At 70.7% G+C, this 55,201-nt stretch carries 53 protein-coding genes and 1 pseudogene (1 of these 54 running past the window's edge); 29 read left to right on the top strand and 25 right to left on the bottom strand.

Translation table 11 applies throughout. The features are described from left to right. The 4 genes in view from opcA to tkt are tightly spaced (at most 33 nt apart) and all read right to left on the bottom strand, a layout consistent with a single transcriptional unit that may run on beyond the window. Nucleotides 1–793, bottom strand: the 5' portion of a protein-coding gene (gene opcA, locus ACZ4UV_RS00810; RefSeq protein ID WP_451020330.1) for a glucose-6-phosphate dehydrogenase assembly protein OpcA. 311 nt of this gene lie to the left of the window's left edge; the window shows 793 of its 1,104 coding nt (coding positions 1–793); it begins with the start codon at nt 791–793; its stop codon lies off the left edge, out of view. Next, a complete protein-coding gene (zwf, locus tag ACZ4UV_RS00805; protein WP_451020331.1) occupies nt 790–2,313 on the bottom strand; it encodes a glucose-6-phosphate dehydrogenase in 1,524 nt (507 codons plus the stop codon). The genes opcA and zwf overlap by 4 nt, the downstream gene beginning before the upstream one ends. Before the next feature lie 4 nt (nt 2,314–2,317). Then, on the bottom strand, nt 2,318–3,436 hold the full coding sequence (gene tal / locus ACZ4UV_RS00800; protein WP_351485738.1) for a transaldolase: 1,119 nt from the start codon (nt 3,434–3,436) through the stop codon (nt 2,318–2,320). 33 nt (nt 3,437–3,469) lie between these two features. Then, complete coding sequence (gene tkt / locus ACZ4UV_RS00795) at nt 3,470–5,557, bottom strand: transketolase (RefSeq protein WP_451020332.1); 2,088 nt, start codon at nt 5,555–5,557, stop codon at nt 3,470–3,472. Between the two features lie 378 nt (nt 5,558–5,935). On the opposite strand from tkt, the gene ACZ4UV_RS00790 reads away from it, so the two are divergent. The 4 genes from ACZ4UV_RS00790 (at nt 5,936) to ACZ4UV_RS00775 (ending at nt 9,297) form a co-directional block, all read left to right on the top strand. After that, the gene (locus tag ACZ4UV_RS00790; RefSeq protein ID WP_451020333.1) at nt 5,936–6,889 is read left to right on the top strand and encodes a heme o synthase; all 954 of its coding nucleotides are present in this window, start codon (nt 5,936–5,938) and stop codon (nt 6,887–6,889) included. A 55-nt stretch (nt 6,890–6,944) separates the two neighbouring features. Then, nucleotides 6,945–7,265: a hypothetical protein gene (locus tag ACZ4UV_RS00785; RefSeq protein WP_390038348.1), complete on the top strand. Its 321-nt coding sequence runs from the start codon at nt 6,945–6,947 to the stop codon at nt 7,263–7,265. Nucleotides 7,266–7,428: 163 nt separating this feature from the next. Beyond that, nucleotides 7,429–8,535: an amidohydrolase family protein gene (locus ACZ4UV_RS00780; RefSeq protein ID WP_390038349.1), complete on the top strand. Its 1,107-nt coding sequence runs from the start codon at nt 7,429–7,431 to the stop codon at nt 8,533–8,535. 18 nt (nt 8,536–8,553) lie between these two features. Then, a complete protein-coding gene (locus tag ACZ4UV_RS00775; RefSeq protein ID WP_451020334.1) occupies nt 8,554–9,297 on the top strand; it encodes a nucleotidyltransferase in 744 nt (247 codons plus the stop codon). Here ACZ4UV_RS00775 and ACZ4UV_RS00770 read toward each other — a convergent pair. The 8 genes and pseudogenes from ACZ4UV_RS00770 to ACZ4UV_RS00735 all read right to left on the bottom strand — a co-directional run bounded on the left by ACZ4UV_RS00770 (nt 9,252) and on the right by ACZ4UV_RS00735 (nt 16,430). Then, complete coding sequence (locus ACZ4UV_RS00770; protein ID WP_451020335.1) at nt 9,252–10,271, bottom strand: COX15/CtaA family protein; 1,020 nt, start codon at nt 10,269–10,271, stop codon at nt 9,252–9,254. The two genes, ACZ4UV_RS00775 and ACZ4UV_RS00770, sit on opposite strands and share 46 nt — an antisense overlap. A gap of 25 nt (nt 10,272–10,296) precedes the next feature. Then, entirely contained in the window at nt 10,297–10,848 is a 552-nt protein-coding gene (locus tag ACZ4UV_RS00765; protein WP_467835105.1) for a tetratricopeptide repeat protein, read from the bottom strand. A gap of 397 nt (nt 10,849–11,245) precedes the next feature. Continuing rightward, entirely contained in the window at nt 11,246–11,455 is a 210-nt protein-coding gene (locus ACZ4UV_RS00760; RefSeq protein ID WP_467835102.1) for a hypothetical protein, read from the bottom strand. A 131-nt stretch (nt 11,456–11,586) separates the two neighbouring features. Further along, a complete protein-coding gene (locus ACZ4UV_RS00755; protein WP_467835100.1) occupies nt 11,587–12,960 on the bottom strand; it encodes an amylo-alpha-1,6-glucosidase in 1,374 nt (457 codons plus the stop codon). A 166-nt stretch (nt 12,961–13,126) separates the two neighbouring features. After that, nucleotides 13,127–13,687: pseudogene (locus ACZ4UV_RS00750) on the bottom strand (glycogen debranching N-terminal domain-containing protein); the annotation flags it as partial. Nucleotides 13,688–13,785: 98 nt separating this feature from the next. Continuing rightward, nucleotides 13,786–14,568: an ABC transporter permease gene (locus tag ACZ4UV_RS00745; RefSeq protein WP_467835098.1), complete on the bottom strand. Its 783-nt coding sequence runs from the start codon at nt 14,566–14,568 to the stop codon at nt 13,786–13,788. A gap of 88 nt (nt 14,569–14,656) precedes the next feature. Further along, nucleotides 14,657–15,580 carry an ABC transporter ATP-binding protein gene (locus ACZ4UV_RS00740; protein ID WP_467835096.1) on the bottom strand — a complete coding sequence of 308 codons (924 nt, stop codon included), beginning with the start codon at nt 15,578–15,580 and terminating at the stop codon, nt 14,657–14,659. Between the two features lie 46 nt (nt 15,581–15,626). Continuing rightward, complete coding sequence (locus tag ACZ4UV_RS00735) at nt 15,627–16,430, bottom strand: AAC(3) family N-acetyltransferase (RefSeq protein ID WP_451016313.1); 804 nt, start codon at nt 16,428–16,430, stop codon at nt 15,627–15,629. A gap of 184 nt (nt 16,431–16,614) precedes the next feature. On the opposite strand from ACZ4UV_RS00735, the gene ACZ4UV_RS00730 reads away from it, so the two are divergent. Genes ACZ4UV_RS00730 through ACZ4UV_RS00695 form a run of 8 tightly spaced genes read left to right on the top strand, consistent with a single transcriptional unit; the run spans nt 16,615 to nt 23,170 of the window. Then, nucleotides 16,615–17,349, top strand: coding sequence for a helix-turn-helix transcriptional regulator (locus ACZ4UV_RS00730; RefSeq protein WP_350776411.1), 735 nt, complete (start codon nt 16,615–16,617; stop codon nt 17,347–17,349). After that, on the top strand, nt 17,346–18,767 hold the full coding sequence (gene sufB / locus ACZ4UV_RS00725) for a Fe-S cluster assembly protein SufB (RefSeq protein WP_451016314.1): 1,422 nt from the start codon (nt 17,346–17,348) through the stop codon (nt 18,765–18,767). Before ACZ4UV_RS00730 ends, sufB begins: the two co-directional genes overlap by 4 nt. 55 nt (nt 18,768–18,822) lie before the next feature. Further along, a complete protein-coding gene (sufD, locus tag ACZ4UV_RS00720) occupies nt 18,823–20,007 on the top strand; it encodes a Fe-S cluster assembly protein SufD (RefSeq protein WP_451016315.1) in 1,185 nt (394 codons plus the stop codon). Beyond that, the gene (locus ACZ4UV_RS00715; RefSeq protein WP_293997009.1) at nt 20,004–20,330 is read left to right on the top strand and encodes a non-heme iron oxygenase ferredoxin subunit; all 327 of its coding nucleotides are present in this window, start codon (nt 20,004–20,006) and stop codon (nt 20,328–20,330) included. The genes sufD and ACZ4UV_RS00715 overlap by 4 nt, the downstream gene beginning before the upstream one ends. Before the next feature lie 7 nt (nt 20,331–20,337). Continuing rightward, nucleotides 20,338–21,102: a Fe-S cluster assembly ATPase SufC gene (sufC, locus tag ACZ4UV_RS00710; RefSeq protein WP_217544243.1), complete on the top strand. Its 765-nt coding sequence runs from the start codon at nt 20,338–20,340 to the stop codon at nt 21,100–21,102. Next, on the top strand, nt 21,099–22,355 hold the full coding sequence (locus tag ACZ4UV_RS00705) for a cysteine desulfurase (RefSeq protein WP_388913675.1): 1,257 nt from the start codon (nt 21,099–21,101) through the stop codon (nt 22,353–22,355). Before sufC ends, ACZ4UV_RS00705 begins: the two co-directional genes overlap by 4 nt. 18 nt (nt 22,356–22,373) lie before the next feature. Then, nucleotides 22,374–22,841 (top strand): Fe-S cluster assembly sulfur transfer protein SufU, encoded by a 468-nt coding sequence (sufU, locus tag ACZ4UV_RS00700; protein ID WP_351485770.1) that lies wholly within the window; start codon nt 22,374–22,376, stop codon nt 22,839–22,841. After that, the gene (locus ACZ4UV_RS00695; protein WP_351485771.1) at nt 22,838–23,170 is read left to right on the top strand and encodes a metal-sulfur cluster assembly factor; all 333 of its coding nucleotides are present in this window, start codon (nt 22,838–22,840) and stop codon (nt 23,168–23,170) included. Before sufU ends, ACZ4UV_RS00695 begins: the two co-directional genes overlap by 4 nt. A 58-nt stretch (nt 23,171–23,228) precedes the next feature. Here the strand turns inward: ACZ4UV_RS00695 and ACZ4UV_RS00690 are convergent, their stop codons facing one another. After that, on the bottom strand, nt 23,229–24,089 hold the full coding sequence (locus ACZ4UV_RS00690; RefSeq protein WP_451016317.1) for an AbfB domain-containing protein: 861 nt from the start codon (nt 24,087–24,089) through the stop codon (nt 23,229–23,231). Nucleotides 24,090–24,397: 308 nt separating this feature from the next. Here ACZ4UV_RS00690 and ACZ4UV_RS00685 point away from each other — a divergent pair, with 308 nt between their 5' ends. The 4 genes from ACZ4UV_RS00685 to ACZ4UV_RS00670 all read left to right on the top strand — a co-directional run bounded on the left by ACZ4UV_RS00685 (nt 24,398) and on the right by ACZ4UV_RS00670 (nt 27,444). Next, nucleotides 24,398–24,718, top strand: coding sequence for a DMT family transporter (locus tag ACZ4UV_RS00685; protein ID WP_293997024.1), 321 nt, complete (start codon nt 24,398–24,400; stop codon nt 24,716–24,718). Continuing rightward, the gene (locus tag ACZ4UV_RS00680) at nt 24,718–25,254 is read left to right on the top strand and encodes a TetR/AcrR family transcriptional regulator (protein ID WP_451016318.1); all 537 of its coding nucleotides are present in this window, start codon (nt 24,718–24,720) and stop codon (nt 25,252–25,254) included. The genes ACZ4UV_RS00685 and ACZ4UV_RS00680 overlap by 1 nt, the downstream gene beginning before the upstream one ends. A 406-nt stretch (nt 25,255–25,660) precedes the next feature. Next, nucleotides 25,661–26,650 (top strand): 2,3,4,5-tetrahydropyridine-2,6-dicarboxylate N-succinyltransferase, encoded by a 990-nt coding sequence (dapD, locus tag ACZ4UV_RS00675; protein WP_451016319.1) that lies wholly within the window; start codon nt 25,661–25,663, stop codon nt 26,648–26,650. 260 nt (nt 26,651–26,910) lie between these two features. Beyond that, entirely contained in the window at nt 26,911–27,444 is a 534-nt protein-coding gene (locus ACZ4UV_RS00670) for a DinB family protein (RefSeq protein WP_467835087.1), read from the top strand. Nucleotides 27,445–27,694: 250 nt separating this feature from the next. Here ACZ4UV_RS00670 and ACZ4UV_RS00665 read toward each other — a convergent pair whose 3' ends face one another. The 3 genes from ACZ4UV_RS00665 to ACZ4UV_RS00655 all read right to left on the bottom strand — a co-directional run bounded on the left by ACZ4UV_RS00665 (nt 27,695) and on the right by ACZ4UV_RS00655 (nt 30,134). Beyond that, nucleotides 27,695–28,204 carry a hypothetical protein gene (locus tag ACZ4UV_RS00665; protein WP_390038377.1) on the bottom strand — a complete coding sequence of 170 codons (510 nt, stop codon included), beginning with the start codon at nt 28,202–28,204 and terminating at the stop codon, nt 27,695–27,697. Nucleotides 28,205–28,337: 133 nt separating this feature from the next. Further along, on the bottom strand, nt 28,338–29,258 hold the full coding sequence (dapA, locus tag ACZ4UV_RS00660; RefSeq protein ID WP_390038379.1) for a 4-hydroxy-tetrahydrodipicolinate synthase: 921 nt from the start codon (nt 29,256–29,258) through the stop codon (nt 28,338–28,340). Between the two features lie 90 nt (nt 29,259–29,348). Beyond that, nucleotides 29,349–30,134: an FAD-dependent oxidoreductase gene (locus tag ACZ4UV_RS00655; RefSeq protein ID WP_451016321.1), complete on the bottom strand. Its 786-nt coding sequence runs from the start codon at nt 30,132–30,134 to the stop codon at nt 29,349–29,351. A gap of 20 nt (nt 30,135–30,154) precedes the next feature. On the opposite strand from ACZ4UV_RS00655, the gene ACZ4UV_RS00650 reads away from it, so the two are divergent. The 6 genes from ACZ4UV_RS00650 (at nt 30,155) to ACZ4UV_RS00625 (ending at nt 33,794) form a co-directional block, all read left to right on the top strand. Beyond that, on the top strand, nt 30,155–30,763 hold the full coding sequence (locus tag ACZ4UV_RS00650; RefSeq protein WP_451016342.1) for a TetR/AcrR family transcriptional regulator C-terminal domain-containing protein: 609 nt from the start codon (nt 30,155–30,157) through the stop codon (nt 30,761–30,763). 115 nt (nt 30,764–30,878) lie between these two features. Next, nucleotides 30,879–31,055, top strand: coding sequence for a hypothetical protein (locus ACZ4UV_RS00645; protein WP_451016344.1), 177 nt, complete (start codon nt 30,879–30,881; stop codon nt 31,053–31,055). Then, nucleotides 31,052–31,729 (top strand): hypothetical protein, encoded by a 678-nt coding sequence (locus ACZ4UV_RS00640; protein ID WP_467835083.1) that lies wholly within the window; start codon nt 31,052–31,054, stop codon nt 31,727–31,729. The genes ACZ4UV_RS00645 and ACZ4UV_RS00640 overlap by 4 nt, the downstream gene beginning before the upstream one ends. 73 nt (nt 31,730–31,802) lie before the next feature. After that, the gene (locus ACZ4UV_RS00635) at nt 31,803–32,279 is read left to right on the top strand and encodes a DUF3618 domain-containing protein (RefSeq protein WP_467835080.1); all 477 of its coding nucleotides are present in this window, start codon (nt 31,803–31,805) and stop codon (nt 32,277–32,279) included. A 151-nt stretch (nt 32,280–32,430) separates the two neighbouring features. Further along, nucleotides 32,431–33,039 carry an ArsR/SmtB family transcription factor gene (locus ACZ4UV_RS00630; RefSeq protein ID WP_390038387.1) on the top strand — a complete coding sequence of 203 codons (609 nt, stop codon included), beginning with the start codon at nt 32,431–32,433 and terminating at the stop codon, nt 33,037–33,039. Between the two features lie 17 nt (nt 33,040–33,056). After that, nucleotides 33,057–33,794: an SRPBCC family protein gene (locus ACZ4UV_RS00625; RefSeq protein WP_390038389.1), complete on the top strand. Its 738-nt coding sequence runs from the start codon at nt 33,057–33,059 to the stop codon at nt 33,792–33,794. Nucleotides 33,795–33,809: 15 nt separating this feature from the next. Here ACZ4UV_RS00625 and ACZ4UV_RS00620 read toward each other — a convergent pair whose 3' ends face one another. After that, complete coding sequence (locus ACZ4UV_RS00620) at nt 33,810–35,636, bottom strand: endonuclease/exonuclease/phosphatase family protein (protein WP_451016324.1); 1,827 nt, start codon at nt 35,634–35,636, stop codon at nt 33,810–33,812. Between the two features lie 341 nt (nt 35,637–35,977). Between ACZ4UV_RS00620 and ACZ4UV_RS00615 the strand changes: the two genes are divergently transcribed. From ACZ4UV_RS00615 to ACZ4UV_RS00595, 5 genes are all read left to right on the top strand, one after another. After that, nucleotides 35,978–37,408 carry a hypothetical protein gene (locus ACZ4UV_RS00615; protein ID WP_390038393.1) on the top strand — a complete coding sequence of 477 codons (1,431 nt, stop codon included), beginning with the start codon at nt 35,978–35,980 and terminating at the stop codon, nt 37,406–37,408. A gap of 402 nt (nt 37,409–37,810) precedes the next feature. After that, the gene (locus tag ACZ4UV_RS00610) at nt 37,811–39,259 is read left to right on the top strand and encodes an alkaline phosphatase PhoX (RefSeq protein WP_467835075.1); all 1,449 of its coding nucleotides are present in this window, start codon (nt 37,811–37,813) and stop codon (nt 39,257–39,259) included. Between the two features lie 448 nt (nt 39,260–39,707). Further along, nucleotides 39,708–41,297, top strand: coding sequence for a TROVE domain-containing protein (locus tag ACZ4UV_RS00605; RefSeq protein ID WP_467835073.1), 1,590 nt, complete (start codon nt 39,708–39,710; stop codon nt 41,295–41,297). Nucleotides 41,298–41,403: 106 nt separating this feature from the next. Continuing rightward, a complete protein-coding gene (locus ACZ4UV_RS00600) occupies nt 41,404–42,051 on the top strand; it encodes a GntR family transcriptional regulator (protein WP_467835070.1) in 648 nt (215 codons plus the stop codon). A gap of 14 nt (nt 42,052–42,065) precedes the next feature. After that, a complete protein-coding gene (locus ACZ4UV_RS00595) occupies nt 42,066–43,082 on the top strand; it encodes a 1-aminocyclopropane-1-carboxylate deaminase (protein WP_451016329.1) in 1,017 nt (338 codons plus the stop codon). Nucleotides 43,083–43,126: 44 nt separating this feature from the next. Here the strand turns inward: ACZ4UV_RS00595 and ACZ4UV_RS00590 are convergent, their stop codons facing one another. After that, nucleotides 43,127–43,960: an alpha/beta fold hydrolase gene (locus ACZ4UV_RS00590; RefSeq protein WP_467835066.1), complete on the bottom strand. Its 834-nt coding sequence runs from the start codon at nt 43,958–43,960 to the stop codon at nt 43,127–43,129. A 109-nt stretch (nt 43,961–44,069) separates the two neighbouring features. Between ACZ4UV_RS00590 and ACZ4UV_RS00585 the strand changes: the two genes are divergently transcribed. Beyond that, nucleotides 44,070–46,388 (top strand): helix-turn-helix domain-containing protein, encoded by a 2,319-nt coding sequence (locus ACZ4UV_RS00585; protein WP_467835064.1) that lies wholly within the window; start codon nt 44,070–44,072, stop codon nt 46,386–46,388. 145 nt (nt 46,389–46,533) lie between these two features. On the opposite strand, the gene ACZ4UV_RS00580 is transcribed toward ACZ4UV_RS00585, so the two are convergent. Next, complete coding sequence (locus ACZ4UV_RS00580; RefSeq protein WP_451016332.1) at nt 46,534–47,982, bottom strand: MFS transporter; 1,449 nt, start codon at nt 47,980–47,982, stop codon at nt 46,534–46,536. Nucleotides 47,983–48,141: 159 nt separating this feature from the next. On the opposite strand from ACZ4UV_RS00580, the gene ACZ4UV_RS00575 reads away from it, so the two are divergent. Further along, nucleotides 48,142–48,708 (top strand): TetR/AcrR family transcriptional regulator, encoded by a 567-nt coding sequence (locus ACZ4UV_RS00575; RefSeq protein ID WP_390038407.1) that lies wholly within the window; start codon nt 48,142–48,144, stop codon nt 48,706–48,708. A gap of 34 nt (nt 48,709–48,742) precedes the next feature. Here the strand turns inward: ACZ4UV_RS00575 and ACZ4UV_RS00570 are convergent, their stop codons facing one another. The 6 genes from ACZ4UV_RS00570 to ACZ4UV_RS00545 form a co-directional block, all read right to left on the bottom strand. Further along, nucleotides 48,743–49,942 (bottom strand): TerD family protein, encoded by a 1,200-nt coding sequence (locus ACZ4UV_RS00570; RefSeq protein WP_467836439.1) that lies wholly within the window; start codon nt 49,940–49,942, stop codon nt 48,743–48,745. A 71-nt stretch (nt 49,943–50,013) separates the two neighbouring features. Then, nucleotides 50,014–51,003 carry a zinc-dependent alcohol dehydrogenase family protein gene (locus ACZ4UV_RS00565; protein WP_451016334.1) on the bottom strand — a complete coding sequence of 330 codons (990 nt, stop codon included), beginning with the start codon at nt 51,001–51,003 and terminating at the stop codon, nt 50,014–50,016. Then, complete coding sequence (locus tag ACZ4UV_RS00560) at nt 51,000–51,845, bottom strand: carbohydrate ABC transporter permease (protein WP_451016335.1); 846 nt, start codon at nt 51,843–51,845, stop codon at nt 51,000–51,002. Before ACZ4UV_RS00560 ends, ACZ4UV_RS00565 begins: the two co-directional genes overlap by 4 nt. Next, on the bottom strand, nt 51,842–52,777 hold the full coding sequence (locus ACZ4UV_RS00555) for a carbohydrate ABC transporter permease (RefSeq protein ID WP_451016336.1): 936 nt from the start codon (nt 52,775–52,777) through the stop codon (nt 51,842–51,844). The genes ACZ4UV_RS00560 and ACZ4UV_RS00555 overlap by 4 nt, the downstream gene beginning before the upstream one ends. Next, nucleotides 52,774–54,141, bottom strand: a complete 1,368-nt coding sequence (locus ACZ4UV_RS00550) for an ABC transporter substrate-binding protein (RefSeq protein WP_467835060.1) — start codon at nt 54,139–54,141, stop codon at nt 52,774–52,776. The genes ACZ4UV_RS00555 and ACZ4UV_RS00550 overlap by 4 nt, the downstream gene beginning before the upstream one ends. A gap of 75 nt (nt 54,142–54,216) precedes the next feature. After that, a complete protein-coding gene (locus tag ACZ4UV_RS00545) occupies nt 54,217–54,987 on the bottom strand; it encodes a DeoR/GlpR family DNA-binding transcription regulator (RefSeq protein ID WP_390038419.1) in 771 nt (256 codons plus the stop codon). Nucleotides 54,988–55,201 lie beyond the last annotated feature (214 nt).

Raw genomic sequence — 55,201 nt, 5'->3', positions numbered from 1 at the left:
CGTCGATGGACAGGGTCGCGAGGGAGCCGTCCGCGCGGTCCAGCGCGATCGCGCCCTCGCTGGTGGCGAGCCGGACCGCGGTCAGGCCGGGGCCGGCCGACAGGGAGCGCTTGACGGGGACGTCCAGCCGGTCCGCGAGCCACATCGCCAGCAGCTCGCAGCTCGGGTTGAACTCCTCGCCCTCCACCTCGACCGCCTTGACCTCGCAGACCACCTGGTCCAGGGCCGCCGCCAGCATCGAGCGCCAGGGCGTGATCCGGGTCCAGGACAGGTCCGTGTCGCCGGGGGTGTAGGCGTCCGCGCGGGCGGACAGCTCCCGTACCGGCTGCTCGGAGGAGTAGGTGTCGGTGACCCGGCGCTGGGCGAGGGCACCGAGGGGGTCCTTCGCCGGGTCGAGCGGGGCGTTCACCGGCCACCAGACGACGACCGGGGCGTCCGGCAGCAGCAGCGGCAGGACGACCGAGTCGGCGTGGTCGGCGACCTCGCCGTACAGCCGCAGCACCACCGTCTCGCCGGAGCCCGCGTCCGCGCCCACCCGGACCTCGGCGTCCAGGCGGGACGCCGTACGGTCGCGGGGGGAGCGGGAGACGCGCTTGATGACGACCAGCGTGCGCGAGGGGTGCTCGTGCGAGGCGTCGCCGGCGGCCTTCAGGGCGTCGTACGCGTTCTCCTCGTCGGTGACGATGACGAGGGTGAGCACCATGCCCACGGCGGGCGTGCCGATGGCCCGGCGGCCCTGCACCAGCGCCTTGTTGACCTTGCCGGCCGTGGTGTCCGTGAGGTCTATCTTCATGGGCGGCGCCAGCTCCGTCCGTCTCGTGCCAGCATCTCGTCGGCCTCGGCGGGGCCCCAGGTGCCGGACTTGTACTGGGCGGGCCTGCCGTGCGTGTCCCAGTACGTCTCGATCGGGTCGAGGATCTTCCAGGACAGCTCGACCTCCTCCGTGCGCGGGAAGAGGTTGGCGTCGCCGAGCAGCACGTCCAGGATGAGCCGCTCGTACGCCTCCGGCGAGGACTCGGTGAAGGACTCGCCGTAGGCGAAGTCCATCGACACGTCCCGGATCTCCATCGAGGTGCCCGGCACCTTGGAGCCGAAGCGGACGGTGACGCCCTCGTCGGGCTGGACGCGGATGACGATCGCGTTCTGCCCCAGTTCCTCGGTGGCCGTCTGGTCGAAGGGGGAGTGCGGGGCCCGCTGGAAGACCACCGCGATCTCGGTGACGCGGCGGCCGAGGCGCTTGCCGGTGCGCAGGTAGAAGGGGACGCCCGCCCAGCGGCGGTTGTCGATCTCCAGCTTCACGGCGGCGTAGGTGTCGGTCTTCGACCTGCCGTCGATGCCGTCCTCTTCGAGGTAGCCGATGACCTTCTCGCCGCCCTGCCAGCCGGCCGCGTACTGGCCGCGCACGGTCGAGGTGCCGAGGTCCTTGGGCAGTCGTACCGCGCCGAGCACCTTCTCCTTCTCCGCGGCCAGCGCGTCCGCGGAGAAGGAGGCCGGCTCCTCCATGGCGGTCAGGGCCATGAGCTGGAGCAGGTGGTTCTGGATGACGTCACGGGCCGAGCCGATGCCGTCGTAGTAGCCGGCGCGGCCGCCGATACCGATGTCCTCGGCCATGGTGATCTGCACGTGGTCCACGAAGGACCGGTTCCAGACCGGCTCGAACATGGTGTTGGCGAAGCGCAGCGCCAAGACGTTCTGGACGGTCTCCTTGCCGAGGTAGTGGTCGATCCGGAACACCTGGTCGGGTTCGAACACCTCGTGCACGACCTTGTTGAGCTCCTCGGCCGACTTCAGGTCGTGGCCGAAGGGCTTCTCGATGACCGCGCGCCGCCAGGAGCCGCCGGACTGGTCGGCCAGCCCGTGCTTCTTCAGCTGCTGGATGACCACCGGGAAGGAGCGCGGCGGCACCGAGAGGTAGAAGGCGAAGTTGCCGCCCGTGCCCTGCGCCTTGTCCAGCTCCTCGATGGTGGAGCGCAGGCGCTCGAACGCGTCGTCGTCGTCGAAGGTGCCCTGGACGAAGCGCATCCCCTGGATGAGCTGCTGCCAGACCTCCTCGCGGAACGGGGTGCGGGCGTGTTCCTTGACGGCGTCGTGGACCTCGGCGGCGAAGTCCTCGTTGGCCCACTCGCGGCGGGCGAAGCCGACCAGGGAGAAGCCCGGCGGCAGCAGACCCCGGTTGGCGAGGTCGTAGACGGCGGGCATGAGCTTCTTGCGGGAGAGGTCGCCCGTGACGCCGAAGATGACCAGACCCGACGGCCCCGCGATACGCGGGAGCCGTCGGTCGGCGGGGTCACGCAGCGGGTTGCTGCTTGACAAGATGTCAGCCCTCCGAGGGGGCCAGGCGCTCCAGCTCCGCCTGGGTCGACTTGAGCAGGTCGTTCCAGGACGCCTCGAACTTCTCGACGCCCTCGTCCTCCAGTACCTGGACCACGTCGTCGTACGAGATCCCGAGCGCCTCGACGGCGTCGAGGTCGGCGCGGGCCTGCTCGTACGTGCCGGTGACGGCGTCGCCTGCGATGTCGCCGTGGTCCTCGACCGCGAGGAGAGTGGCCTCCGGCATGGTGTTCACCGTGTTCGGCGCGACCAGGTCGACGACGTACAGGGTGTCCTTGTACGCCGGATCCTTCACGCCGGTGGAGGCCCACAGCGGACGCTGCTTGCGGGCGCCCGCGTTCTCCAGCGCCTGCCAGCGGTCGGAGGAGAAGACCTCCTCGTAGGCCTGGTAGGCGAGCCGGGCGTTGGCGACGGCGGACTTGCCGCGCAGCGCCTTGGCCTCGTCGGTGCCCAGGTCGTTCAGGCGCTTGTCGATCTCGGTGTCCACGCGGGACACGAAGAACGACGCCACCGAACGGATGAGCGACAGGTCGAGGCCGCGCTCCTTGGCCTTCTCCAGGCCGGTCAGGTAGGCGTCCATGACCTTGCGGTAACGCTCGAGCGAGAAGATCAGCGTGACGTTGACGCTGATGCCGAGGCCGATGACCTCGGCGATCGCCGGCAGACCCGCCTCGGTGGCCGGGATCTTGATGAGCGTGTTGGGGCGGTCCACCAGCCAGGCCAGCTGCTTGGCCTCGGCGACGGTCGCCTTGGTGTTGTGCGCGAGGCGCGGGTCGACCTCGATCGACACCCGGCCGTCCTGGCCGTCGGTCGCGTCGAAGACCGGGCGCAGGATGTCGGCGGCGTCGCGGACGTCCGCCGTGGTGATCATGCGGATGGCCTCTTCGACGGTCACCTTGCGGGCGGCGAGGTCCGAGACCTGCTGCTGGTAGCCGTCGCCCGAAGAGATCGCCTTCTGGAAGATCGTCGGGTTGGTGGTGACGCCCACGACGTGCTGCTGGTCGATCAGCTCGGCAAGGTTGCCGGACGTGATCCGCTTGCGCGACAGGTCGTCCAGCCAGATCGCGACGCCCTCCTCGGAGAGGCGCTTGAGTGCGTCTGTCATGGAATTACATCTCCTACGTGTCGTATATGAGCGTCAGCGCTGGGCGGCGGCGATGGATTCCCGGGCCTTGGCGGCCACGTTCTCGGCAGTGAAGCCGAACTCGCGGAAGAGCACCTTGCCGTCGGCGGAAGCACCGAAGTGCTCCAGGGAAACGATGCGGCCGGCGTCCCCGACGTACTTGTGCCAGGTGAGACCGATACCCGCCTCGACCGACACCCGCGCCTTGACGGACGGCGGCAGGACGCTGTCCCGGTACCCCTGGTCCTGCTCCTCGAACCACTCCACGCACGGCATGGACACGACGCGCGTGGGCACGCCGTCGGCCTCCAGCTGCTCGCGCGCCTCGACGGCGACGTGCACCTCGGAACCGGTGGCGATGAGGATGACCTCGGGGGTCCCGTCGGACGCCTCGAACAGGACGTAACCGCCCTTGACCGTGTCCTCGTTGGACTCGTACACCGGCACGCCCTGACGGGTCAGAGCCAGGCCGTGCGGAGCGCCCTTGCCGAAGACCTTCGTGTAGCGCCTGAGGATCTCGCGCCAGGCGATCGCGGTCTCGTTGGCGTCGGCCGGGCGGACCACGTTCAGGCCCGGGATGGCGCGCAGCGAGGCGAGGTGCTCGACCGGCTGGTGGGTCGGGCCGTCTTCGCCGAGACCGATGGAGTCGTGGGTCCACACGTACGTCACCGGCAGGTGCATCAGCGCCGACAGCCGCACCGAGTTGCGCATGTAGTCGGAGAAGACGAGGAACGTACCGCCGTAGACACGGGTGTTGCCGTGCAGGGTGATGCCGTTCATCTCCGCGGCCATGGAGTGCTCACGGATACCGAAGTGGATGGTGCGGCCGTAGGGGTCCGCGCCCGGCAGCGGGTTGTCCGCCGGCAGGAACGAGCTGTCCTTGTCGATGGTCGTGTTGTTCGACCCGGCGAGGTCGGCGGAACCACCCCACAGCTCCGGGATCACCGCACCGAGCGCCTGGAGCACCTTGCCGGAGGCCGCGCGGGTCGCGACGCCCTTGCCGGGCTCGAAGACCGGGATCTTCTCCTCCCAGCCCTTGGGCAGCTCGCCCGCGGAGATGCGGTCGAAGTCCGCGGCCCGCTCGGCGTTGTTGTCCCGCCACAGCTGGAACGACTTCTCCCACTCGGCCTTGGCGGCGGCACCGCGCTCCCCGGCCTGCCGGGTGTGGGCGATGACCTCCTCGGCGACGTCGAAGCTCTTGTCCGGGTCGAAGCCGAGGACGCGCTTGGTGGCCGCGACCTCGTCCGCGCCGAGCGCCGAGCCGTGGGCGGCCTCGGTGTTCTGCGCGTTCGGGGCGGGCCAGGCGATGATCGAGCGCATCGCGATGAAGGACGGCTTGTCCGTCACCTTCTTCGCGGCCTCGATCGCGTTGTAGATGGCGTGCGGGTCCAGGTCGCCGTCCGGCTTCGGGGCGATGCGCTGGACATGCCAGCCGTACGCCTCGTACCGCTTGACGGTGTCCTCGGAGACGGCCGTCTCGGTGTCGCCCTCGATCGAGATGTGGTTGTCGTCCCACAGCAGGACCAGGTTGCCGAGCTTCTGGTGGCCGGCCATCGAGGACGCCTCGGCGGAGATGCCCTCCTGCAGGCAGCCGTCACCGGCGATGCAGTACACGAAGTGGTCGAACGGCGACTCGCCCTGCGGCGCGTCCGGATCGAACAGACCGCGCTCGTAGCGGGCGGCCATGGCCATGCCGACGGCGTTGGCGACACCCTGGCCCAGCGGGCCCGTGGTGGTCTCCACGCCCTTGGTGTGGCCGTACTCCGGGTGGCCCGGGGTCTTCGAGCCCCAGGTGCGGAAGGCTTCGAGGTCCTCCAGCTCCAGGCCGAAGCCGGCCAGGTAGAGCTGTGTGTAGAGGGTCAGCGACGAGTGACCGGCGGACAGCACGAAGCGGTCGCGGCCCACCCAGTCGGGGTCGGACGGGTCGTGCCGCATCACCTTCTGGAAGAGGGTGTACGCGGCCGGCGCCAGGCTCATCGCCGTACCCGGATGGCCGTTGCCGACCTTCTGTACGGCATCGGCGGCCAGGACGCGGGCGGTGTCTACGGCCCGCTGGTCCAACTCGGTCCAGTCGAGGTCTGTGGTGGTCGGCTTGGTGCTCACCCTGAGTCAGGGCTCCTCTCCACATGTTCGGTTACCGGTCCCCGGGCACACGCCCGCACCGGCTGCCGGTGCACTGGGTGCCCACCGGCCGTTGTCGAGCCTACCCCCGTAAGGACGTGCATTTTTTCGAGTGTTTCCAGACTGCCGGGACTCTCGGGGATCCGCCTCCCGACTGGCCGAGAAGGCATTCGGCACATGAATACGGAACCGCTCATCTGACTGCTCAATCGAGCCACCCCACCCCTCTCCCGAGACGCCCGCCAACACGACCCCACCCCCGCGAAGGTCGGGGTATGGGCAACGTCTAAAGTGGCGTGGTACGCGCGAGCCTTTACCGTGAGTTCACACGGCGGGGCTCGCTGGGAGTCTCTGTCAGGGGTGTGCGTGACGGCCGTCGAATCCCGTCCAGCGGGGGTGCTCGGTGCGAGCGAGAGCCCGAGCCACCGGCCGTTCGGGGCCCGTGTCAAAGCTTTCGTGGCGCTGACCAAGCCACGGATCATCGAGCTGCTGCTCATCACCACCGTTCCGGTGATGTTCCTGGCGCAGCAGGGTGTGCCCGACCTGACGCTGGTGCTGCTCACCTGCGTCGGCGGCTACCTCTCGGCGGGCGGCGCCAACGCGCTGAACATGTACATCGACCGGGACATCGACGCGCTGATGGACCGGACCTCGCAGCGTCCGCTGGTGACCGGCATGGTCAGCCCGCGCGAGTGCCTGGCCTTCGGCATCTCCCTGGCGGTCGTCTCCACCGTGTTGTTCGGTCTTACCGTCAACTGGCTGAGCGCCTGGCTGTCACTCGGAGCGTTGCTCTTCTACGTCGTCGTCTACACGATGATCCTGAAGCGCCGTACCTCGCAGAACATCGTGTGGGGCGGCATCGCCGGCTGCATGCCGGTGCTGATCGGCTGGTCGGCCGTCACCGACTCGCTCTCCTGGGCGCCGGTCATCCTCTTCCTGGTGATCTTCTTCTGGACGCCGCCGCACTACTGGCCGCTCTCCATGAAGGTGAAGGACGACTACGCGCGCGTGGGCGTGCCGATGCTGCCGGTCATCGCCTCCAACAAGGTGGTCGCCAAGCAGATCGTCATCTACAGCTGGGTGATGGTCGCCGTCTCGCTGCTCCTCACCCCCCTCGGCTACACCGGCTGGTTCTACACCCTGGTCGCCCTGGCGGCCGGCGGCTGGTGGCTTTGGGAGGCGCACGCCCTCCAGCACCGCGCGAAGGCCGAGGTGACGGGCGGAAAGCTCAAGGAGATGCGGCTGTTCCACTGGTCCATCACCTATGTCTCGCTGCTCTTCGTGGCCGTCGCGGTGGACCCCTTCCTGAGGTAAGGGTCACTTGGTCCCTCCGTCGCCAATCGATCTACCCGTCGGTAGCATCCTGTCCATGGCAGACACGCAGCAGGTTGACCAGAAGGCCGAGCGCAAGGTCGCGCGCCTCGCGAAGCGGATCGGCACCTTCGCCAGGGCCCACGGCGGAGCCGAGGGCCAGGTGGCCTACATCGGCGAACGCGGCGCCCGCATCGTCCTCGTCGGCGAGGACGGCGGCTGGGGCGACCTGGTGGCCCCGACGTACGAGATCGCCGAGCAGGCCGTCGCCAAGTCCGGCATCACCGTCCACGAGTCCTTCGACGGCGAGTTCGCGGCGAAGGTCCAGACGGGGCCTTACGAGTGGAAGCGGATGGCCGGCATTCAGATCGGCGGTTGAACAGGCGCCCCGCAAGGGGCGCGGGGCTGTATCTGCTGTGCGGCTCCGCCGCGTGGGCGCGAACAACCCCCACCGGCCCGCGGCCGAAGAACGACCGCACCCCGCGACCTCCAACCCGTTCACCCGTTAAGACGGACATGCAGCCGTCCACACGGGAGCCCGGATGATCGAGACGCCGAACCTGGTGGACCAGTACTGCCACGGAGTGCTCCGCACCGAGCTGGGCCTCGGCACCTTCGAGGCCCAGCTCGCCCGCACCGAAGGCCCCCCGGCCGCCGGCACCACCCTCTTCGACACCCAGACCGGTTTCGCGGTACGGCGCTGGTGCCCCCCGCTCCTCGGCCTGGAACCCCACTGCGCACCGGCCCGCTACCTGGCCCGGCGCCGCGAACTCGGCGTCCTGGAGGCCGGCCGCCGTCTCCTGCGCGGCAGCGGCATCACCACCTACCTCGTCGACACCGGACTGCCCGGCGACCTCACCGGCCCCGCCGAGATGGCCTCGACCGGCGCCGCCGCGGCCCGCGAGATCGTCCGTCTGGAACTCCTCGCCGAGCAGGTCGCCGACACCTCCGGCACCGTCGAGTCGTTCCTCGCCAACCTCGCCGAGTCGGTGCACGGCGCGGCCGCGAACGCGGTCGCCTTCACCTCCGTCGCCGGGGTCCGGCACGGCCTGGCCCTGGCCCCCGAACCCCCCGGTCCCGGTGAGGTGAGAGGCGCGGCCGGCCGCTGGCTGGCGGGCCGCCGGGTCGGCGGCGAGCTGGCCGACCCGGTCCTCCTGCGGCACCTGCTCTGGATCGCCGTGGCCTCCGGTCTCCCGCTGCAGCTGCACGCGGGCCTCGGCGAGCCCGGGGCCCGGATCGACCGCACCGATCCGGTCCTGCTCACCGACTTCGTCCGGGCCACCGCCGGCCTCGGCACCGACCTGGTCCTCCTGCACGGCTACCCCTACCACCGCCACGCCGCCCACCTCGCCGGCGTCTTCCCGCACGTGTACGCCGACTCGGGCGCGGCCCTGGTGCGCACGGGCGCCCGCGCCGCGACGATCCTCGCCGAGATCCTGGAACTGGCCCCCTTCGGCAAGATCCTCTTCTCCAGCGGCGCCCACGGCCTGCCCGAGCTGCACGTGGTCGGCGCCCGCCTGTTCCGCGAGTCCCTCGCCCGGGTCCTGGGCACCTGGGTCGCGGAGGACGCGTGGTCCCTGGGCGACGCCCAGCGCGTGGCCGGGCTGATCGCGGCGGGGAACGCGAAACGGGTGTACGGGCTGGAGTGAACTGTCCAGACTGAGCGCATGGACACCGAGACGTTACTGGCCCGCTTCGTCCGCGAGCTGTCGGCACTGGATCCCGTGGCCGTCTGGGCACACGGCTCGCTCGCCGCGGGCGACGACTACCAGGAGGGCCGCAGCGACCTGGACCTGATCGCGGTCCTGCCCGGCCCGGTGACCCCGGCCGTCGTATGGCGGATCCGCGTGGCGCACGCCCGGCTGCGCGCGCTGCCGCTCGCCGCCGTCCTGCACTGCACCTACCTGACCCCGTCGACCGCGGCCGACCCCGCCCGCCGCCACTGGACCTGGGCGCACCAGCGGCTGTTCAGACGGGCGGTCACCCCGGTGACCCGGCGTGAGCTGCACGCTTTCGGACGGGTGCTGCACGGCCGGGCCCCAGCCGCACTGCTGCCACCCGTGACGAACCGGGAACTCGGCGACTTCGTCGTCCGCGACCAGCGGGAGTACTGGCGACCCGCCGTCGACAAGGCCTCGCGGTGGACACAGGCCGTCTGGGTCGATCTGGGCCTGATCACCTTCGCCCGCGCCACCGTCACCGCCCGCGAGGGCCGCCTGATCTCCAAACGCGAGGCACTGGACCTGCTGCCCGGCCTGGGCGCCCCCGCCGAGGTCGTCGAGGACATCCGAAGCCGCCGCTACGACGCTCATCCCGCCGCGCCCACCAAGGACTGGACGGCGCACCGGGCCAGGCTGACCCGGGACTACCTGGGCCCGGCGATCGACGCGCTCACGGCGTCGTACGGCTGAGTCGGCACGTCGGCCGTGGTCTCGGCGCGTTCCCGCAGTGAGAACAGGACCCGCAGCACGCCGATCCACACCAGGCAGGAGCCGAACATGTGCAGGCCGACCAGGACCGTGGGCAGGTGCGTGAAGTACTGGACGTACCCGATCACGCCCTGACCGAGCAGGATCAGGAACAGGTCGCGGACGCGGTCCCGCGGACCCTGGGGCGCGCCGACGCCCTTGAGGAAGAACCACAGGGCGAAGGTCAGCGACACCACGATCCAGGCGAACACCGCGTGCAGCTCGGCGACGCCCGACCAGCTGACGTCGATGCGCTCGACGTCGCCGGAGTCGCCCGGGTGCGGTCCCGCGCCGGTCACCACCGTGCCCGCGGCGATGAGCAGCAGCGACACGGCCACCAGGGCCCACACCAGCTGCTGCACGGCCCTGCCGACCAGCGGACGGGGCTCGCCGTCACCCTCGCGGGTGCGCTGCCACATCAGGGCGGCGACCGTGATGAGGGCCGTCGCCAGCAGGAAGTGCGCGGCGACGGTGTACGGGTTGAGGCCGACGAGCACCACGATGCCGCCCAGGATCGCGTTGCTCATCACGAGCCAGAACTGCGCCCAGCCCAGCCGGGTCAGGCCGCGCCGGAACGGCTTCTGGGACCGGGCCGCGATGATCGCCCAGCCGACCGCCGCGCACAGCACGTAGGTCAGCATGCGGTTCGTGAACTCGATGGCGCTGTGGTAGCTCAGCGCGTCGGTCGGGGTCAGCGAGCCGGCGGTGCACTCGGGCCAGGTCGGGCAGCCGAGCCCGGATCCGGTGAGCCGCACCGCGCCGCCGGTGACCACGATGACCACCGACATGAGGAGCGCGGCGAGAGCCGCCCGCCGGACGGTCCGGGGCTCCGGCGTCCAGTGATCGGCGATGAAGGCGAGCGGGTTGCGCAGCGCCGCTACGAGGTCGGCGGGGGTCAGCTTTGGCACGGGCACCATGGTAGGGGGCCGCTTGTGCATGCGTTCACGAGGGTGCCGCGTCAGGAGCGATCGACGGGTGCGGCTCGGGCTCGGGCAGCGTCTCGCTGAAGAGCGCCTCCTTGATCCGGCGGGCTCGGCCACGGAGCTCCGCCTTCGCGGTCGCGTCCGTGGTGCACTGTGCAAGGCGTTCGTACACCGCGACGAGCGAGGGATGGCTGTCGCCGAGACGGGTACGGAAGATTTCTTCGGCGAGCAGCAGCGTCTGCTCGGCGTTCACTTCCTCGCCCGTGGAGAGGACGACCGTGCCGCCGGTGGCGATCAGGACGGCGCCGAGGCGGGAGAGGGTCTTGGCCCGGTAGGGATGTCCGGCGTCGTAGGAGCCGCGGTAGATGGACTCCGCCTCCAGCAGGGCGTCCAGAGCCTCCTGGTGGCGTCCTTGGGCCAGCCGTAGAGACCCCAGCTTGTTGAGGCAGGCCGCGTACTTGTGTTCCTCGCTCTCGCGGCGTTCGAAATGCAGGGCCACTACGGGCCCGAGGAGAGCGTCGGCCTCGTCGAGCCGTCGGCGTGCCTCGCGCATCATCCGGGCGCGGCGCATCGGGTGGTGGGTCCCTCGCGCACGGGCCCGCACCTCCTCGGCACGGCGCCGCAGGACGTCCGCCAGGAACGTCCGCGGCGAACACGAGGGGTGGCATCAGGAACGAGGCAAGCATGTTGATCTCCAGTTCGGTTTCGTCGACAACCGCTTCGGGATTCACTCGCCGCAGTTCCTTCTTGCAGTACTTGAATGCATTGAAACCCCAGTCCGGCCGGTGGCCACCGCCTGCTCTGGAACCGGTCGGTACGGGAGGGCTGGTCAGCCAGCGCTTGAGGTCGGGGTGTCTGAGGAGGAAATCTTCCGCGCGGTCGACTCCGTAGAGGAGGCGCAGATGATCGAGCATGGCTGCCGCGTCTGGCGGAGAATATCGAGGGAATCTCGACAGCAGGCCGATCACTCAGAAGGCGAGCTCCCGCGATATGTAGCCGACGATGAAGCTGAGGGAGATGAGAAGCAGGCCGAGTACGATCGCCAAGGGGGTGGACATCGACCGCGTCTCACGGATGATGAACTCCCAGGTTTCTCGCGGAACTTTGACGCGGACGAGCGTGAAGACCCCCGCTGCGCTCAGGCAGAAACCCGGCGCCAGAACGCTGGTCACCGTCACGGGAGGCAATATGGTTCTGACTGTTGCGGACATGACATTTCCGGCCGTGATCATACTCATGAAATCTCCCGTTGTTCGAAGCCCGCAGCTCACCGGTTCCGCGACACGTTTCGCCGTGCCCCGTCACTGATTCAGCCGTCGTGGACGCGCCAGCCTTCTGGAGCCCCGGAGACCGTCGCCGTCCCGTCCACCTCGACGGTCAGTCGGTGACCCGCGAGCATGAATCCACGCACGGACAGTGGAGCGGCTGCCGCGGGCCTGGCAGTCAGCGTCCGGAGGGCGGCATCGGGCCGCAGCCCGAGCAGGGCGGCCAGGACGGCCACCCCGGACGCCGCGGACCAGCCCTGTGGCCGGCAAGCGGCGGGATAGGCAAGAGGTGCGGGGGAACCGTCACTGCGTGCGTCGCCCGCGTACAACTCCGGCATCCGGTACCCGAAGTGCGTCGCGGCGTCGAGCAGCCCGTGTAGCAGGGCCAGCGCCTCCCGGTGGTGTCCCGTCGCGCACAGCCCGCGCACCGCGATCGCCGTGTCGTGCGTCCACACCGAACCCCCGTGATAGCTGAGGGGGTTGAAACCAGGCACGGTGGCCGACCGGCTGCGCAGGCCCCACCCGGAGTTGAACTGTGGATGGGCCAGCCAGGCGGCGACATCACAACAGCCCTCCTCGTCCAGAATTCCCGTTGACAGCAGTTGGCCCATGTTCGAGGCGGGGCCGCTGACGGGGGTGGGGCCGCGGCCCACCGCGATGGCGACATAGCGTGCGGCCGGGCCGTCGGCCGAGCAGATCCAGAAAAGGTCTGCGAAACGTCTCTTCAGGGCGGTGGCCCAGGTCACGAGCTGTTGAGCTTCGTCCCGCCGGTTTCGGTGCCGGAGCAGCGCGGCCAGGCCCTTCGCGGCCTCGTACGCGTATCCCTGTACTTCGCAAAGCGCCAGCGGCGGCTCTATGCGACGGCCTTCGGCGTCCCTTACCGCGTCCTCGCTGTCCTTCCACGACTGGTGGCGCAGCCCACCGGGGCGCGGGCTGTAGCGCAGCAGTCCGTCGGTGTCCGCGCTGGTCTGCTCCAGGACCCAGCCCATGGCACGCTCCGCGTACGGCAGCAGCGCGTCGACCTCGGCGTCCGGCAGCCCCCAGTGCCAGGCTTCCACCAGTAGCGTCACGAACAGCGGGGTGGCGTCGACCGAGCCGTAGTAGTGGGAGGGGAGCAGCATGCCGTTGCCGTGCAGGGCCGCGGCGGGGCGCAGTTCGTGCAGGATCCGTCCGGGTGCCTCCTCCCGGAACACGTCGTGCTCCTTGCCCTGACGGCGGGCCAGCGCCCACAGGGTGCCACGGGCCAGGTCGGTGCCGAGCGGCAGCAGCATCCGTGCCGACCAGATCGAGTCCCGGCCGAAGAGGGTGAGGTACCAGGGACAGCCCGCCGCGATGAACTGGTCCTCGGCAGCGCCGTCGGCACCGCCGAGTGGGTCCGCCAGTCGCAGTGCGTCGAGGTCCCGCAGGCCCCAGGACACCAGATCCCGCAGCCGTCGGTCGTCGGTGTCGATCGCTCCAGGGCGTGGGCCCGCCGGGGCGTACCGGATGCCCTGACGGCTCAGGAACCGCGCGGCCCGCGACGGTGACCGTGACCTGCCACGACTCGCCCGGCCTCAGGACCACCGGCGACCAGGTGAGGGTGCCGCCCTCGGGGCCGTCGGCGACCGCGGGGCCGGTCACGGACGCGGTGGTCCGGAGTTCCGCGTGCCCGGAGGCGGAGCGCCACTCCAGTCCCGCCCCGCCGCTCGCCCCGGTGCACGGCACGGGCGCCCGGCGGCGGCCCCGCTTCACGTCGGCGATGTCGGCCAGGTCGGTCGCCGCGGCCAGTTCCACCCGCAGTCGGCGCTCGCTGGTGCCGACGTTGCGCAGCGAGATGGTCTCGCCCACGCCCGCGGTGCGCACCCGCTCGACGATCATCGTCGGATCGTCCGTACGGTCTCTCGGGTCGCGAAGGACCGCGGTGAACCGCACCTGATGCGGGCTGAGGGACTGGACACCGATGGGCTCGGGCTCCCGGTCGTTGAGGAGCAGGCACAGCGTGTGCAACAGACGGCGGTCATGGTCGTAGAAGCCCTGGACGTGTGCGCCGCGCAGTTGTCCGTCGCGCGGTGAGGCGGCGAAGGCCGGGGCGTCGACACAGATGACGACGTCGTGCAACAGCGGCTGCAGTGATCTTGGTGCTGGTGAGTCCGCGGATTCGAACACGGGTGGGGGTCTTCCCGCTGCGTGTGCCTCTCATTCGCGCGGGAGACACGAGGGCGTCACCCGTCGCACCCCGCAAGACCGGACCGCGTCATTCCCCGTCACTCCCAGCGGAAGAACCTACCCGCAGCCCCCAGCCCCACCACAGCCCACACCGCCAGGATCCCCAGGTCCCTCCAAGGCATCCCCGCCCCGTGCTGGAGCACGTCGCGCAGCCCGTCCGACAGCGCCGAGATGGGCAGCAGGCCGAGTGCGTGCTGGGCCCCGCCGAACTTGTCCAGCGGGACGATGACCCCGCCGCCCACGAGCAGCAGCAGGAACACCAGGTTGGCGGCGGCCAGGGTCGCCTCCGCCTTCAGGGTGCCCGCCATCAGGAGGCCGAGGCCGGAGAAGGCGGCCGTGCCGAGGACCAGGAGGAGCAGGACGGCGAGGGGGTTGCCGTGAGGGGACCAGCCGAGGGCGAAGGCGATCACCGTCAGGAGGATCACCTGGAGGATCTCGGTGACCAGGACCGACGCCGTCTTCGCCGTCATCAGGGCCCAGCGGGGCAGCGGGGAGGAGGCGAGGCGCTTCAGGACGCCGTAGCGGCGCTCGAAGCCGGTCGCGATGGCCTGGCCGGTGAAGGCCGTGGACATGACGGCGAGGGCGAGGATGCCGGGGGTCAGGAAGTCGACCGACTTGCCGGATCCCGTGTCGACGATGTCGGCCGAGCTGAACAGCACGAGGAGCAGGGTCGGGATCACGACCGTCAGGAGCAGCTGCTCGCCGTTGCGGAGCAGCATCCTCGTCTCCAGGGCCGCCTGCGCCGCGATCATGCGGGGGAGCGGGGCGGCACCCGGCCTCGGGGTGAAGGTGCCGGTGTCGGTGCCGGTCGCGGTGGTCATGAGCGCGGCTCCTTGCCGGTCAGCTCCAGGCTGTGCCTTCCCGGGGGACAGGCCCCGGGCCCCGGTCCGATCCCCGTGCGAGCCGGAATCATGAGCGCAACTCCTTGCCTGTGAGCTCCAAGAACACGTCTTCCAGGGTGTGCCGCTCCACCGAGATGCGGTCGGGCATCACGCCGTGCTGGGCGCACCACGAGGTCACCGTGGCCAGCAGCTGGGGGTTGACCTTGCCGACGACCCGGTAGGAGCCCGGGGTCAGCTCGGCGGCCGTGGAGTCGGCCGGCAGCGCCTTGAGGAGCGAGCCGACGTCGAGGCCGGGGCGGCCGCTGAACCGGAGGGTGTTCTCGGCGCCGCCCTTGCACAGCTGTTCGGGGGAACCCTGGGCGATCACCCGGCCGGCGTCGATGACGGCGACGTCGTCGGCGAGCTGCTCGGCCTCCTCCATGTAGTGCGTGGTGAGGATGACCGAGACGCCGTCGGCGCGCAGGTCCCGGATCAGGTCCCAGGTGGCGTGGCGGGCCTGCGGGTCGAGGCCCGCCGTCGGCTCGTCGAGGAAGACCAGCTCCGGGCGGCCGACCACGGCCATGGCGAGCGCGAGGCGCTGCTGCTGGCCGCCGGAGAGGCGGCGGTACGACGTCCGGCCGCAGCTGCCGAGGCCCAGCCGCTCCATCAGGGCGTCCACGTCCAGCGGATGCGCGTGCAGCTTCGCCACGTGCCGCAGCATCTCGTCGGCGCGGGCGCCCGAGTAGACGCCCCCGGACTGGAGCATCACGCCCACTCTGGGGCGCAGCTCGGCGGACTGCCGTACGGGATCGAGGCCCAGGACGCGCACCGCGCCGGAATCCGGCTTGCGGTACCCCTCGCAGGTCTCGATCGTGGTCGTCTTGCCCGCCCCGTTGGGGCCGAGTACGGCGGTCACGCCCGCCTCGGCGGTCAGATCGAGGCCGTCCACAGCGGTCTTGGCGCCGTACCGCTTCACCAGGTCCCGCACCTGGACCACCGGCTCACTTCGCATGGTGACAGAGTCTAAGGACGCCTGCCGTCACCCGGACGGCCGGGTGCTAGATCTCCTCCTCACGGGGACGGTGTACGGCCAGCCATCGCTCGGCGTAGGCCACGGCTTCCGCCACGGGGAAGAGCCGGGCGGCCGCCGCGCCGACCTCTCCGCGGACGACGGCACTCCGGTCGCGTTCGAAGTCGTAGCCCAGTTCGTCGAAGCGGTCGGAGGTGATCGACACCTCGGTGACCTCCTCCCAGCCGCCGCCGGGGGCGGGACGGCCGACCCGGACGCGCGGAGAGGGGATCCGGTACTCGGCGAGGTGGAAGCTGGTGCAGGTGGCGTAGCCGGTGCCGAGCATGAGCACGCGCGCGTGCAGTTTCTCCAGCCGGGCCAACGGGCTCCGCTCGCCGAGCCGGCAGTCGGGGGCGTGGCCGTCGAGGATCTCCGCCGCGCGGGGGCCGACGGCCGCGAAGGAGGTCTGCGGGTGGGCGCTGCGCAGCGCGCCCGGCCAGGTCCGCACGGCCTCCGGGATCACGCCGACCCCACGCGAGGGGGTGGTCCTGGGGTCGTACGGCGGCATGGTGGCCCGGATCGTCTCCCACCACTCCTCGGGGACCGGCGGATTCCGCCACACCGCGGGGTCCGAGAGATCGCCGGTCTGGGTGGGCACCACCAGGGTGCCCTCCGGGCCGAGGGCGTCGAGGAGGGCCTGGACGACCGCCACGGCTCCGCCGTTCACCCACCCGAGGGAACTGAGCGAGGTGTGTGCCAGGAGGGTCTCGCCGGTCTTGACACCGAGCAGGCGAAGCTGCCCGGCGAGGGCGTCCCGGGTGACAAGAGGGCCGGTCGGAGGGGGTGTGGGCATGGTTCCGGAGTGTTCCCGAGGGGGCCGTGGAATGCCACCCGATTGGCCGAGGGATGATCGATCAAAGATCGTTTCCGCAGGTCAGGGCAGGTCGCCGGTTAGGCATACCTAAGTGATGCAGGGCACCGTCCCATCGCCCGGACGCCGCTTGCCTGGCCCTGAGGAATTACGCAACAATGGCGTTGTGAAAAACGTCGGCGAGGCTCGGGAGACCCCCACGGGGACCCAGCAGGAGGAGCTAGCGACCGGTGAGCGCTCGACGCGCAACCGGGTCGCACGGTCGATCCTGGACCACGGCCCGTCGACCGTCACCGAGCTGGCCGGACGCCTGGGCCTGACCCCCGCGGCCGTACGCCGGCATCTGGACGCCCTGGTCGCCGACGACGTCGTGGAGGCGCGCGAGCAGCGGGTGTACGGCGCGCGGACGCGCGGCCGGCCCGCCAAGGTCTTCGTCCTCACCGACTGCGGCCGGGACGCCTTCGACCAGTCCTACGACAAGCTCGCCGCCGACGCGCTGCGCTGGATCGCCGAGCAGGGAGGCGGCCAGGAGGCGGTCGCCGCCTTCGCGCGGGCCCGGATCACGGCCCAGGCGAGTGCCTACCGCAAGGCGATCGAGAGCGTGAGCCCCGACGAGCGCACCGAAGCGCTGGCCAAGGCCCTGAGCCTGGACGGGTACGCTGCAACGGCGCGCACCGCACCGGTCGGCGAACAGTTGTGCCAGCACCACTGCCCGGTCGCCCACGTCGCGGAGCAGTTCCCCCAGCTGTGCGAGGCGGAGACGGAGATCTTCGCCGAGCTGCTCGGAACGCACGTCCAGCGACTGGCGACCATCGCGCACGGCGACGGCGTCTGCACGACGTTCATCCCCAAGATTTCCACTGACGCATCTGCAAGCACGGCCGGGAGGAACCCCGCATGACTCTCCCCACGGAGACTGCCCACCCTGAGCTCGAAGGCCTGGGCAAGTACGAATACGGCTGGGCCGACTCCGACGAGGCCGGCGCCTCCGCGAAGCGTGGTCTGAACGAGGACGTGGTCCGGGACATCTCGGCGAAGAAGTCCGAGCCGGAGTGGATGACCAAGCTCCGCCTCAAGGGCCTGCGCCTCTTCGAGAAGAAGCCCATGCCGAACTGGGGCTCGGACCTCTCCGGCATCGACTTCGACAACATCAAGTACTTCGTGCGCTCCACGGAGAAGCAGGCGGAGTCCTGGGAGGACCTGCCCGAGGACATCAAGAACACCTACGACAAGCTGGGCATCCCGGAGGCCGAGAAGCAGCGCCTGGTCGCCGGTGTCGCCGCCCAGTACGAGTCGGAGGTCGTCTACCACCAGATCCGCGAGGACCTGGAGGAGCAGGGCGTCATCTTCCTCGACACCGACACCGCGCTGAAGGAGCACCCGGACCTCTTCAAGGAGTACTTCGGCACCGTCATCCCGGTCGGTGACAACAAGTTCGCCTCGCTGAACAGCGCGGTGTGGTCCGGCGGCTCCTTCATCTACGTGCCGAAGGGCGTGCAGGTCGAGATCCCGCTCCAGGCCTACTTCCGCATCAACACGGAGAACATGGGCCAGTTCGAGCGGACCCTGATCATCGTCGACGAGGGTGCCTACGTGCACTACGTCGAGGGCTGTACGGCCCCGATCTACAAGTCGGACTCGCTGCACTCCGCGGTCGTCGAGATCATCGTCAAGAAGAACGCCCGCTGCCGCTACACGACCATCCAGAACTGGTCGAACAACGTCTACAACCTGGTCACCAAGCGCGCCGTCGCCTACGAGGGCGCCACCATGGAGTGGATCGACGGCAACATCGGCTCCAAGGTGACGATGAAGTACCCGGCCGTCTACCTGATGGGCGAGCACGCCAAGGGCGAGACCCTCTCCATCGCCTTCGCGGGCGAGGGCCAGCACCAGGACGCCGGCTCCAAGATGGTCCACATGGCGCCGAACACCTCCTCCAACATCGTGTCGAAGTCCGTGGCGCGTGGCGGTGGCCGTACCTCCTACCGCGGTCTCGTCGAGATCGGCGAGGGCGCCGCCGGATCCAAGTCGAACGTGCTGTGCGACGCGCTGCTCGTCGACACGATCTCCCGTTCCGACACGTACCCCTACGTGGACGTCCGCGAGGACGACGTGTCCATGGGCCACGAGGCGACCGTCTCCAAGGTCTCCGAGGACCAGCTCTTCTACCTGATGAGCCGCGGTCTCTCCGAGTTCGAGGCGATGGCGATGATCGTGCGCGGCTTCGTCGAGCCGATCGCGAAGGAGCTGCCCATGGAGTACGCCCTCGAACTCAACCGGCTGATCGAGCTCCAGATGGAAGGCGCGGTCGGCTAAGCGACCGCCGTCACCGTCAAGCCACTCACGTAAGAAAGCGAGCAGACCGACAGCCATGGCTGAGGCTCAGAACACCCCGGTGGGCTCCACCACCGCAGGCGCCATCGCGGTGGCCGCCGAGTCGACCGTCGCCACGCGCATGAGCGCGCCCCCCTCCTTCGACGTCGCGGACTTCCCGGTCCCGCACGGCCGCGAGGAGGAGTGGCGGTTCACCCCGCTGGAGCGCCTGCGCGGGCTGCACGACGGCACGGCGGTCGCGTCCGGCGACAGCCTGAAGGTCGCGGTGGAGGCCCCCGAGGGCGTCGCCGTCGAGCTGGTCGGCCGCGACGACCCCCGGCTCGGCCGGGCCGGCACCCCGGTGGACCGGGTCGCCGCCCAGGCCTACTCCGCCTTCGAGCAGGCCGGCGTGGTCACCGTCCCCAAGGAGACGGTGCTCACCGAGCCGATCCGGATCAGCGTGCACGGCCAGGGCGGGGTCGCCTACGGCCACCAGGTCGTCGAGCTGGGCGCCTTCGCCGAGGCCGTCGTCGTCATCGACCACACCGGTGACGTGGTCACCGCCGCCAACGTCGAGTACGTCCTGGGCGACGGCGCCAAGCTGACCGTCGTCTCCGTCCAGGACTGGGACGACAAGGCCGTCCACGTGGCCCAGCACAACGCCCTGGTCGGCCGCGACGCCAGCTTCAAGTCCGTGGTCGTCACCTTCGGCGGCGACGTCGTACGACTGCACCCGCGCGTCTCCTACGCCGGCACCGGCGGCGAGGCCGAGCTGTACGGCCTGTACTTCACCGACGCCGGGCAGCACCAGGAGCACCGCCTGCTGGTCGACCACAACACCCCGCACTGCAAGTCCAACGTCGCCTACAAGGGCGCGCTCCAGGGCGAGGACGCGCACGCGGTGTGGATCGGCGACGTCCTCATCGAGGCCAAGGCCGAGGGCACCGACACCTACGAGATGAACCGCAACCTGGTCCTCACGGACGGCGCGCGCGTCGACTCGGTGCCGAACCTGGAGATCGAGACCGGCGAGATCGTCGGCGCCGGGCACGCCTCCGCCACCGGCCGCTTCGACGACGAGCAGCTCTTCTACCTGATGGCCCGCGGCATCCCGCAGCACGAGGCCCGCCGCCTCGTCGTCCGCGGCTTCTTCGCCGAACTGGTCCAGCAGATCGGTGTCGCCGACATCGAGGAGCGCCTGCTCGCCAAGATCGAGGAGGAGCTGGAGGCCTCGGTCGCATGACGTCCACTGCGTTCGTACGCGCCTGCGGGCTGAGCGAGCTGGAGGAGGACACCCCGAAGCGGGTGGAACTCGACGGCACGCCGGTCTCGGTCGTGAAGACCGAGGGAGAGGTGTTCGCCATCCACGACATCTGCTCCCACGCCAACGTCTCGCTCTCCGAGGGCGAGGTGGAGGACTGCCAGATCGAGTGCTGGCTGCACGGCTCCAGCTTCGACCTGCGCACCGGCAAGCCGTCCGGCCTCCCGGCCACGCGCCCCGTCCCCGTATACCCCGTAAAGATCGAAGGGGACGACGTGCTCGTCTCCCTCACCCAGGAGTCCTGAGGCACCCATGGCAACGCTTGAAATCCGAGACCTGCACGTCACCGTCGAGGCCGACAACGCCACGAAGGAGATCCTCAAGGGCGTCGACCTCACCGTGAAGCAGGGCGAGACGCACGCCATCATGGGCCCCAACGGCTCCGGCAAGTCGACCCTCGCCTACTCCCTCGCGGGTCACCCGAAGTACACGATCACCGGCGGCACCGTGCTGCTCGACGGCGAGGACGTCCTGGAGATGTCCGTCGACGAGCGCGCCCGCGCGGGCCTGTTCCTGGCGATGCAGTACCCGGTCGAGGTCCCCGGTGTCTCGGTCTCCAACTTCCTGCGCACCTCCGCCACCGCCATCCGCGGCGAGGCCCCCAAGCTGCGCACCTGGGTGAAGGAGGTCAAGGAGACCATGGAGCGCCTCTCCATGGACCCCTCCTTCGCCGAGCGCAACGTCAACGAGGGCTTCTCCGGCGGCGAGAAGAAGCGCCACGAGATCCTCCAGCTCGAACTGCTCAAGCCGAAGATCGCGATCCTCGACGAGACCGACTCCGGTCTCGACGTCGACGCCCTCCGCATCGTCTCCGAGGGTGTCAACCGCGTCCGTGAGACCGGCGAGGTCGGCACCCTGCTGATCACGCACTACACGCGCATCCTGCGCTACATCAAGCCCGACTTCGTCCACGTCTTCTCCGCCGGCCGGATCGTCGAGTCCGGCGGTGCCGAGCTCGCCGACAAGCTGGAGGACGAGGGCTACGAGGCATACACGAAGGGTGGCGTATCCGCGTGACACAGTTGCCGGGCCTCCTCGACACCGAGGCGATCCGCAAGGACTTCCCCGTCCTGGACCGTCTGGTCCACGACGGCAAGAAGCTCGTGTACCTGGACAACGCGGCTACCAGCCAGAAGCCGCGCCAGGTACTGGACGTCCTCAGCGAGTACTACGAGCGCCACAACGCCAACGTCCACCGCGGTGTGCATGTGCTCGCCGAGGAGGCCACGGCGATGTACGAGGGCGCGCGCGACAAGGTCGCGGAGTTCATCAACGCGCCCAGCCGCGACGAGGTGATCTTCACCAAGAACGCCTCCGAGTCGCTGAACCTCGTGGCCAACATGCTGGGCTGGGCCGACGAGCCCTACCGGGTGGACCACGAGACCGAGATCGTCATCACGGAGATGGAGCACCACTCCAACATCGTGCCGTGGCAGCTGCTTGCGCAGCGCACCGGCGCGAAGCTGAAGTGGTTCGGGCTCACCGACGACGGCCGCCTCGACCTGTCCAACATCGACGAGGTCATCACCGAGAAGACGAAGATCGTTTCCTTCGTACTGGTCTCGAACATCCTGGGCACGGTCAACCCGGTCGAGGCGATAGTGCGCCGCGCCCAGGAGGTCGGCGCCCTCGTCTGCATCGACGCCTCCCAGGCCGCGCCCCACATGCCGCTGGACGTGCAGGCCCTCCAGGCCGACTTCGTGGCCTTCACCGGTCACAAGATGTGCGGCCCGACCGGCATCGGCGTCCTCTGGGGCCGCCAGGAGCTCCTCGAGGACCTGCCGCCGTTCCTCGGCGGCGGCGAGATGATCGAGACCGTGTCGATGCACTCGTCGACGTACGCCCCGGCGCCCCACAAGTTCGAGGCGGGCACCCCGCCGGTCGCCCAGGCGGTCGGCCTCGGCGCGGCCATCGACTACCTCAACGCCATCGGCATGGACAAGATCCTCGCCCATGAGCACGCGCTGACGGAGTACGCGGTCCAGCGCCTGCAGCAGGTCCCGGACCTGAAGATCATCGGCCCCACCACGGCCGAGGACCGGGGCGCCGCGATCTCCTTCACCCTCGGGGACATCCACCCGCACGACGTGGGCCAGGTCCTCGACGAGCAGGGCATCGCGGTCCGGGTCGGCCACCACTGCGCCCGCCCCGTCTGCCTGCGCTACGGAATTCCTGCGACCACGCGAGCGTCGTTCTATCTGTACTCCACTCCGGCCGAGATCGACGCGCTGGTCGAGGGCCTGGAGCACGTACGGAACTTCTTCGGCTGAAGGGCGTGAGCTGAGACCGTGAAGCTGGACTCGATGTACCAGGAAGTCATCCTGGACCACTACAAGCACCCGCACGGGCGTGGTCTCAGGGATGGCGACGCCGAGGTACACCATGTGAACCCGACGTGCGGCGACGAGATCACCCTCCGAGTGAAGTACGACGGCACGACGATCGAGGACGTCTCGTACGAGGGCCAGGGCTGCTCCATCAGCCAGGCCTCGGCCTCCGTACTGAACGATCTGCTGGTCGGCAAGGACCTGGCGGACGCGCAGAAGATCCAGGAGACCTTCCTGGAGCTGATGCAGTCCAAGGGCAGGATCGAGCCCGACGACTCGATGGAGGAGGTCCTGGAGGACGCCGTCGCGTTCGCCGGTGTCTCCAAGTACCCGGCCCGGGTCAAGTGCGCCCTCCTGAGCTGGATGGCGTGGAAGGACGCGACGGCCCAGGCGCTGGGTGGCGCCGACGCCGAAAGGAAGACGGCATGAGCGAGACCGTTGAGATGAAGCCGGCCTCCGAGGAGGAACTCCGCGAGGCTCTGTACGACGTCGTCGACCCCGAGCTGGGCATCGACGTGGTCAACCTCGGGCTGATCTACGGCATCCACATCGACGACGCGAACATCGCGACGATCGACATGACCCTGACCTCGGCGGCCTGCCCGCTGACCGATGTCATCGAGGACCAGGCCAAGTCCGCCACGGACGGCATCGTCAACGAACTGCGCATCAACTGGGTCTGGATGCCCCCGTGGGGCCCCGACAAGATCACCGACGACGGCCGCGAGCAGCTGCGGGCGCTCGGGTTCAACGTCTGAGATCCCGGCACACGAAAGCGGCGGCACCCTGCCTGGGGTGCCGCCGCTTCTCCATGTCTCAGCTCAGCCCGTCCACGAGGTCGAAGAAGAAGTCCTCGCGGTTGGTCGTGTTGTAGCCGTACGGGTCCAGGCGCAGCTGGAAATTCTTGTGCCGCAGGGCGTAGTTGGGGTAGTTCACCGACTGGAACAGCACGTCGTCCGAGTACGGCGACTTCTGGGGGCAGAAGGTGGCGTCCTGCTTGAAGAGGCTGCTGCCGTCGTTGCTCTCGGCGCGCAGCACGAAGTTCTGGTGGCGCAGGTACAGCCCGTCGTGCGTGGCGAAGGAGTAACAGGAGGCGTTCGCCAGGCCCTTGACCAGTTCGAAGGTCGAGTCCTCGCGGGACTCGGAGCCGCGGGGCTGGTCGAGATACACGTAACTGCCGCTTACGTGCCAGTAGCGGTCCGGGTAGTTGACCGAGCGGACCGACTTCCCGTCGGTGCCGGGCTGTTGCGCCGAGCCGCCCGAACTCCCCTTGCTGGGCGTGGCCTTGGAAGGCTTGGCGCTGGACGGCGCGGACTTCGGACCGGCGCCGGACGAGCCGGCCGTCGCCGTGCCGGACTTGGACGCGGACGCGGTCGGCGAGGTCGTCGACATCCCCGACGTGCCCTTCGGCGGTCCGGTGGTACCCGGCGCGGACGGCGAGGCGAAGGACAGCAGACCGGGGCCGTTGTCGGTGTTCGCGGTCGCCGTGGGATTCGGTGACGCCTTGTCAGGGGTGTTGTGGCTGACGGCTATCGCCGTGACGCAGGCGACGACGGTGGCTATGGCCAGCGTGCCGGCCAGCCAGAGTCTTCGGGTTCCGGGAGCCCGGGAGGTGTCGGGGGCCCAGCCGTTCTCCCAGGCGGGATGCGGCGGGGGTTGGGGGGTGGTTTCTGGCATGCGCGTTTCCTCCAGCGGCGCCAAGGCAGCGGCCGGGGATGTGAGGGTGGGGTGAGTGAAGTGTGAAGCAGTGGTGGATCACAGAGGTGCACACACTAGTGGAGACACGGGGCTGCTGGGAGCCGTTTCAGCTAGCGGTTTCTGTGAGCATTAAACATCCCTGTGTGGCGTGCGGGAGTGGAATCGGCAACGCCGACGGTGCGCACCGGCCGGAGACCGTCTGCCGCAGGGAAACCCGTTTCCGGCTGTGCGCCCTGGTGTCGCACGGTTGTGTACGCCCGTACACAACGTTGCGTACACTCGTACACATGGGATACCTGACGCTCGCCGGCGCCATAGCCGCCGAGGTCGCCGCCACGACGGCGATGAAGTACGCGGACGGATTCACCAGGCTCTGGCCCTCGTTGCTGACGGCACTGGGATACGTCGTCTCGTTCCTGCTCCTGGCCGAGACGCTGAAGACCGTGTCGATCGGCACGGCGTACGCGATCTGGTCCGGGGTCGGCACCGCCGCCATCGCCGTGCTCGGCCTGCTGCTCTTCGGGGAGGGACTGAGCACGGTCAAGATCGCGGGGATCGTGCTGATCATCGGGGGAGTGGTGGTCCTGAACCTGGGGGGCGCGCACTGATGCCCCGCCGTTACGACCCCGACCGCAAGCAGCGGATCATCGAGGCGGCGATCCGCGTCGTCGGCGAGAAGGGAATCGCCGGGCTGAGCCACCGCACCGTCGCCGCCGAGGCCGACGTCCCGCTCGGCTCCACGACGTACCACTTCAGGACCCTCGACGAGCTGATGGTCGCCGCGCTGCGCCAGACGAACGAAGGCTTCGCCAAGGCGGTCGCCGCGCACGGCGGCCTGGACGACTCCGCGACGGACCTCGCCACCGCCCTCGCCCGGATCCTCGGCGACTGGCTGGGCGGCGACCGTACCGCCGTGGAGCTGGAGTACGAGCTCTACCTCGCCGCCCTGCGCCGCCCGGCCCTGCGCCCCGTCGCCGCCGAATGGGCCGACGACCTCGCCGAACGGCTGGCCCGGCGCGCCGACCCGGTCACGGCGCGGGCGCTGGTCGCGCTGATGGACGGGATCTGCCTCCAGGTGCTGCTGACGGGGACGCCGTACGACGAGGGGTACGCGCGGCAGGTGCTGGGACGCGTGATTCCCTGACGGAACGCGTCCGTCATGACCGTCGCGGTCGTGGCCGCGGTGACCGCCGTCGCCGTCACCGCCGCCCTGCTGGTGGGCGGGACCGGCACGGGACGCGGGGCGCAGCCCGCGACGCCGGACCTCGACCCGAAAGGGACGAGTGCGGCCGACTTCCCTGATCCACCCGCGGACCTACCGGTTCATCGGCTAGCGCATGGTCTTGGACGGCAAGGCCCCCACTGTCGGCGGGCTGCTCACGACGGCGGTGGTGGACAAGGCCGGCGAGCGTCCCTGACGCCACCCGCCCAGACCCGGGAGGCCCGCACGCCGGGGGAGTGCGGGCCGCCCGGAGCATCTTCGGCCCGCCCCCTGAGACGCCCCGCACGCTGGTTCGCCTCGCAGGCCCCCGGCCGGTTAGGTTGCCCTCATGACCGACACGACTGCTCCCCGTCCCACCGGTGCCGCCGCCGCCGGCCTCGCCACGATCGCCGCCGACGGCACCGTTCTCGACACCTGGTTCCCCGCCCCCGCCCTGGTCGCCGAGCCCGGGCCGTCCGGCACCGAGACGCTCTCCACCGAGCAGGCCGTGGAACTCCTCGGCGAGGGTGCGGCCAAGGTGATCGGCCCGGACGTCCGCCGCAACGTGGAGGTCGTCGCGGTCCGTACGGTCATCGCCTCCCTCGACGACAAGCCGCTCGACACCCACGACGCCTACCTGCGCCTGCACCTGCTCTCGCACCGCCTGGTGAAGCCGCACGGCCAGAGCCTGGACGGCATCTTCGGCCTGCTCGCCAACGTCGCCTGGACCTCCCTCGGCCCGGTGGCCGTCGACGAGATCGAGAAGGTCCGGCTGAACGCCCGCGCGGAGGGCCTGCACCTCCAGGTGACCTCGGTCGACAAGTTCCCGCGGATGACCGACTACGTCGTCCCGAAGGGCGTGCGCATCGCCGACGCCGACCGGGTCCGCCTCGGCGCGCACCTCTCCGAGGGCACCACCGTCATGCACGAGGGCTTCGTCAACTTCAACGCCGGCACGCTCGGCACCTCGATGGTCGAGGGCCGCATCTCGGCCGGCGTCGTGGTCGGCGACGGCTCGGACATCGGGGGCGGCGCCTCCACCATGGGCACGCTGTCCGGCGGCGGCAACGTCATCATCGCCATCGGCGAGCGCTGCCTGATCGGCGCCGAGGCGGGCGTCGGCATCGCCCTCGGTGACGAGTGCGTGGTCGAGGCCGGCCTCTACGTCACCGCGGGCACCCGCGTCACCATGCCCGACGGTCAGATCGTCAAGGCCCGCGAACTGAACGGCGCCTCCAACATCCTCTTCCGCCGCAACTCGGTCTCCGGCGCCGTCGAGGCCCGCCCGAACAACGCGGTGTGGGGCGGGCTGAACGAGATCCTGCACAGCCACAACTGACCAACGGCGGCCGCGACCTGCCGAGCCGTCGGCAGCTGTCGCGTCGGTCGTCGCTGAGCGCCCTTCCACGGCCCGGAGACTGCCCGGGGGAGGGCGCTCACCGCGCTGCCGGGGCTCGGCGACGTAGGTGTCCGATCCGGCCCACCCGTGTGACGAGACAGCGAACGGGGAGGAGTTGAGCCTTCTGACCGCTCGGCTGGCCGGCGCCTTGCGAGACGTCCGGGTATGGCGGCGTTGACCTCGCCTGCGACAATGCGCCCATGACTGATGCCCCTGGGCCGCAGACCTTCGCTTCGCCGCTCAAGCCCGTCGACCTGCCCACCATCGCGGCTGACCGTGAGGCCTTGGCCGGGTGGCTCGACTACCACCGCGCCGAGTTGCTGAGGAAGCTCGACGGGTTGACCGAGGAACAGGCCGGCCGGCGCGTCGTTCCGTCCCTCACCACCCTGCACGGACTGGTGCGACACCTCACCAAGGTCGAGTTCGTCTGGTTTGTCGACGTCATCAAGCAGAGTGAGGAACCCGCGCCCTTCGGTTGGCCGACGCGCAGGGACGGTGACTTCCTGTTGGACGACGGCGCGACGCTGTCTGAGGACGTCGCGCGCTACCTGGCCGCCTGCGAGCGCAGCCGCCAGATCTTCGCCGGGGTCTCACTGGACGATGTTCGTACGCACCACCGATTCGGGGATCTCGACGTGCGTTGCATCATGCTCCACATGATCAGGGAATACGCCCAGCACAACGGCCACGCGGACATCATCCGCGAGCTCATCGACGGCGGTACGCCGAACTGAGTCCCCTCATACCTCCCTCCGGGCGCGGCCTGTAGCGCCGTTGGGCGGCCGGCGCACGACCCTGGTGCTCCTACCGGTACGGCGTGTGTGATCGCGCAAGGCCGCCTGCGTTCGAGCGGTTCCGCTGTGAGGCACAGGCGAAGATCATCGAACTGTGGGCGATCTGCGAGACGGTGCCATCGCTCGCGCCAGCGCACCGACGCCCGCCGCCACCGAGCTGAGCGCCTTCCCGTGTGACCGGGAGGGGCGTTCAGTCGTCGTGCGGCAGGGAAGCGTGGAACTCCGTCAGTGCGGCGAAGTCGTCCTCGCGCAGGCCGATCCGGGGGCTGACGTGATGCAGGAGGGCCGGGCCGGGGTGATGGGAGCGGACGTACAGCGTGTCCGCCGGGGTCTGTTCGTCGTCCACCCAGGCGAACGGCCGCCCCTCTGCATACGCCACGATCGCCTCGGTCTTCCAGTGGACCCCGTCCGGCCGCTCGGCCAGCAGGCCTCGCCCGAAGTCGACGTACGGCAGTTCGGGGAGGCCGACGACCGGGCCGATCCAGCGGTTGGCCTCGGCCATCCAGGTGGTCGCCCAGCACAGCTCGTAGCCGAGGGCGAGCAGCGCCGGCCCGTGGGACGGGTTCAGCCACACCCGCAGCGGGCGGCCCGGACGGACGGTCGCCCGGATCGTCGTATAGCCCTCCGGGCGTCGCTCGGGCTTGGCCGCGTACGGGTTGAGGGGGCCGTCGACGTCCAGGAACAGCAGGGGAGGGCGCACGGGGCCAACGTACGGCAGCGGCGGGCGGAGCACCGGCGAATATCCCCGCGCCGGGCAGGGGCGGCGGCGTCGCTGCGCACGCTTCGCTGCGGGGCAGGGCCAGGGGGGATTCCGACGCTTCGCCGAGCGTTGATCAGGCGGCCATGGACTCCGTGAACTCCGCGTACACCGCCCGCAGCCGGTCCGCCGTCTCCCGGCCCGCGGCGCGCAGAGGTGCGCGTACCGGGCCCGCCGGCAGGCCCGTTGCGGCGAGCAGCGCCTTCGCCGTGACCGTGCCCGGCAGGCCCGCGGCCGTCATCGCCTCGATCAACGGGACGGCACCCAGCTGGAGTTCGGCCGCTCGGGCCGTGTCGCCCGCGTCGAACGCCTCCAGGATCGCGGAGACCCGGGAGGGGACGACATTCGCCACCGTGCTGACACAGCCGGCCGCGCCCACCGCGTACAGGGCGAGGATGTGCTCGTCGCAGCCCGCGTAGTACGCCAGGTCCGTGCGCGCCAGCACCTTCTGGGTGCCGAGGAAGTCGTACGAGCAGTCCTTCACGGCCACGATCCGGGGGTGCGCGGCGAGCCGGACCAGCGTCTCCGGCTCGATCCGGGTGCCGGTGCGGCCCGGGATGTCGTACAGCATCACCGGCAGCCCGCTCGCGTCGGCCACCTGGAGGAAGTGCGCCTCCAGCGCGTCCTGCGGGGGCCTGCTGTAGTACGGCGACACCACCAGGACGCCGTCCGCGCCCGCCTTCTCGGCCGCGCGCGTGAGCTCGACGGTGTGCAGGGTGTCCGCGGTGCCCACGCCCGCGACGAGCGGCACCCGCTCGCCCACCGCCGCCCGGACGGCCGCGATCAGCTCGGCCTTCTCCGCATCCGTCGTGGTCGGCGACTCACCGGTGGTGCCGTTCAGCACCAGACCGTCGCAGCCCTCCGCCACCAGATGCGCGGCCAGCCGCCGGGCGCCGTCGAGGTCGAGCGCGCCCGCTTCGGTGAAGGGGGTGACCATGGCGCAGAGGGTGCGGCCGAAGGGGCGGGGCGAACGGGCGGTGCCGTGTGGGTTCGTCATGGGGGTAGTCTCGGCAGCGCGAAAGCTTAGCTCCACTTAATTTTTCTACGATGAATGTCTTAGGAACACTAAGCTGTTGGTTTTGATGCCTCAGGAAAGCTTTGCTTCGGGGGCGAAGGCAGGCAGTTTTTCGAGGCTGCCGCGTACGGCCTCGGCGCCGTACTCGAACATCTGCCGCTCGTAGTCGTCGACCGCGTCGAGCAGTTCCCGGCGGCCTTCGCCCGCCTCGATCAGGCGGCGGCGCAGCAGGTCGGCGTCGCGCAGCGCGGTGTTCGCGCCGTTGCCGCCGGTCGGGGAGGTGGCGTGGATGGCGTCGCCGAGCAGTGTGACCGGGCCGGACGCCCAGCGCTCACCGGGCTTGACCACCCGGATGGACAGCAGTGTGCTGTTGTCCGGGTCGGCCTGCTCGATCAGCGTGCGCAGCTCCGGGTGCCAGCCTTCCATCCTGGACAGCACGGCGTCCTGCGCGGTCAGGTCCTCCAGCGAGCCGTTTCGCGGCAGGATCATGGCCCAGCGCACGTAGTCACCGATGTCGGGCAGCGTGACGTCGGGGGCCAGTTGCTCGGCGGCCTGCTTCGGTGGGGTACGGAAGCGCATCGCGCCGAGCAGCAGGCTGACGCCGTCGCCCGTGATCTTCGAGCCGTAGGCCTGGGACAGGCCGGTGAACTCGTCGGTCAGCGGGGTGCGGCCGATGACGAACCGGACGCCGGTGTCGGTCGGGGTGGTCCGCGGCGACAACACCCCGCGGACCGCGGAGGCGATGCCGTCCGCGCCGACGAGCAGGTCGGCGGTGGCCGGGTCGCGGCGGGCGAACCGGGCCCGGACACCGCCGTCGGGCAGTACGTCGTAGCCGGTCAGCGCGGCGTCGGTGTGCACCGTGAGGCTGGTCAGCAGCCCTGGCGGTCGTCGCCACCGAGGGGTACGACGCGCTGACCATCCGCCGGGTCGCCGCCGTGCTCGGGACCGGTCCGTCGTCGCTGTACGCGCACATCGTCAACAAGGACGACATCGACGATCTGCTGATCGGCAGGCTCTACGCCGAGGTCGTGCTCCCCGCACCGGACCCGGCTGCCTGGCGTGAGCAACTGCTCGGGGTGTACACGCAGATCCGCGACCTGTACCTGAAATACCCCGGAGTCTCCCGCGCCGCGCTGGCCGTGGTGTCGACCAACCTGGAAACGCTGCGGGTCGGCGAGGGAATCCTGGCGATCCTGCTCGCGGGCGGCGTCGAACCGCGGACGGCCGGATGGGCCCGCGACGCGCTGTCCCTCTACGTCAGCGCCTATGCGCTGGAGCAGTCCCTGGTCCGGCAGCGGCGCCGGCACCAGGATCAGGAATGGGTGCTCAGCCGCGAGGAGTTGCTGGACCGCTTCACCGCACTGCCTGCCGAGAGGTTCCCGCACACCCGACGTCATGCCGCCGAGCTGATCTCCGGCACCGGTCACGACCGCTTCGAGTTCGCCCTCGGCCTGCTCATGAACAACCTGCGGCCCGCTTCCGGTTGACCCGCGGCGTGCGGTGGCCGCAGGGCGCCGGGACGCGAGCGCGAGGCCCTGTGTCCCAAACGGCCCCTCATGGGCCACTATGGGCCGGACGGTCACCGACGGCAGGTCATGGGTCATGGGAGGCACCATGAAGCTGGGCAAGGCACTGGCCACCGGGGTCGCTGAGGAGCGGCCGCTCGTCCGCGACGAGGTACCCGGACTTTCCGAACTTCCCGAAGAGACCCACGAGCTCCACGAGACCCAGGAACTCCGGGAGGCGCCCGCGTCCGAAGGGGCTCCGGCCGCCCGATGAGGCCCTGGCTCCCGGCGGAACGGCCGACGGAGCCGCCGGCCGGTTACAAGATCGCCCACCCGATGCTGTCCCAGGACGGTGCACGGGCCGGGTTCACCGGTGTGTCGCTGGGCGGCGCGCTGCCGTACGGAGTGCTGGACGATGCGTCCTGCGGCTACGGCCGACGGCACCGCCCGCCCGCGCGGCTGTGCGACTGCGGCTTCCACTGTGTGCACGAACGCGAGGTCGCCGAGGCCCTGCTGTGCACCGCGGAGCACCGGGCGGCCGTGCTGCTCGAGGTCTCCGTCCTCGGCGCCTACATCCGTTTCGAGCGCGGTTTCCGCTACGCTCGGCAGCGGGTGCGGACCGCGACCGTCGGGCCGTGCGCCTGCGGCGCGCCGGCCGTCGCGCTCGCCGACGCGGGCTGGGGCAGGCCCGGCTGGCGTGCCCTCGCGGCCGCCTGCGCGGGCTGTGTCCGCGCGCGTGCGTCCGTCTCGCTCGCCGGATTCGCCCGGCTGGCGGGGCAGGGGCTGCATGTGATCGCCGGGGGTACGGCGGCCGACGGCGGCCGGACCGTGGTGTGGGAAGGCCTCGGGGTGCCCGAACTGGTCGCGGAGGCGGCTCTGTTGCAGGCCCGCCTCGACTGGTTCCAGAGCCAGCTCGCCCGGCTCGGCGAACGGGGCGAGCAGGGCTGAGGGCGCCCGGACCGGGTACTCGGAAGGTCAGCAGTCAGAGCGGACGCCGACGAGACCAGGAGGGGCAGCACCGATGACGAAGAGGACCGCACGCGGAACGGGGGCCCGACTGCCCCACACCGCCGGTGCCCTGGCGGCGAAGGCCGACCTCAAGGGCCGTACCCAGGCCCGCGCCGCCGACCTCGTGGACAAGGCCGGCGCGCTGACCGTGCAGCTGCGCGAGGGTGCGACCAGGGCCGGTCACCAGGCCCAGGGCCGGGCGGTGAAGGGCGGCCGCACGGCACAGGAGCAGATGGCCAAGGCGCGGCACACGTTCCAGGAGCGGGCGCTGCGGACCGGACACGCCGTGCAGGAGCGGGCCGGGCACGCCGGGCACCTGGCGTCGGAGAAGGCCGCCGTGGCGGGGCACGCCGTCGAGGGCCGGGTCCCGCAGCCCGCGCGCCTGGTCGTGCGGGCCGTCGTACGGCACCCGAGGCCGGTGCTGGTCGCGGGCACCGCCGTCGCCGTCGCCGTGGCGGTGGGCGTGCTGCGCCGGGGCCGTCGCGCCTGAGATCCGCCGAGGGCCACGGCCGGGATCCGTCGAGGGATCCGCCGGGATCCAACGGGGCTCCGCCGGGATCCGTGGAAGGGCCGCGCCCCACCGTTCCACCGAAAACTCCACCCGTGTGGACAAAAAAAGTTTTCGGTGGGACGGTGGAGCCATGCTGGACGTCACCGTGATCGAGGACCCCGAGGCAGCGGCCGTGTCGCTCGACCCCATACGGGCCAGGCTGCTCGCCGAACTGGCCGACGCGCCCGCGTCGGCCGCGATGCTGGCCGGCAAGGTCGGGCTGCCCCGGCAGAAGGTGAACTACCACCTGAAGACGCTGGAGCGGCACGGCCTGGTCGAGCTGGCAGGAGAGCGGCGCAAGGGCAACGTCACCGAGCGGCTGATGCGCGCGACCGCCGCGTCGTACGTCATCTCGCCGGCCGCCCTGCCCGCCGTACAGCCGGACCCGGACCGCTTCCGCGACCAGCTCTCCGCGCGCTGGCTGCTCGCGCTCGGCGCGCGTCTGGTGCGCGACGTCGGCATGCTGGTCACCGGGGCCGCCAAGACCCGCCGGCGGCTGGCGACCTACGCGCTGGACGGCGAGGTCCGCTTCGCCTCCGCCGCCGACCGGGCGGCCTTCGTGCAGGAGCTGACGGCGGGTGTGAGCGCGCTCGTGCGCAAGTACGACGCACCCGACGCGGAGGGCGGCCGGGACCACCGGATCGTGGTCGCCGTCCATCCCACGGTCAAGGACCGGCCCACCCCCGAGCTGGAACAGTAGGCGGCAGGAGCCCCATCATGTCCAAGGAATTCGAGATCGCCCGTGAGTTCGAGGTCGACGCCACGCCCGCGGAGGTGTGGGAGGCGATCACCCACGGCACCGGCGGCTATCTGTGGCCGATGCAGCCGCCCGAGCCCCGGGTGGGCGGCACGGCGGCCTTCGGATCCACTGTCACCGCCTACGACCCGCCGCACCACCTGGTCACCCGCAGCGAGGACGTCGGCTTCCCGACCCAGAGCACCAACCAGCTGGAGCACGTCATCGAGGAGCGCGACGGCGGCCGCCGCGCCTGGGTGCGCTACGTGCACAGCGGGATCTTCACCGACGACTGGGACAACCAGTACGACGGCGCGAGCCGGCACACCGACTTCTACCTGCACACCCTGCGCGAGTACCTCACCCACTTCGCGCCCCGCCCGGTGAGCTTCGCCCAGCTGAACGGGCCGGAGGCGTCCCAGGCGCCGGACGCCTTCGCCGCCGTGGGCCGGGCCCTCGGCCTGCCGGACGACCTGGCGCCGGGCGCGAAGGCGAGCGTCCACGGGCCCGGCGGGCGGGTCCTGGACGTGGTGGTCGACTACCGCGACCCCTACTTCGTCGGGCTGCGCACCGAGGACGCCCTCGTCCGGTTCTTCGGGCGCAATCACTGGGGCGCCCCGGTCGGCATCAGCGTCCACGACTTCGCTCCGGACGCCGACGCCGAGGCGAACGAGACCGCCTGGCAGGACTGGCTGAACGGGGTGTTCGGCCAGTCCTGAGCCAAGGCCGACCGCTTACGGGCGGAAGCGCAGCACCTGCGGGTCGTGGTCGCTGATCTGGTCGTGGAACTCCGAGTTGATGTGCACGCTGTCGTACTCGAAGTCGCCCTTGCCGCGGATCTGCTTGCTGATCAGGATCTGGTCCAGGACCTGCTCGTTGCCCTGGTAGTCGTAGGTGTAGCGCTCCTTCGTCGGCAGCGACTGGATCGCCGACCAGAGCGCGCCGTGGCTCTCCAGGATCTTGGTGGTGCCGGAGAAGTCGAAGTCGTTCATGTCGCCGAGCGCGATGACCTCGGCGTCCTTCTGGACGTCGAGGATGTTCCTGACGAACGCGTTGACCAGCGTCGCCTGCGCGTGGCGCTGGGTCTCCGAGCTGCGCACCACCGGCTGGTACTGCGAGGTCAGCCCCTGGTCGCCGCCCTTGGAGTTCAGGTGGTTGGCGATCACGAAGACCGTCTTGCCCTGGAAGACGAACTCGCCGGCGAGCGGCTTGCGGCTGGCCGTCCAGGCGGAGTTCGCCGGGTCGATGCGGCCCGGGGAGGCCGTCAGCTGGGCCTTGCCGTGCACCTTGGCGACGCCCACCGCGGTGGTGGAGTCGCCGCCCGCGCGGTCGACGAAGGAGACCCGCTCCGGGTTGAACAGGAAGACCTGGCGGATGTTGCCGCCGGGCTCGCCGCCGTCCTGGTCGTTGACGGGGTTGATGGAACGCCACTGGTACGTCGGGCCGCCGGCCGCGACGATCGCGTCGATCAGCTTGTTCACCGTCACGTCGGCGGCGACCGTGCCGTCGTCCGTCGCGCCGTTGTTGTCCTGGATCTCCTCCAGGGACACGATGTCGGGCGACTGGAGGTTGTTCACGATCGCGGACGCGTGCGCGGCGAAGGTGCCGTCCGAGGGGTCGAGGTTCTCGACGTTGTAGGTCGCCACCGCCAGCTGGCCGTGCGACTGCTTCTTCGTCGTCTCGCGCTGCAGGCCACCGCTCTTCAGGGTGCCCAGCGTGCCCGCGACCAGGGTGTAGCCGCCGTACTGGTTGTAGTCCATCGGGCCGGTCGTGGCGCCGGTCAGGGTGTCGCCGACGTTCGCCACCGGGAAGTCCGCGGTCGAGCCGAGGGACTGGATCTGGAGGCGGCCGGTGTTCTGGTCGCGGTAGGAGCGGTACAGCGAGCCGCCGCGGTTGGTGCGGTTCTCGTGCGGCTTCACCGTGACCCACAGCTCCGCGTACGGGTCGGTGGCGGTGACCACGCGGGCGTCCTTGACCTGGACGTTCATGCCCTCCAGGGACTCGTAGTAGTCCAGGGCGTACTTCTTCGGCTGCAGGGTCAGGCCGTTGATCGAACTGCCGGCGGCCGTGTCACCCGCCGGGGTGTACGCGCTCGGCACCGACTTCTTGTCGATCACGACCGGCGCCGGGACCGCGTTGCCGGTGGAGACGGTGGTGATGGTCGGCTTGGTGATCTCGGTCAGCGACTGGTTGCCGGTGGAGGCGCCGCCCGGGACGTACTCGGAGACCGTGCCGGTGACCTTGACGGAGTCGCCGACCGCGACCTTCGGGGTGGAGCTGGTGAAGACGAAGACGCCCTCGCTGGTGGCCGGGTTGTCGTCCGGCGTCGGATCCTGGATCCAGAAACCTCTGGAGGAGCCGTAGGTGCGCGTGCCCGTGACGATGCCGGGGACGTCCGTCACCTTCTGGCCGGCGTACGGGGATATACGCGTGGTGCCCTGGACGTCGTGGATACGCAGCCCGTCGGCCTGCGCGGGCGAGGTGAGGGCGACGGTGGACGCCGCGCTGCAGACGGCGGCGACGGTGAGCGCGGCGAGACGCGCGGAAGACCTGCTCGGCAAGGGAATCCCTCCGGGGACATCGGAAGCGCCGGGACAAGGGCGGTTTATGGAGCGTTCATGACACGTTCATGTATGCCATGTGACGCGGATATGACACGCGTAGATACCGAGTGAACAGTTGTCCCCCCGTTTTCTACGCGCGTCAATCTCCTGCCTGATCAAGGCAGTTGTCAAGGTTTCAGCCATGTACGGGGCCGGGCGGGGAGATGAACCGGGTGGCATGGGTGGAAATCCGTCTAGGCTGAGCGGCTGAGCCGTACGGCGTCCAGGTGGTCGTACGGCCGTCGATACGGTGTCCATGTCGCCGTACGACCGTTGAGGCGTCCGAGGAGAACCAGCCGATGTCTGACAGCGCCCCCCTGCCCCCGGTGCGGTTGCGTTCCGAAGCGGAGCTGGCGCACGCCGCGCTGTCCACGCCGTTGCTCACCCGGGCCGCGCGGCTCGCCCGCTGGGCCGGCCCCGACACCCGTGTGGACGCAGGTGGCGAACTGGTCGAGGAGCAGCTCCCGGCCGCCGCCGAGGTGCTCGGACTCACCGGGGAGGACGCCGTCGCCTACGCCGGTGAGGCCTGGCGGGTCGCCGTGGACGCCGGACTGGTCGAGATCGCCGACGAGGAGGCCGGGACCGTGGCGGCGGGGGAGGAGCTGGCGCTGCTCACCGGCGGCTCGCCGCACGACGTGCTCGCGGTGTGGCAGGCCGCGCTGGAGACCGTGATCGCGGACGCGAGCGTGCCCGACCTGGACGGAATTGTCGACGCGCTCGACGAGGGCGGCGAGGTCGATTTCTCGTCACTCGGCTGGGACCCGGAGGCGGAGGCGGAGTTCCTCGACGGTGTCCTCGGCAACCTGTACCTGCTGACCGTGAGCGAGGGTGGTCCCGGCGAGGCGCCGGTGCCGCTGCCCGCGCTCGCCGCGTCGATGATCGTGCCCAGCGACATGGGGGAGCCGACCAACGACGTCCTCGAACAGGTCTCCGACGCGATGATGCGGCTTGACGACCAGTTCCGGTTGCTGGAGCCGGTCGGGCTCGTCGAGTACCAGCCGGTCGACGAGACGCTGATGGCCGACGCGGAGGAGGAGCCGGCGGCGGGGCCGGTCGACGAGGCCGACGTCTCCCGGTACGGCATGGTGCGGCTCACCCCGCTCGGCGCGTACGGGCTCCGGGCGCGGCTGCTGGAGGCCGGGTTCGAGGCACCGGCGGTCGGCGAGCTCGCCGACAAGGGCGCGGACGCGCTGCTCGACGGCACGGCCGCGTTTCCGCAGGGCGCCGCGCAGGCCGAGACCGAGCAGTGGCTGGCCCGCCGTGAGTCCCTCGCCGCGGCGCGCGAACTGCTGGCCGCCGCGCGCGGTGCGGACGCGGGTGCCCCGCTGCGGCGGCTGCGCTGCCAGCAGGCGCTGTCCCTGCTCGGCGCCGAGGCCGAGCCCGCCCTCCGCGAGGTCCTCGACGACCCCGAGCTGGGTGGCCTGGCGAGGGTCTGGCTGGCCGAACGCGGCGCCGCCGACGTGCCGGCGCCCTCCCAGGACATGATCTTCTGGCTGACCATCGACACGGTGGCCGCGCAGTTGGCCGCCGAAGGGAACTCCGAGGAGCTCCAGGCGCTGGTGGAGGGCCTCGCCCGGCAGCACGGCGGGTTCTTCGCCCAGGCGTGGCGGGTGGGGCACCCCGACACGGCCGACGTCCTGGAGGCGATGGGCCGCCTGCACCCCGACAAGAAGGTGGCCAAGGAGGCCCGCAAGGCGGCGTTCAAGGCACGGTCGCAGCACGGGGGGTAGGGGCGAAGGGGTGGGGGGTGCGCGGAGGTTGGGCACCGCCGGCTGCGTTGTGTCCGGCTGAGCGCCGTCGCGGCGGGAAAAGAGGATGCGGCGGGGCGCGGTGTCGTGGTGCGCGCCGGTGGGATGGGGCGTGTGGGTGGTTGGGCACCGCCGGGTGCCGCCGTTTGGGCTGAGCGCCGTTGCGGCGGGAAAAAGGATCAGCCCGGAGGAGAAGTCGTCGCCCTCTGCGGGGTGTTCTTGGGGCGGCCTTTGGGGCGGCGTGGGGCGGGGATTACGGATTCATGGAAGAGACGGTCGTGATGTCGCCCTGTGTTCAACCGGTGTTCAGGGGCGGCCGGGAGCGTGTGCGCCGAATTGAGGTTCGCCACCCTCCACGGCACTCCGACCGTCACAGGAGACACCATGTCGCTCACCCGCAGGGACTTCGCCGCGAAATCCGCGATCACCGGTGCCGGTGTCGCGCTGGCGGGCAGCGTCGGCGCGCTCGCCACCGCCCCGAACGCCCTCGCCGCCACCGAGACCGAAGCCGCCGACGCGGCGCACGGGCACGGGCACGGCGGCGTCGGCTACGGGCCGCTGCTGCCCGACCCCGACGGCATCCTCGCGCTCCCCGCCGGCTTCAGGTACCGCGTCATCACGTACAGCGGCAGGACCAAGCTGGAGTCGGGTGAGTTCACCCCCTCCAACCACGACGGCACGTCCACCTTCGACGGCCCGCGCGGTGCCACCCTCCTCGTCAACAACCACGAACTGGCCGGCCCCCGCGCCAACTGGGAGTACCCGGTCCCGCTCACCGAGGGGCTCGTCTACGACCCGGCCGCCGCCGGCGGCTGCACCGTCGTCGAGGTCCGCCCCGGCGGCCACGTCGCCGAGTGGGTCGGCATCGCCGGCACCGCCACCAACTGCGCGGGCGGCAACACCCCGTGGGGTACCTGGCTGACCTGCGAGGAGACCGAGGACAAGGCCGGCACCAACGGCTTCACCAAGGACCACGGCTACGTCTTCGAGGTCGACCCCGAGGACCGCCGGGCCAACCGGAACCCCGAGCCCGTCAAGGCGCTCGGCCGCTACGCCCACGAGGCCGTCGTCGTCGACCCCAAGCGCGGCCACCTGTACCTGACGGAGGACGCCTCCAACCCGAACGGCCTGCTCTACCGCTGGACCCCGCCCGAGCACTTCCACCACGGCCGCGGCAAGCTGCGCACCCTCGCCGACGACGCGGGCACGCTCCAGGCGTTCAAGTGCTTCGACTCCGGCGGCCAGTTCGTCGACGACCTCTCCCGGGCCACGAAGATCGGCACGGTCTACGGCGTCGACTGGGTGGACGTCCCGGACCGCGACGCGAGGACCACCTCGGTCCGCAAGCAGTTCACCACCGGCCAGGTCACCCGCGCCCGCAAGCTGGAGGGCATGTGGTGGGGCGACGGCGGCGTGTACATCGTCTCCTCGTACGCCCGCGCGGAGAGCCCCGTCCAGCACGACGGCTCGGTGTGGTTCTACGACCCCAAGCGCCGCACCCTCACGCTCAAGGTCCGCATCGGCGTCAACCCGGACCCGTCCGTGGAAGGCAACTTCGACGGCCCGGACAACATCACCGTCTCCCCGTACGGCGGTCTCGTCATCGCCGAGGACGGCGAGGGCCTCCAGCATCTGTTCGGCGCCACCGACAGCGGCCGCACCTACCCCATCGCCCGCAACGAGCTGAACATCGGCACCGAAGAGGAGCCCGAGTACAGCGAGTTCACCGGCGTCACCTTCTCGCCCGACGGCCGGACCCTGTACGCCAACATCCAGACCCCGGGCATCATGCTCGCCATCACCGGGCCCTGGAAGCGCCAGCAGCGCGGATAGTTAATTCACTCGCTCGGCCCGCGGACCGCCTCCTGAAGTTGTGCACGTCCAGGTGCGAAGGCAGGACCTACTTCCACTCATAATGGGGCGGCCGCGGGTTCGAGTCCCGCCACCGGTACAACGCGCCGGTGTAGCTCAGGGGTTAGAGCACCTACGTCGGTTCCGCCGACTTCGATCTCTGGACACCGAAAACTTCATGCACCTCCCGGTGCGTGTTCTTGATCTCGGGAGGCGCAGCTCATGGTGGGTGTCCGGTGCGCAGGCAGCGGTTACTTCAGGTTCTGGTCCCCGAAAGGGGGTGCGGGTTCGATTCCCGTCATCGGCCCGGGGCCGATGTGGCGAAATGGCAGACGCGCCAGGTTATGGTCCGTCGCCGATCCCTGAACTCGGACGCCCTCCTTCTGCTGCGCCTCCTCCGAAACTCCAATGAATTCGGGGGGAATTCACCATGGTGCGATTCAACACCAAGGCGGCCCGGGCGCAGCCCACTTCTCGGGTCACCTCGACGGGGCGGATCCTCCGTACCTACGAGGGCGGCCGCGGCCGGGAGCGGGACGCGCGGTCCGAGCTCTTCCTGCTCGCCGTCGCCAACTTCGTCTCGCAGCAGACCTTCTACGAGACCGACGCCGACCGCGACGACCGGTTCGCCACGCTCCTGCGTGAGCTCGCCGTCACCGACCCGGCCTGGACGGCGGGTCTGCTCGGCTGGCTGCGCGGCGAGGGCAACATGCGGACCGCCTCGATCGTGGGCGCCGCCGAGTACGTGCACGCCCGCCTGACCGCCGGGGCCACCGACGGCCCCTCGAACCGTCAGGTCGTCGCCTCCGTGCTCCAGCGGCCCGACGAGCCCGGCGAACTGCTCGCCTACTGGACGGCGACGTACGGCCGCGCCGTTCCCAAGCCCGTCAAGCGGGGGATCGCCGACGCCGTACGACGGCTGTACCACGGCAAGTCGCTGCTCAAGTACGACACCGCGTCCAAGGGATACCGCTTCGGCGACATCCTCAACCTGGTGCACGCGGCGCCGGACCCGGACAAGCCGTGGCAGGGTGAGCTGTTCCGGTACGCGCTGGACCGGCGGCACAACCCCGACACCGCCGTACCGCCCGCGTCGAGCCCGGTGCTCGGCGCCCACCGAGAGCTGATGGCGCTGCCCGTCGGGCAGCGGCGCGCGGTCGTCACCGGGCCCGGTGGCGCCGAGCGGCTCGCGGCGGCCGGTCTCACCTGGGAGGCGCTGGCCGGCTGGCTCCAGGGCCCGATGGACAAGGCCGCGTGGGAGGCGGTCATCCCGTCCATGGGGACGATGGCGCTCGTCCGCAACCTGCGGAACTTCGACGAGGCCGGCGTCTCGGACGAGGTCGCGGCCTCGGTCGCGGCCCGGATCGGCGATCCGGCGGAGGTGGCGCGGTCGCGGCAGTTCCCGTTCCGGTACCTGGCCGCGTACCAGCACGCGCCGTCGCTGCGCTGGTCGTACCCGCTGGAGCAGGCGCTCGGCCACTCGCTGGCCAACGTGCCCGCGCTGCCGGGGCGGACGCTGGTGCTCGTCGACCGTTCGGGCTCGATGTTCTACTCGCGGCTGTCCGAGCGGTCGGAGCTCAACCGGGCCGACGCGGCGGCGATCTTCGGCACGGCGCTCGCGCTGCGGGCGGCGGACGCGGACCTCGTCGAGTTCGGTACGACGAGCAGGCGGCTGACGTTCGGCAAGGGCGAGTCGGTGCTGAAGGTCCTGGACCGCTTCGGCGACCTGGGCGGCACCGACACCACCTCGGCGATCCGCGCCCACTACCGGGGGCAGGACCGGGTGCTGATCGTCACCGACGAGCAGTACGCGTTCAACCGGCACGGCGACCCGACCCAGCAGGTCCCGGCGCACATCCCGGTCTACACCTGGAACCTGGCCGGCTACCGGGCGGGCCACGGCCCGTCCGGCACGGGTAACCGCCACACCTTCGGCGGCCTCTCGGACGCGGCTTTCCGGATGGTGCCGTTGCTGGAGGCGGCCCGGGACGCCGCCTGGCCGTGGGAGACGGCGGCCTGAGGGCCGCCTTCCGAACGTGACCCGCACCTTCACGGGGGGTGCGGGTCACACCCCTGCCCGTCGCCCCCTTGCCCTCGCCCTTCACTGATATCTAACATTTCAGTTCATGGAGGCCCTGCGACCCGTCCCCCGCACCCTGCTCCGAGACCGCGCCTATGCCGCGATCCGGGACGCCATCGTCGCCGGTGAGATCGAACCGGGCGCGGTGGTGCGCGACGCCGAGCTCGCCGAGCGGCTCGGGCTGTCCCGGGCGCCCGTGCGGGAGGCGTTCGCTCGCCTCGTCGACGAGGGTCTCCTGGAGAGCAAGCCGCAGAGCTACACCCGGGTCACGCCGGTCGTGGCCGCCGACGTACGGGACGCGGCGGCCGTGGTCGGCGCCATGCACGAACTGGTCACCCGCGCCGCGGTACCCCGGCTGCGGGACGCCGACCTGGATCTGATGCGGGTGTCCAACGTCCGGTTCGCCGCCGCCGTAAAGGCCGGTGACGTGGACGGGGCCCTGCGCGCCGACGACGAACTGCACGACGTACTGGTCCGGGTGGCCGGCAATCGCGCGGCCGCCGCAACCGTCGCCCGCTACACCCCGCTCATCCGCCGCCTGGAGCGCCGCCGCTTCGGCGAGGGCGGCTCCTGCCGCTCGGCCGGACTGCACGACCGGCTGATCGAGGCCTGTGCCGCCGGTGACACGGAGGCGGCGGTCCGCATCACGGCGGACATCTGGCGCAGCCTCGCAGAACTGGCCGACCCCGACTGACCCCAGGAGCTCCCATGTCCCTCTCCTCCTACGACCGTTACCCCCTCCTCTTCGGCCCGTCGCCCGTGCATCCGCTGGAGCGCCTCACCGCCCATCTCGGCGGTGCCACGCTGTGGGCGAAGCGGGAGGACTGCAACTCCGGGATCGCGTACGGCGGGAACAAGACGCGCAAGCTGGAGTACCTGGTCGCGGACGCGCTCGCCAAGGGCTGCGACACCCTCGTCTCCATCGGCGGGGTGCAGTCCAACCACACCCGCCAGGTCGCCGCCGTGGCCGCCCGCGCCGGGCTCAAGTGCGTGCTGGTGCAGGAGAGCTGGGTGGAGTGGCCGGACTCGGTGTACGACAAGGTCGGCAACATCCTCATCAGCAGGCTGGCCGGCGCCGACGTACGCCTCGTCCGCGCCGGGTTCGGCATCGGCTTCAAGGAGAGCTGGGAGCTGGCGCTGCGCGAGGTCGAGGAGTCCGGCGGCAAGCCGTACGCCATCCCGGCGGGCGCCTCCGACCACCCGCTCGGCGGTCTCGGCTTCGCGGGCTGGGCGTACGAAGTCGCGGAGCAGGAGCAGCAGTTGGGCGTCTTCTTCGACACGGTGGTCGTCTGCTCGGTGACCGGGTCGACGCAGGCCGGCATGGTCGCGGGGTTCGCCGCGCTGGAGGAGGCGGGCGGCCGCGAGCGCCGGGTCATCGGCATCGACGCCTCGGCCAAGCCCGCCGAGACCCGCGAACAGGTGGCGCGCATCGCCCACCGGACCGGACAGCTGATCGGACTGAAGCGGGAACTGACCGTCGAGGACGTCGAGTTGGACGAGCGCTACCACGCAGGCGTCTACGGCATCCCGGACGACGCCACCCTGGAGGCGATGCGCCTGGCCGCCCGCACGGAGGGGATGGTGACGGACCCGGTGTACGAGGGCAAGTCGATGGCGGGGATGATCGACCTGGTCGAACGCCGCGAGATCGGCGCCGACTCCACCGTGCTCTACGCCCACCTGGGCGGGCAGCCGGCGCTGAACGCGTACAGCGCGCTCTTCTAGGGGATCGCTTCCAGGGCTGTTCCGGTAGCGGGCGAGCGAGAACCCTACTTGGCGAGGAACGACAGCAGCGCGGCGTTCACCTCTTCGGCATGCGTCCACAAGAGGCCGTGCGGGGCGCCCTCGATCTCCACGTACTCGGCCGACGGCAGCAGCGCGTGGAACGGACGCCCGGTCGCATCGATCGGCAGGATGCGATCCCCGGTGCCGTGCAGGATCAGCGCCGGGACGTCGACCTTCGCCACGTCGGCGCGGAAGTCGGTGATCCACGTCGGCACGCAGGCCACGGACGCGTGGGCGGAGGTGCCGGCCGCCACGTTCCAGCTGTTGCGGACGGCCTCCTCGCTGATCCGGCTGCCCAGCGTCTCGTCCAGGTTGTAGAAGTCCTGGTAGAACGCGGTGAAGTAGGCGTACCGGTCCTTGCCGACCGCGTCCAGGATGCCGTCGAAGACCGCCTGATCCACACCGGTCGGGTTGTCGTCGGTCTTGAGCAGGAAGGGCTCGAGCGAGGCCAGGAAGACCGCCTTGGCGACCCGGCCGGAGCCGTACCTGCCCAGGTAGCGGCCCACTTCGCCGGTCCCCATCGAGAAGCCGACCAGGACCGCGTCCGTGAGATCGAGCGTGGTGAGCACCTTGTCGAGGTCGGCGGCGAAGGTGTCGTAGTCGTAGCCGGTGGTCGGCTGGGAGGAGCGGCCGAAGCCCCGGCGGTCGTAGGTGACGACGCGGTGTCCGGCCCCCAGCAGGACCGGAAGCTGCTTCTCCCAGGAGTGGCCGTCGAGCGGGTACCCGTGGATCAGCACGATGGGCTGTCCGGTTCCGTGGTCCTCGTAGTAGAGCTCGATCGGTGCGCTGTTCTCTTCGCCAACGGTGATGTAAGGCATTGCGGTTCGGCCTTTCTCGGGTTCGGAGCGTCCAGCACACCACTGGTGCGGGACCGCAGCCAGGCAGAACTGCAGGCGGAAGTAGAGAGCGCTTGTTCTAATTGTCGTGATGACCAGACTTTCCCCATCCGATATGTCCCACGGCGCCACCGCCTTCGGTGCGATGCTGCGTTCCCTGCGCCGGGCGGCGCGGCTGACCCTGGAGGAGTTGTCGCAGGCGTCCGGCGTCAGCGTCCGGGCGCTGGGCGACATGGAACGCGGCCGCAGCCGTGGGCCCCAGCGCCGCACCGTCGACGCGCTCGCCGCCGCCCTGAAGCTGGACCGCGAGCAGTCGCAGCGGTTGCAGCGGCTGGCCGAGGCCGGCCGGGAACGGGGCGGTCCGGCCGCGCCGCCGTATCTCCTGCGCACAGTCCCGGACTTCACCGGACGGGAGCAGGAACTGGCCGATCTGGAGGCGCTCGCCCGAGGCGCCGGCGCCCGCGCGGTGGTCCTCTTCGGGCCGGGCGGACAGGGCAAGACGACCCTCGCCGCGCAGGCCGCGCGGCGGCTGGGAGAGCTCTTTCCGGATGGCTCTGTCAGTGTGCAACTGCACGGCATGAGCGACACACCGCTGTCCGCCGCCGAGGCACTGGTCCTGCTGCTGACGGGGCTCGGGCATCCGCCCGACCGGATCCCGGTGGACCCGGTGGCGCGCGAGGCCGTCTACCGGGCCACGCTCAGCACCCGGCGGGTGCTGGTCGTCCTGGACGACGCGGCCGACGAGGCACAGGCCAGGCCGCTGCTGCCGGACGCGGAGGGCGGTTTCGTACTCGTCACCAGCCGACGCCCGCTGACGGGGCTGGAGGGCGTACGGCGCATCCGGCTCGGCGCTCTCAGCGGCAGGGAGTCGGTGACACTGCTGGAACGGATCCTCGGCACGCCGCGCACCGACGGCCAGTCGGAGGCGATCGGCCGGCTGGCGGAACTGTGCGGGCATCTCCCGCTGGCCCTGCGGATCGTCGGCAACCGCCTCTCCAGCCGCCCCGCCTGGACTCCTGCCCGGCTGGCGGAGCAACTCGCAGACGAGGAACGGCGGCTGGGCACCCTGGTCGCGGGCGACCTGGCCGTACGCGGCGCGCTCGCCCTGTCCTACCGCCAGCTCACCGCTCCCCGCAGGCTGCTGCTGCGCCGGCTCACCCTGCTCCCGGGCCATGACACCGGCCCCCGCCTCGCTGCCGTACTCACCGGCGACGACGACCCGATCGCGGTTCAGGACGCCCTCGACCTGCTGGTCGAGCGGGGCCTGCTGGAGGAGACCACGCCGGGCCGCTACGCGTTGCACGATCTCGTACGACTCTTCGCGCGTGAGCGACTCCAGGACGAGGAGCCGCCGTTGTCGGCCGAAGCAGCCGCCCTGCGCATGGCGGACTGGCTGCTGCGGTCGGCCTCGGCGGCGGGCCGCTGGTTCGAGGCACCCGGCGCGCCCGAGTCGTGGCCGGGAGCCGTCCCCGCCTTCGCACCCGTGTCAGCCGAGGAGGCGGAGGAGTGGCTCAGCACCGAACGCGCCCACTGGGTGGGCGCGTTGCGGCTCATGTGTGAAGCGGAGCGGTACACGGAGATCCTGCACGCGGCGCGGACGTTGTACTGGTTCTCCGACCGCTGGGACGCCTGGCCCGAGTGGCGCACCGTGTTCACCTACGGCGTCCGCGCCGCCGCCGCGCTCGGCGACCGGGCGGCCGAGGCCCACCAGCTCAACTGCCTCGCCTGGACGTACTCGGTGCGCGGCGGACCGTACGAGCAGGCCGAGGAACACGCGCGCCGTGCGCTGGAGTCGGCGACCCAGGCCGGTGACACCGGCCAGCAGGCCTGGGCCTGGGTCTACATCGCCGGTGCCGCCATGTACCTGGACCGGCCCGCGGAGGCGGCACGGGCGGCCGGGGACGCCGTACGGCTCTTCGAGGCGACCGGTGATGGGGCCGGGCTGGCGGTTTCCCGCCGGCTGCTGGGCAGCGCCCTGCGGGAATCCGGCCGCGCGGAGGAGGCGTTGGCCGTCCATCAGGGCCTGCTCGGGACGGACGCGGGGGACGTGCCCGGTTTCCAGGAGTTCGCGCAGGCGATCCTGCGGCATGAGATAGCCCGTGACCTGCTGGCCCTTCGGCGCTGGTCCGATGCGGTGGAGGCGTATCGGACCGTCATCGCCCCGGCCACCCACGGCGGCACGGACCGCTTCAAGGCCCGTGCCCTCACCGGCCTCGCCACCGCCCTGGAGCACTGCGGTGACCCGGCCCGGGCCCGCGCCCAACTCATCGAGGCGTACCGGCTGTTCAGCTCGGTCGGTGACACGACCGCCGCGGAACGGACAGCGGCCTCGCTCGAGCGCCTCGCGGCCCGTGCGGTTGACGCAGATCATTCGGTCGTCGCGGACAACGCCGACGGCCCTGGCGGCTAGGGGCGCGCGGGTCACCGCACGGCGAGCGGGTGGCGGCTCTGGGCGTCCGAGCAGCGGAATGCGGGCCCCTGCGTCGGCTCGGCTCGCCCAGGCTGAGAAGGATCACCCGGGCGGGACCTGACCACGCGGTGACGAAGATGCAGGTCTATGCGTGTCGCCGCCGCGGGCTCGTGATCACGAACCCCGCCACCAGCCACGCGGCCACCGCGACCAGCGACCCGATGCCGAAGGCGCGGGACGCGCCGTGGGTGAGGATGTCGGCCGGAGTGCCGGTGGCGTGCCGGGTCGCCGTGCCGTACACCGTGACCAGGACCGCGAGTCCGAGGGTGCCGCCCAGCCACTGCAAGGTCTGCAGCAGACCGGACGCGGCACCCGCCTCCCGCGGCCCGATACGGGCGAGGATCGTCGCGTTGAGCGGCATGAAGCTCAGGCCGACGCCCACGCCGAGCAGCAGCAGCGGACCGAGCAGCCCGGTGGCGTAGCCGTCGCCGGGCCGCAGCCGCCACAGCCAGCCGCCGGCGGCGACGAGCAGGGCGATGCCGGTCAGCAGCACCGGCTTGGTCCCGAAGCGGGCCAGCAGCTTCGGCAGCAGGCGCACCATCGTGAACATGGCCAGGGTCATGGGCAGGAACGCGAGCCCGGCGCGCAACGGGCTGTACTCCAGGACCTGCTGGCAGATGAGGGTGAGGAAGTAGAAGGCGCCGAACATGCCCGCGGGCAGCAGCATGAGGGTGAGGTAGCCACCCGCCCGGTCCCGGTCGGCGAACAGCCGCAGCGGCATGATCGGCTGGCCGGTCCGGGACTCGATCAGGGCGAAGCCCGACAGCAGCGCAGCGGCGCAGCTGAAGCCGAGCAGGGCCCTGATGTCGGTCCAGCCGTCCTCGGAGACCCGGATGAACGCGTACACCAGGGAGGTCATCCCGGCCGTACCGGTCACCGCGCCCGCGAGGTCGAAGCGGCCGGCGTGCCGCGGGGTCTCGGCGACGAACCGGGGCAGGGCCGCGAACAGGGCGATGCCGATGGGCACGTTGATCAGCAGGGCCCAGCGCCAGGAGGCCCACGAGGTGAGCATGCCGCCCAGGACCAGGCCGACGGAGCCGCCGATGCCGGCCACGGAGGAGTAGACGCTCAGGGCGTGATGACGGCGCGGGCCCGGGGGGAAGTTGGTGGTGATCAGGGCCAGGGTGCTGGGCGCGATCAGCGCGGCGCCCACGCCCTGCAGCGCCCGTGCCGTGAGCAGCCAGCCGCCCTCCGCGGCGACCCCGCCGAGCAGCGAGGAGAGCGCGAACAGCAGCGCTCCGGCGCCGAGCGTACGACGGCGGCCGGCGATGTCGCCGACGCGCCCGCCGAGCAGCAACAGGCCGCCGAAGGCGAGGGTGTAGGCGTTGAGCACCCAGGACAGGCCGGTGCGGCTGAACCCCAGGCCCCGCTGGATGTCGGGCAGCGCGACGTTGACGACGGTGGAGTCGACGCCGACCATCATGTAGGCGGTGACGATGACGAGGAGGGCGGTGCCGAGCCTGGCGGGGTGCGCGGAGTCCGGCGGGGCGTCGGCTGCGGTGGACGGGGCGGACGGGCTGGACGGGGCGGACATGAGGTTCTCCCGGTCTGTGCGTCCCCGGCACGGGGCATGGGCAGGTACGGGCAGGCGGACTGCCCGGAGCACGTCGAGCACACGCGATAAGCGGGGACTGTCTCCGTTTAGTGTTCGATAAGATACGGAGAGAGTCCCCGGTTCGCAAGGAGTAACTGGATGACGCAGGTCAGGCCCATGCGCGCGGATGCCCGCCGCAACTACGAGCGGCTGCTGAAGGTCGCCGTCGAGGCCTTCGCCGAGCATGGGGAGAACGCGTCGCTGGACGACATCGCCAAACGGGCGGGCGTCGGCTCCGGCACGCTCTACCGGCACTTCCCGACCCGGCAGGCGCTGCTGGAGGCCGCGTTCGTGGACCGGCTGGAGGGGCTGGCCGCGAAGGCCGACGAGTTCGCCGCGGAGCTTGCGCCGAGCGCGGCACTGACCGAGTGGCTGAACGAACTGTGCCTGGCCACCATCCAGGTGCGCGGCCTGAAGACGCTGCTGGGCTCGGCCGTCACGGACGGCAGCTCCGCCACGGTCACGGCCTGCGGCGTCACGGTCCGCGGCGCGGCGACCCGCCTGGTGGACGCGGCGAAGGAAGAGGGCACCCTGCGCCCGGACATCGAGCCGATCGAACTCCTGCGCCTCGCGCACGGGCTGGCCACGGCCTCGGAACTGGCCAACGGGCAGGGCAAGGAGATCCGGCGCTATCTGTCACTGCTCACGGAGGGGTTGCGGCCGTAGCGCCCACAGCCGCACACCCGTCGCCGGACTCGGGTCAGAGCGCCTCCGCCCCCGGCTTCACCATGTTCCGTACCGTCCGCGCCTTCACGAACGAGCCCATCGCGGTCATGTCCCACTCGCCGGAGAACTGCCGGACCAGCTTCGCCATCATCACGCCCGTCTGCGCCTCGGCGTTGGTGAGGTCGAAGCGGACCAGCTCCTCGCCGGTCGCGGCGTCCAGCAGACGGCAGTAGGCCTTGGCGACCTCCGTGAACTTCTGGCCGGAGAAGGAGTTGACGGTGAAGACCAGGCCGGTGACCTCCGGGGGGATCCGGCCGAGGTCCACCGCGATCACCTCGTCGTCGCCGCCTCCCTCACCGGTGAGGTTGTCGCCCGAGTGCTTGATCGCGCCGCCCAGGATGGACAGCTTGCCGAAGTAGCAGCTGTCGACATGGTCGCGCTGCGGGCCGTACGCGATGACCGACGCGTCCAGGTCGATGTCCTTGCCCCGGAACGCCGGCTCCCAGCCCAGCCCCATCATGACCTGGGAGAGCAGCGGGCGGCCGCCCTTGACCAGGGACACGGTCTGGTTCTTCTGGAGGCTGACCCGGCCCTTGTCGAGGTTGATCTTCCCGGTGCCCGGGGCGGGGGCGGGCGGAGCGGACGGGGCCGGGGGAGCGGCGGGCGGGGCCACCACCGTGGGCGCCGTCGGCTGGGGCGCCGTCGGCTGGGGCGCCGTCGGCTGGGGGGCGGCCGGGGCCGGTTCCTCCACCGTCACGCCGAAGTCGGTGGCGATGCCGGCCAGCCCGTTGGCGTACCCCTGGCCGACCGCGCGGGCCTTCCACGCGCCGTTCCGCAGGTAGATCTCCACGACCACCAGGGCCGTCTCCGTGCCGAGCTGCGGAGGCGTGAAGGTGGCCAGCACCGAGCCGCCGTCCGCATCGCGGATCGTCGCCGTAGGCTCGATGCCCTGGAAGGTCTGGCCCGCCGCGTCCGGGCTGGCCGTGACCACGATCTTCTCGATGCCCGGCGGGACCGACGCGGTGTCGACGATGATCGCGTCGGGTGCCGTGCCACCGCCCGAGTGGTAGGTCACGCCCGCGCCCGCCGGCTGGTTGTAGAAGATGAAGTCGTCGTCGGAGCGCACCTTGCCGTCGCCCGTGAGCAGCAGGCCCGACACGTCGAGCCGCACGGGGGCGGCGACGTCCACCGCCACCCGGGAGACCGGAAGAGGGATGTTCGAGCCAGGGGTCATAGCTGTCATGCCGGGTGAACGAACGACCTGGCTTTACCGTTCCCTTAAACTTCCACGGCACCACAACTCTTCTACGGCACCACCACGATCTTCCGCCCCACGCCCGACGCGAACTGCTCCAGCGCCTGCGGGTAGCTGTCGAGTGGCAGCCGGTCGCTGATGAAGACCTCCGGATCCAGGACCCCGTTCGCGAACAGCTCCGCCGCGCGCTCGTAGCTGTGCAGGACGGCCATGGAGCCGGTGATGGTGATCTCCTGGTTGTAGATGCGGTACGGGTCGATCGTCACCCGGGTCGCGTAGTCGGCGACGCCGAACTGGAGGAACGTGCCGGCCTTGGCGACCCGGCCCAGGCCGTCCTGGATCGCCGCCGCGTTCCCGGTCGCGTCGATCACCACCTCCCAGCCCCGCGGCCGGTCCAGTTCGTCCGCGTTCGCGGCGGTCGCCGAGACGCCCAGCCGCCGGGCGGTCTCCAGGCGGGCCGGGTTCAGGTCGACCACGTCGACACTCGCCGCGCCGGTCCGCTTGGCCAGCTCCAGCATCATCAGGCCCATGGTCCCCGAGCCGTAGATGAGCACCTGCGCGCCCAGCCTCGACTTCAGGACGTCGTAGCCGCGCACCGCGCACGACAGTGGTTCTACCAGGGCCGCGTCCTGGGTGCGGACGTGCTCGGGGAGCTTGACGCAGTTGGCGACGGGGGCGACGGCGTACTGCGCGGCGCCGCCGGGTACCGTCACGCCGATCGCGGCCCACCGCTCGCAGAGGTTGTTGTGGCCGTCCCGGCAGTAGCGGCACTCGTAGCAGTACAGGGACGGGTCGACCGCGACCCGGTCGCCGATCGCCACCTCGGTCACCTGGGAGCCGACGCCGACCACCTCGCCGGCGAACTCGTGGCCCGGCACGATCGGCAGCTTGGGCGCGAACTCGCCCTGGAGGATGTGCAGATCGGTCCCGCACAGCCCGCACGCGGCGACTTCCACCACGACCTCGCGGGGGCCGGGTGTCGGGTCGGGGACCTCGGTGACGACGGCACGGCCCACGGACTCGATGACGGCGGCCTTCATTTCACGGCTCCCAACGACAGGCCCTGGACCAGCTTGTCCTGGGCGGCGAACCCCGCGGCGAGCACCGGCAGGGAGACGACGAGCGACGCGGCGCACACCTTCGCCAGGAACAGGCCCTGGCTGGTGATGAAGCCGGTCAGGAAGACGGGGGCGGTCTCGGCGACGACGCCCGTCAGGACCCGGGCGAAGAGAAGTTCGTTCCAGCTGAAGATGAAGCAGATCAGGGAGGTCGCGGCGATGCCGGGCAGGGCGATCGGGGCGACCACGCGCGCGAGGATCGTCGGCAGGCGGGCGCCGTCGATCTGCGCCGCCTCGATCACCGCGACCGGGACCTCGGCGAGGAAGGACTGCATCATCCACACCGCGATCGGCAGGTTCATGGAGGTGTAGAGGATGACCAGGAACCAGATGTTGTCCAGCATCCCGGTGTTCTTCGCGAACAGGTAGATCGGCAGCAGGCCGGCGACGACCGGCAGCATCTTCGTGGACAGGAAGAAGAACAGGACGTCCGTCCACTTCTTCACCCGCCGGATCGACAGCGCGTACGCCGCCGGGAAGGCCAGGACGAGGACGAGGAGGGTGGAGACGATCGAGGCGACCGCCGAGTTGACCAGCGCCGGCCAGGGGCTCGCGCCGCCGCCCGCGCCGAAGAACTCGCGGTAGCCGTCCAGGGTGAGGGCGGCGCCGAAGGAGGGCGGGTTGGTCGCCGCGTCCGCCTCGGAGTGGAAGGACGTCAGCGCCATCCAGGCGATGGGGAAGAAGAAGACGATGCCGACCAGCCAGGCCACCAGGCCGATGCCGAGGCCCCGGTGCTGCCGGATACGTGGGGCGATGGTGCTCATGCGCGGGACACCTCCTCGCGGAACAGGGACGACACCACGCGCAGGGCGAAGGTCGCGATGATGATCGAGCCGATGACCACCAGGACGCCGGCGGCCGAGGCGAGGCCGTTCTCGTGGGCCTGGTAGAAGCTCTGGTACACGGTGTAGGGGAGGTTGGCGGTGCCCAGGCCGCCGGAGGTGATCGTGAAGACGGCGTCGAAGTTCTGGACGATGTAGATGCAGCCGAGCAGGGCACCGAGTTCGAGGTAGCGGCGCAGGTGCGGGAGCGTCAGATGGCGGAAGATCTGCCATTCGTTCGCGCCGTCCACGCGGGCGGCCTCGATCTGCTCGGGGTCCCGGCTCTGCAGCCCGGCGAGCAGGATCAGCATCATGAACGGCGTCCACTGCCACACCAGGGCGGCCTCCACGGCCAGCAGCGGGGTGCCCGAGATCCAGTCGGGCTGCGGCCCGCCGACGTAGTGCAACAGGCCGTTGAGCAGGCCGTACTCGGGGTTGTAGAGGACGTGCTTCCAGAGCAGGGCGGCGGCCACCGGGACCACCAGGAACGGGGCGATCAGCAGGGTGCGGACGACGCCCCGGCCGCGGAACCTGTTGTTCAGGAGCAGCGCCAGCGCGAGGCCGAGGACCAGGCTGACCAGGACCACGGTCACCGTGAGCAGCACGGTCGTCCAGACCGAGTGACGCAGGTCGGCGTCGGTCAGGACCTGGCGGTAGTTGTCGACGCCGGCGAAGTGACGGGCCTTCGGGTAGAGGGCGTTCCAGTCGAAGAAGGAGATGACCACCGTGGCCACGAAGGGCAGCTGGGTCACGACGATCATGAACACCAGGGCGGGCAGCAGGGGGGCCCGGGTGGCCCAGGCGCGCAGGCGGGCGGAGGGCGGCCGCGAGGCGCGCACGGGTGTCGCTGCGTAGGGGGCTGTCGTCGCGGTCATCGTCCCTCGTACTCCTTGGAGATCTTCTCGGCGAGCTGCTGGGACTTCTCGAGGGCCGAGTCGACGGACTGCCGTCCGGCGATGGCCGAACTGATCTCCTGGGAGACCTTGGTGCCGAGATCGGTGAACTCGGGGATGTCGACGAACTGGATGCCGGGCGCGGGCCGCAGCTGAACGCCGGGGTCGTTCGGGCGGGCGCCCTCGATGGCCTCCTTGGTCATCTCCTGGAAGGCGGCGGCCGACTTCACGTAATCGGGGTTCGTGTACGTCGACGCCCGCTTGCCCGCCGGGACGTCGGACCAGCCGCTGGTCTCGCCGACCAGCTGCTCGTACTGCTTGCTCGACGCCCAGGAGACGAACTTCCAGGCCTTGTCCGGGTTGCGGGAGGCCTTCTGGATGCCCCAGGCCCAGGTGTAGAGCCAGCCGGCGGACTTGGTCTGCTCGACAGGCGCCGGAGCGTAGCCGAGCTTGCCCTTGACCGGGGAGCCGTTCGCCTCCAGGAGGCCGGCCGCGCTGGTGGCGTCGTACCACATGGCGACCTTGCCCTGGGTCATGTTGTTGAGGCACTCGGCGAAGCCTGACTGCGGGGCGCCGGACTCGCCGTGTGCGCGGACCAGGTCGACATAGAACTTCGTCGCCTTCTCGAAGCCCGACCCGGTCAGCCGGGCCTTCCAGTCCTTGTCGAACCAGGTGCCCCCGAAGGTGTTCACGACCGTGGTCAGCGGTGCCATCATCTCGCCCCAGCCGGGCAGGCCGCGCAGGCAGATGCCGCGCATGCCGGACTGCGCGCCGTCCGCCTTGGCGGCGAGGTCGGCGACCTGCTGCCAGGTGGGGTGGGCGGGCATCGTCAGGCCCTTCGCCGCGAACACGTCCTTGCGGTACATCAGGAACGACGACTCGCCGTAGAAGGGCTCCCCGTAGAGCTTGCCGTCGTCGGCGGTCAGGGACTCGCGCATCGGCTGCAGGATGTCCTGCTGGTCGAAGCCCGGGGTCTTCGCGACGTACGAGTCCATCTCGTGCAGCCAGCCGTTGCGGGCGTAGACGGGTATCTCGTAGTTGGACAGGGTGGCCACGTCGTACTGGCCGGCCTGGTTGGCGAAGTCCTGGCTGATCTTGTCGCGGACGTCGTTCTCGGGCAGGACGGTGAAGTTGACCTTGATGCCGGTCTCCTTGGTGAAGCGCGGGGCGAGCTTCTGGAGTTCCGTCATCTGGGGGTTGTTGACCATCAGCACGTTGATCGAGTCGCCGCCGGAACCGGACCCGCCCGCACCGACCCAGCAGCCGGAGAGCAGCGGGGCGAGCAGCGTCCCTGCGGCGGCCATGGCGAGGGTGACTCGCGGCCTCCGTCGGCTCGGGGTTCGCATGGATCGCTCCTGGAGGAATCGTGATATATGGGGCAGTGGTGGGTGTGGAAGGCCCTCGGAGGGGGCGGTGGTGGGTCAGACCCGGATGACCTGCGGGCCCAGCAGGGAGTAGCGGTGGGCCTCGGCCGTGGGGAGCAGGGTGCTCGTCACGATCGCCTCCAGGGCGCCGATCTCGGCGAAGCGGCAGAAGCTGACGGCTCCGAACTTGGTGTGCACGCCCGCGAAGACCGTCCGGCGGGCGGCCCGTACCGCCTGCGCCTTGACCTCGCTGACGGCGGGGTCCGGGGTGGTCAGCCCGTGTTCGCGCGAGATGCCGTTGGCACCGATGTAGGCGAGATCGAGAACGAAACCGGCGAGCATCTTCGTCGTCCAGTGGTCGACGGTCGCCAGCGTGCCGGCCCGGACCCGGCCCCCCAGCAGCAGGACCGACATGTTCTCGGTCTCGGCCAGCGCTCCCGCGACCGGCAGCGACGCCGTGACCACGGTCAGCGGCCGGTCCGTCGGCAGCGACTCGGCGATGAGCTGGGGGGTGAAGCCCTCGTCGACGAAGACGGTCTCGGCGTCGCCCAGCAGCTCGGCGGCGGCCGACGCGATCCGGCGCTTCTCCGGGACATGGCTGGTCGACCGGAAGGCGAGCGTGGTCTCGAAGCCGGCGCTCTCGACGGGATACGCGCCCCCGTGGGTGCGGCGCACCAGGCCGTGGTCCTCCAGGGCGCGCAGGTCGCGCCGGATGGTCTCCTTGGCCACGCCCAGGGCGTCGGCGAGCGCGGTGACGTCGACGGAGCCCGTGGCACGCGCGGCCCGCACGATCTCGCGCTGGCGTTCTTCCGCCGTCTGCGTGCTCATCCCGTCACCCACTTCCTCGTGGAACCGCACGGAGCCGCGTGGGGCCGCGTGGAGCTGCCCGTTCGGGCCATGCAGCAAGTTCTACAGCGGGTGTGCGGGGCTGACCAGGCCTGTTGCGGGCCCGATACTGCCCGTGTGTGCCCGTTTGCCGGGCGGAGTGCCCGCCTCGGACCTGCGCGGCTGCCGCGGGAGGGGTGGGAGCGGGCGGCCCGGA

The sequence above is a fragment of the Streptomyces sp. NPDC028289 genome (assembly GCF_055565975.1).
This window is presented reverse-complemented; position numbering and strand designations above follow the sequence as displayed.

What these genes read in the sequence shown, in the direction of transcription:
- tal (WP_351485738.1), bottom strand. Translation starts at nt 3,436, where the DNA reads ATGACAGACGCACTCAAGCGCCTCTCCGAGGAGGGCGTCGCGATCTGG.
- ACZ4UV_RS00785 (WP_390038348.1), top strand. Translation starts at nt 6,945, where the DNA reads ATGGCAGACACGCAGCAGGTTGACCAGAAGGCCGAGCGCAAGGTCGCG.
- ACZ4UV_RS00780 (WP_390038349.1), top strand. Translation starts at nt 7,429, where the DNA reads ATGATCGAGACGCCGAACCTGGTGGACCAGTACTGCCACGGAGTGCTC.
- ACZ4UV_RS00775 (WP_451020334.1), top strand. Translation starts at nt 8,554, where the DNA reads ATGGACACCGAGACGTTACTGGCCCGCTTCGTCCGCGAGCTGTCGGCA.
- ACZ4UV_RS00770 (WP_451020335.1), bottom strand. Translation starts at nt 10,271, where the DNA reads ATGGTGCCCGTGCCAAAGCTGACCCCCGCCGACCTCGTAGCGGCGCTG.
- ACZ4UV_RS00765 (WP_467835105.1), bottom strand. Translation starts at nt 10,848, where the DNA reads ATGCGCCGCGCCCGGATGATGCGCGAGGCACGCCGACGGCTCGACGAG.
- ACZ4UV_RS00745 (WP_467835098.1), bottom strand. Translation starts at nt 14,568, where the DNA reads ATGACCACCGCGACCGGCACCGACACCGGCACCTTCACCCCGAGGCCG.
- ACZ4UV_RS00740 (WP_467835096.1), bottom strand. Translation starts at nt 15,580, where the DNA reads ATGCGAAGTGAGCCGGTGGTCCAGGTGCGGGACCTGGTGAAGCGGTAC.
- ACZ4UV_RS00735 (WP_451016313.1), bottom strand. Translation starts at nt 16,430, where the DNA reads ATGCCCACACCCCCTCCGACCGGCCCTCTTGTCACCCGGGACGCCCTC.
- sufB (WP_451016314.1), top strand. Translation starts at nt 17,346, where the DNA reads ATGACTCTCCCCACGGAGACTGCCCACCCTGAGCTCGAAGGCCTGGGC.
- sufD (WP_451016315.1), top strand. Translation starts at nt 18,823, where the DNA reads ATGGCTGAGGCTCAGAACACCCCGGTGGGCTCCACCACCGCAGGCGCC.
- ACZ4UV_RS00715 (WP_293997009.1), top strand. Translation starts at nt 20,004, where the DNA reads ATGACGTCCACTGCGTTCGTACGCGCCTGCGGGCTGAGCGAGCTGGAG.
- sufC (WP_217544243.1), top strand. Translation starts at nt 20,338, where the DNA reads ATGGCAACGCTTGAAATCCGAGACCTGCACGTCACCGTCGAGGCCGAC.
- ACZ4UV_RS00695 (WP_351485771.1), top strand. Translation starts at nt 22,838, where the DNA reads ATGAGCGAGACCGTTGAGATGAAGCCGGCCTCCGAGGAGGAACTCCGC.
- ACZ4UV_RS00690 (WP_451016317.1), bottom strand. Translation starts at nt 24,089, where the DNA reads ATGCCAGAAACCACCCCCCAACCCCCGCCGCATCCCGCCTGGGAGAAC.
- ACZ4UV_RS00685 (WP_293997024.1), top strand. Translation starts at nt 24,398, where the DNA reads ATGGGATACCTGACGCTCGCCGGCGCCATAGCCGCCGAGGTCGCCGCC.
- ACZ4UV_RS00680 (WP_451016318.1), top strand. Translation starts at nt 24,718, where the DNA reads ATGCCCCGCCGTTACGACCCCGACCGCAAGCAGCGGATCATCGAGGCG.
- dapD (WP_451016319.1), top strand. Translation starts at nt 25,661, where the DNA reads ATGACCGACACGACTGCTCCCCGTCCCACCGGTGCCGCCGCCGCCGGC.
- ACZ4UV_RS00670 (WP_467835087.1), top strand. Translation starts at nt 26,911, where the DNA reads ATGACTGATGCCCCTGGGCCGCAGACCTTCGCTTCGCCGCTCAAGCCC.
- dapA (WP_390038379.1), bottom strand. Translation starts at nt 29,258, where the DNA reads ATGACGAACCCACACGGCACCGCCCGTTCGCCCCGCCCCTTCGGCCGC.
- ACZ4UV_RS00645 (WP_451016344.1), top strand. Translation starts at nt 30,879, where the DNA reads ATGGGAGGCACCATGAAGCTGGGCAAGGCACTGGCCACCGGGGTCGCT.
- ACZ4UV_RS00640 (WP_467835083.1), top strand. Translation starts at nt 31,052, where the DNA reads ATGAGGCCCTGGCTCCCGGCGGAACGGCCGACGGAGCCGCCGGCCGGT.
- ACZ4UV_RS00635 (WP_467835080.1), top strand. Translation starts at nt 31,803, where the DNA reads ATGACGAAGAGGACCGCACGCGGAACGGGGGCCCGACTGCCCCACACC.
- ACZ4UV_RS00630 (WP_390038387.1), top strand. Translation starts at nt 32,431, where the DNA reads ATGCTGGACGTCACCGTGATCGAGGACCCCGAGGCAGCGGCCGTGTCG.
- ACZ4UV_RS00625 (WP_390038389.1), top strand. Translation starts at nt 33,057, where the DNA reads ATGTCCAAGGAATTCGAGATCGCCCGTGAGTTCGAGGTCGACGCCACG.
- ACZ4UV_RS00615 (WP_390038393.1), top strand. Translation starts at nt 35,978, where the DNA reads ATGTCTGACAGCGCCCCCCTGCCCCCGGTGCGGTTGCGTTCCGAAGCG.
- ACZ4UV_RS00610 (WP_467835075.1), top strand. Translation starts at nt 37,811, where the DNA reads ATGTCGCTCACCCGCAGGGACTTCGCCGCGAAATCCGCGATCACCGGT.
- ACZ4UV_RS00605 (WP_467835073.1), top strand. Translation starts at nt 39,708, where the DNA reads ATGGTGCGATTCAACACCAAGGCGGCCCGGGCGCAGCCCACTTCTCGG.
- ACZ4UV_RS00600 (WP_467835070.1), top strand. Translation starts at nt 41,404, where the DNA reads ATGGAGGCCCTGCGACCCGTCCCCCGCACCCTGCTCCGAGACCGCGCC.
- ACZ4UV_RS00595 (WP_451016329.1), top strand. Translation starts at nt 42,066, where the DNA reads ATGTCCCTCTCCTCCTACGACCGTTACCCCCTCCTCTTCGGCCCGTCG.
- ACZ4UV_RS00590 (WP_467835066.1), bottom strand. Translation starts at nt 43,960, where the DNA reads ATGCCTTACATCACCGTTGGCGAAGAGAACAGCGCACCGATCGAGCTC.
- ACZ4UV_RS00585 (WP_467835064.1), top strand. Translation starts at nt 44,070, where the DNA reads ATGACCAGACTTTCCCCATCCGATATGTCCCACGGCGCCACCGCCTTC.
- ACZ4UV_RS00580 (WP_451016332.1), bottom strand. Translation starts at nt 47,982, where the DNA reads ATGTCCGCCCCGTCCAGCCCGTCCGCCCCGTCCACCGCAGCCGACGCC.
- ACZ4UV_RS00575 (WP_390038407.1), top strand. Translation starts at nt 48,142, where the DNA reads ATGACGCAGGTCAGGCCCATGCGCGCGGATGCCCGCCGCAACTACGAG.
- ACZ4UV_RS00570 (WP_467836439.1), bottom strand. Translation starts at nt 49,942, where the DNA reads ATGACCCCTGGCTCGAACATCCCTCTTCCGGTCTCCCGGGTGGCGGTG.
- ACZ4UV_RS00565 (WP_451016334.1), bottom strand. Translation starts at nt 51,003, where the DNA reads ATGAAGGCCGCCGTCATCGAGTCCGTGGGCCGTGCCGTCGTCACCGAG.
- ACZ4UV_RS00560 (WP_451016335.1), bottom strand. Translation starts at nt 51,845, where the DNA reads ATGAGCACCATCGCCCCACGTATCCGGCAGCACCGGGGCCTCGGCATC.
- ACZ4UV_RS00555 (WP_451016336.1), bottom strand. Translation starts at nt 52,777, where the DNA reads ATGACCGCGACGACAGCCCCCTACGCAGCGACACCCGTGCGCGCCTCG.
- ACZ4UV_RS00550 (WP_467835060.1), bottom strand. Translation starts at nt 54,141, where the DNA reads ATGCGAACCCCGAGCCGACGGAGGCCGCGAGTCACCCTCGCCATGGCC.
- ACZ4UV_RS00545 (WP_390038419.1), bottom strand. Translation starts at nt 54,987, where the DNA reads ATGAGCACGCAGACGGCGGAAGAACGCCAGCGCGAGATCGTGCGGGCC.